General features: G+C 28.2%; 48 protein-coding genes (2 of these 48 cut by a window edge). 36 read left to right on the top strand and 12 right to left on the bottom strand.

What is annotated here, in order from left to right; genetic code table 11:
* The 4 genes in view from lpxA to DIS18_RS08925 are tightly spaced (at most 58 nt apart) and all read right to left on the bottom strand, a layout consistent with a single transcriptional unit that may run on beyond the window.
* Window positions 1-176 carry the 5' portion of an acyl-ACP--UDP-N-acetylglucosamine O-acyltransferase gene (gene lpxA, locus DIS18_RS08910; protein WP_109352731.1) on the bottom strand. Its footprint begins 610 nt before the window's first position, so only the first 176 of its 786 coding nucleotides appear in the window; its start codon is at window positions 174-176; its stop codon lies off the left edge, out of view.
* A 2-nt stretch (window positions 177-178) separates the two neighbouring features.
* Complete coding sequence (locus DIS18_RS08915) at window positions 179-1,585, bottom strand: bifunctional UDP-3-O-[3-hydroxymyristoyl] N-acetylglucosamine deacetylase/3-hydroxyacyl-ACP dehydratase (protein ID WP_109352732.1); 1,407 nt, start codon at window positions 1,583-1,585, stop codon at window positions 179-181.
* A complete protein-coding gene (gene lpxD / locus DIS18_RS08920) occupies window positions 1,576-2,598 on the bottom strand; it encodes a UDP-3-O-(3-hydroxymyristoyl)glucosamine N-acyltransferase (protein WP_109353228.1) in 1,023 nt (340 codons plus the stop codon). The genes DIS18_RS08915 and lpxD overlap by 10 nt, the downstream gene beginning before the upstream one ends.
* 58 nt (window positions 2,599-2,656) lie before the next feature.
* Window positions 2,657-3,877 (bottom strand): HD domain-containing protein, encoded by a 1,221-nt coding sequence (locus DIS18_RS08925; RefSeq protein WP_109352733.1) that lies wholly within the window; start codon window positions 3,875-3,877, stop codon window positions 2,657-2,659.
* Window positions 3,878-4,011: 134 nt separating this feature from the next.
* Between DIS18_RS08925 and porX the strand changes: the two genes are divergently transcribed.
* From porX to DIS18_RS08945, 3 genes are all read left to right on the top strand, one after another.
* Window positions 4,012-5,559, top strand: coding sequence for a T9SS response regulator signal transducer PorX (gene porX, locus DIS18_RS08930; RefSeq protein WP_109352734.1), 1,548 nt, complete (start codon window positions 4,012-4,014; stop codon window positions 5,557-5,559).
* 93 nt (window positions 5,560-5,652) lie between these two features.
* On the top strand, window positions 5,653-6,063 hold the full coding sequence (gene tsaE / locus DIS18_RS08935) for a tRNA (adenosine(37)-N6)-threonylcarbamoyltransferase complex ATPase subunit type 1 TsaE (protein ID WP_109352735.1): 411 nt from the start codon (window positions 5,653-5,655) through the stop codon (window positions 6,061-6,063).
* A 275-nt stretch (window positions 6,064-6,338) separates the two neighbouring features.
* Window positions 6,339-6,971 carry a hypothetical protein gene (locus tag DIS18_RS08945; protein WP_245925651.1) on the top strand — a complete coding sequence of 211 codons (633 nt, stop codon included), beginning with the start codon at window positions 6,339-6,341 and terminating at the stop codon, window positions 6,969-6,971.
* 24 nt (window positions 6,972-6,995) lie between these two features.
* Here DIS18_RS08945 and DIS18_RS08950 read toward each other — a convergent pair whose 3' ends face one another.
* Window positions 6,996-9,389: a TonB-dependent receptor domain-containing protein gene (locus DIS18_RS08950; protein WP_181364021.1), complete on the bottom strand. Its 2,394-nt coding sequence runs from the start codon at window positions 9,387-9,389 to the stop codon at window positions 6,996-6,998.
* A 212-nt stretch (window positions 9,390-9,601) separates the two neighbouring features.
* On the opposite strand from DIS18_RS08950, the gene DIS18_RS08955 reads away from it, so the two are divergent.
* From DIS18_RS08955 to DIS18_RS08970, 4 genes are read left to right on the top strand one after another with little or no spacing between them, the layout of a single operon-like run.
* The gene (locus tag DIS18_RS08955) at window positions 9,602-10,804 is read left to right on the top strand and encodes an alanine dehydrogenase (protein ID WP_109352738.1); all 1,203 of its coding nucleotides are present in this window, start codon (window positions 9,602-9,604) and stop codon (window positions 10,802-10,804) included.
* 32 nt (window positions 10,805-10,836) lie between these two features.
* Window positions 10,837-11,211, top strand: a complete 375-nt coding sequence (locus DIS18_RS08960) for a DUF4258 domain-containing protein (RefSeq protein WP_109352739.1) — start codon at window positions 10,837-10,839, stop codon at window positions 11,209-11,211.
* Window positions 11,212-11,805, top strand: a complete 594-nt coding sequence (locus DIS18_RS08965; RefSeq protein WP_109352740.1) for a sugar transferase — start codon at window positions 11,212-11,214, stop codon at window positions 11,803-11,805.
* A gap of 58 nt (window positions 11,806-11,863) precedes the next feature.
* Window positions 11,864-12,931: a polysaccharide biosynthesis protein gene (locus DIS18_RS08970; RefSeq protein WP_109352741.1), complete on the top strand. Its 1,068-nt coding sequence runs from the start codon at window positions 11,864-11,866 to the stop codon at window positions 12,929-12,931.
* A 3-nt stretch (window positions 12,932-12,934) separates the two neighbouring features.
* On the opposite strand, the gene DIS18_RS08975 is transcribed toward DIS18_RS08970, so the two are convergent.
* Complete coding sequence (locus DIS18_RS08975) at window positions 12,935-14,110, bottom strand: proline dehydrogenase family protein (RefSeq protein WP_109352742.1); 1,176 nt, start codon at window positions 14,108-14,110, stop codon at window positions 12,935-12,937.
* A gap of 96 nt (window positions 14,111-14,206) precedes the next feature.
* On the opposite strand from DIS18_RS08975, the gene aroB reads away from it, so the two are divergent.
* Window positions 14,207-15,274, top strand: coding sequence for a 3-dehydroquinate synthase (gene aroB, locus DIS18_RS08980; protein ID WP_109352743.1), 1,068 nt, complete (start codon window positions 14,207-14,209; stop codon window positions 15,272-15,274).
* 45 nt (window positions 15,275-15,319) lie between these two features.
* Here the strand turns inward: aroB and DIS18_RS08985 are convergent, their stop codons facing one another.
* From DIS18_RS08985 to DIS18_RS09000, 4 genes are read right to left on the bottom strand one after another with little or no spacing between them, the layout of a single operon-like run.
* Window positions 15,320-17,704 carry a GumC family protein gene (locus tag DIS18_RS08985; RefSeq protein ID WP_181364022.1) on the bottom strand — a complete coding sequence of 795 codons (2,385 nt, stop codon included), beginning with the start codon at window positions 17,702-17,704 and terminating at the stop codon, window positions 15,320-15,322.
* A 24-nt stretch (window positions 17,705-17,728) separates the two neighbouring features.
* Window positions 17,729-18,502 carry a polysaccharide biosynthesis/export family protein gene (locus tag DIS18_RS08990; RefSeq protein ID WP_109352745.1) on the bottom strand — a complete coding sequence of 258 codons (774 nt, stop codon included), beginning with the start codon at window positions 18,500-18,502 and terminating at the stop codon, window positions 17,729-17,731.
* Window positions 18,503-18,545: 43 nt separating this feature from the next.
* Window positions 18,546-20,507 carry a polysaccharide biosynthesis protein gene (locus DIS18_RS08995; protein ID WP_109352746.1) on the bottom strand — a complete coding sequence of 654 codons (1,962 nt, stop codon included), beginning with the start codon at window positions 20,505-20,507 and terminating at the stop codon, window positions 18,546-18,548.
* On the bottom strand, window positions 20,497-21,633 hold the full coding sequence (locus DIS18_RS09000) for a DegT/DnrJ/EryC1/StrS family aminotransferase (RefSeq protein ID WP_109352747.1): 1,137 nt from the start codon (window positions 21,631-21,633) through the stop codon (window positions 20,497-20,499). Before DIS18_RS09000 ends, DIS18_RS08995 begins: the two co-directional genes overlap by 11 nt.
* 679 nt (window positions 21,634-22,312) lie before the next feature.
* Here DIS18_RS09000 and DIS18_RS09005 point away from each other — a divergent pair.
* The 4 genes from DIS18_RS09005 to asnB (DIS18_RS09020) all read left to right on the top strand — a co-directional run bounded on the left by DIS18_RS09005 (window position 22,313) and on the right by asnB (DIS18_RS09020) (window position 26,941).
* A complete protein-coding gene (locus DIS18_RS09005) occupies window positions 22,313-23,185 on the top strand; it encodes a UbiA prenyltransferase family protein (protein ID WP_109352748.1) in 873 nt (290 codons plus the stop codon).
* A gap of 28 nt (window positions 23,186-23,213) precedes the next feature.
* Window positions 23,214-24,377 carry a hypothetical protein gene (locus DIS18_RS09010; protein ID WP_109352749.1) on the top strand — a complete coding sequence of 388 codons (1,164 nt, stop codon included), beginning with the start codon at window positions 23,214-23,216 and terminating at the stop codon, window positions 24,375-24,377.
* An 11-nt stretch (window positions 24,378-24,388) separates the two neighbouring features.
* Complete coding sequence (locus tag DIS18_RS09015) at window positions 24,389-25,021, top strand: HAD-IB family phosphatase (RefSeq protein WP_109352750.1); 633 nt, start codon at window positions 24,389-24,391, stop codon at window positions 25,019-25,021.
* Between the two features lie 114 nt (window positions 25,022-25,135).
* The gene (gene asnB, locus DIS18_RS09020) at window positions 25,136-26,941 is read left to right on the top strand and encodes an asparagine synthase (glutamine-hydrolyzing) (RefSeq protein WP_109352751.1); all 1,806 of its coding nucleotides are present in this window, start codon (window positions 25,136-25,138) and stop codon (window positions 26,939-26,941) included.
* A gap of 60 nt (window positions 26,942-27,001) precedes the next feature.
* Here the strand turns inward: asnB (DIS18_RS09020) and DIS18_RS09025 are convergent, their stop codons facing one another.
* Window positions 27,002-28,828 (bottom strand): Ig-like domain-containing protein, encoded by a 1,827-nt coding sequence (locus DIS18_RS09025; protein ID WP_109352752.1) that lies wholly within the window; start codon window positions 28,826-28,828, stop codon window positions 27,002-27,004.
* Between the two features lie 684 nt (window positions 28,829-29,512).
* Here DIS18_RS09025 and DIS18_RS09030 point away from each other — a divergent pair.
* Window positions 29,513-29,902 (top strand): hypothetical protein, encoded by a 390-nt coding sequence (locus tag DIS18_RS09030; protein ID WP_109352753.1) that lies wholly within the window; start codon window positions 29,513-29,515, stop codon window positions 29,900-29,902.
* On the opposite strand, the gene DIS18_RS09035 is transcribed toward DIS18_RS09030, so the two are convergent.
* Window positions 29,888-30,871, bottom strand: a complete 984-nt coding sequence (locus DIS18_RS09035; protein WP_109352754.1) for an acyltransferase family protein — start codon at window positions 30,869-30,871, stop codon at window positions 29,888-29,890. The two genes, DIS18_RS09030 and DIS18_RS09035, sit on opposite strands and share 15 nt — an antisense overlap.
* A 244-nt stretch (window positions 30,872-31,115) precedes the next feature.
* Between DIS18_RS09035 and DIS18_RS09040 the strand changes: the two genes are divergently transcribed.
* The 23 genes from DIS18_RS09040 to DIS18_RS09150 form a co-directional block, all read left to right on the top strand.
* Window positions 31,116-32,138, top strand: a complete 1,023-nt coding sequence (locus DIS18_RS09040) for an NAD-dependent epimerase (protein ID WP_109352755.1) — start codon at window positions 31,116-31,118, stop codon at window positions 32,136-32,138.
* A gap of 152 nt (window positions 32,139-32,290) precedes the next feature.
* Window positions 32,291-33,274, top strand: coding sequence for an SDR family oxidoreductase (locus tag DIS18_RS09045; protein WP_109352756.1), 984 nt, complete (start codon window positions 32,291-32,293; stop codon window positions 33,272-33,274).
* Between the two features lie 188 nt (window positions 33,275-33,462).
* The gene (locus tag DIS18_RS09050) at window positions 33,463-34,842 is read left to right on the top strand and encodes a nucleotide sugar dehydrogenase (RefSeq protein ID WP_109352757.1); all 1,380 of its coding nucleotides are present in this window, start codon (window positions 33,463-33,465) and stop codon (window positions 34,840-34,842) included.
* A 6-nt stretch (window positions 34,843-34,848) separates the two neighbouring features.
* Window positions 34,849-36,129, top strand: a complete 1,281-nt coding sequence (locus tag DIS18_RS09055) for a nucleotide sugar dehydrogenase (protein WP_109352758.1) — start codon at window positions 34,849-34,851, stop codon at window positions 36,127-36,129.
* Window positions 36,130-36,154: 25 nt separating this feature from the next.
* Entirely contained in the window at window positions 36,155-37,603 is a 1,449-nt protein-coding gene (locus DIS18_RS09060; RefSeq protein ID WP_109352759.1) for an MBOAT family O-acyltransferase, read from the top strand.
* Window positions 37,604-37,614: 11 nt separating this feature from the next.
* Complete coding sequence (locus DIS18_RS09065) at window positions 37,615-38,511, top strand: SGNH/GDSL hydrolase family protein (protein ID WP_109352760.1); 897 nt, start codon at window positions 37,615-37,617, stop codon at window positions 38,509-38,511.
* Window positions 38,512-38,552: 41 nt separating this feature from the next.
* Complete coding sequence (locus DIS18_RS09070) at window positions 38,553-39,488, top strand: glycosyltransferase family 2 protein (RefSeq protein WP_109352761.1); 936 nt, start codon at window positions 38,553-38,555, stop codon at window positions 39,486-39,488.
* 23 nt (window positions 39,489-39,511) lie between these two features.
* Window positions 39,512-41,053: an MATE family efflux transporter gene (locus tag DIS18_RS09075; protein ID WP_109352762.1), complete on the top strand. Its 1,542-nt coding sequence runs from the start codon at window positions 39,512-39,514 to the stop codon at window positions 41,051-41,053.
* A gap of 12 nt (window positions 41,054-41,065) precedes the next feature.
* Window positions 41,066-42,286 carry an O-antigen ligase family protein gene (locus tag DIS18_RS09080; protein WP_109352763.1) on the top strand — a complete coding sequence of 407 codons (1,221 nt, stop codon included), beginning with the start codon at window positions 41,066-41,068 and terminating at the stop codon, window positions 42,284-42,286.
* An 18-nt stretch (window positions 42,287-42,304) separates the two neighbouring features.
* On the top strand, window positions 42,305-43,387 hold the full coding sequence (locus DIS18_RS09085) for a glycosyltransferase (protein ID WP_109352764.1): 1,083 nt from the start codon (window positions 42,305-42,307) through the stop codon (window positions 43,385-43,387).
* Window positions 43,388-43,391: 4 nt separating this feature from the next.
* The gene (locus tag DIS18_RS09090) at window positions 43,392-44,540 is read left to right on the top strand and encodes a glycosyltransferase (protein WP_109352765.1); all 1,149 of its coding nucleotides are present in this window, start codon (window positions 43,392-43,394) and stop codon (window positions 44,538-44,540) included.
* Window positions 44,541-44,564: 24 nt separating this feature from the next.
* Window positions 44,565-46,469, top strand: coding sequence for an asparagine synthase (glutamine-hydrolyzing) (asnB, locus tag DIS18_RS09095; RefSeq protein WP_109352766.1), 1,905 nt, complete (start codon window positions 44,565-44,567; stop codon window positions 46,467-46,469).
* A 21-nt stretch (window positions 46,470-46,490) separates the two neighbouring features.
* On the top strand, window positions 46,491-47,645 hold the full coding sequence (locus DIS18_RS09100) for a glycosyltransferase family 4 protein (protein ID WP_109352767.1): 1,155 nt from the start codon (window positions 46,491-46,493) through the stop codon (window positions 47,643-47,645).
* Between the two features lie 103 nt (window positions 47,646-47,748).
* On the top strand, window positions 47,749-48,804 hold the full coding sequence (locus DIS18_RS09105; RefSeq protein ID WP_109352768.1) for a sugar-transfer associated ATP-grasp domain-containing protein: 1,056 nt from the start codon (window positions 47,749-47,751) through the stop codon (window positions 48,802-48,804).
* Window positions 48,801-50,102 (top strand): phenylacetate--CoA ligase family protein, encoded by a 1,302-nt coding sequence (locus DIS18_RS09110; protein WP_109352769.1) that lies wholly within the window; start codon window positions 48,801-48,803, stop codon window positions 50,100-50,102. The genes DIS18_RS09105 and DIS18_RS09110 overlap by 4 nt, the downstream gene beginning before the upstream one ends.
* A gap of 197 nt (window positions 50,103-50,299) precedes the next feature.
* Entirely contained in the window at window positions 50,300-50,929 is a 630-nt protein-coding gene (locus DIS18_RS09115; RefSeq protein WP_109352770.1) for a sugar transferase, read from the top strand.
* Window positions 50,930-50,949: 20 nt separating this feature from the next.
* On the top strand, window positions 50,950-52,290 hold the full coding sequence (locus tag DIS18_RS09120) for a phenylacetate--CoA ligase family protein (protein WP_109352771.1): 1,341 nt from the start codon (window positions 50,950-50,952) through the stop codon (window positions 52,288-52,290).
* The gene (locus tag DIS18_RS09125; RefSeq protein ID WP_109352772.1) at window positions 52,277-53,308 is read left to right on the top strand and encodes an ATP-grasp domain-containing protein; all 1,032 of its coding nucleotides are present in this window, start codon (window positions 52,277-52,279) and stop codon (window positions 53,306-53,308) included. Before DIS18_RS09120 ends, DIS18_RS09125 begins: the two co-directional genes overlap by 14 nt.
* Before the next feature lie 60 nt (window positions 53,309-53,368).
* Window positions 53,369-54,400, top strand: coding sequence for a peptidoglycan bridge formation glycyltransferase FemA/FemB family protein (locus tag DIS18_RS09130; RefSeq protein WP_109352773.1), 1,032 nt, complete (start codon window positions 53,369-53,371; stop codon window positions 54,398-54,400).
* A 56-nt stretch (window positions 54,401-54,456) separates the two neighbouring features.
* Window positions 54,457-55,185 (top strand): class I SAM-dependent methyltransferase, encoded by a 729-nt coding sequence (locus tag DIS18_RS09135; RefSeq protein ID WP_109352774.1) that lies wholly within the window; start codon window positions 54,457-54,459, stop codon window positions 55,183-55,185.
* 27 nt (window positions 55,186-55,212) lie between these two features.
* Window positions 55,213-56,454, top strand: a complete 1,242-nt coding sequence (locus DIS18_RS09140) for a GNAT family N-acetyltransferase (RefSeq protein ID WP_109352775.1) — start codon at window positions 55,213-55,215, stop codon at window positions 56,452-56,454.
* Between the two features lie 5 nt (window positions 56,455-56,459).
* Window positions 56,460-57,422 carry an SGNH/GDSL hydrolase family protein gene (locus DIS18_RS09145; RefSeq protein ID WP_109352776.1) on the top strand — a complete coding sequence of 321 codons (963 nt, stop codon included), beginning with the start codon at window positions 56,460-56,462 and terminating at the stop codon, window positions 57,420-57,422.
* A gap of 4 nt (window positions 57,423-57,426) precedes the next feature.
* Window positions 57,427-57,671, top strand: the 5' end (the start) of a protein-coding gene (locus DIS18_RS09150; protein ID WP_109352777.1) for a formyl transferase. Its footprint extends 535 nt past the window's final position; only the first 245 of its 780 coding nucleotides appear in the window; the start codon lies at window positions 57,427-57,429; the stop codon falls past the right edge of the window.

A 57,671-nucleotide genomic window follows, 5' to 3' on the forward strand; every position in this document is an offset into this window, starting at 1 on the left:
CCTGGAAAGATATTGCAATTTTTACCAATTCGTGCCCCTTCCATGATAGTAACATTACTACCAATCCATGTACCTTCTCCAATTTTAACATTATTATGTATAGTAGCGAAGGGTTCTATAACAACATTTTTTGCAATTTTTGCACCAGGGTGCACATAAGCTAATGGTTGATTCATAATTATTTTACTTTAGAAATTTGGGCCATTAATTCTGCTTCTGCACATAATTTACCGTTTGAATATGCATAACCCTGCATATGACATATACCTCTGCGAATTGGAGTTATTAAAGAACAATTAAATATTAAAGTGTCCCCAGGACTTACTTTTTGTTTAAATTTTACATTATCCATTTTCATGAAGAATGTTAAATAATTTTCAGGATCTGGAACCGTGTTTAGAACCAAAATACCCCCTGTTTGTGCCATAGCCTCAACAATTAGAACCCCTGGCATTACTGGTGCTCCAGGAAAATGTCCTTTGAAGAATTCTTCATTCATCGTCACGTTTTTTGTAGCTATAACATGATTTTCAGAAAGCTCAAATACTTTGTCTATTAATAAAAATGGTTGCCTGTGAGGTAGCATTTCCATAATTTGAACAACGTCCATTAAAGGTGGTTGATTCAAATCTATTGTTGGTACATTATTACGACGATCATTCTTTATTATTTTTGCTAATTTTTTTGCAAACTGAGTATTTACAAAATGTCCCGGTTTATTAGCTATAACTTTACCTCTTATTCGAGTTCCCACAAGAGCTAAATCTCCTAAAACATCCAATAGCTTATGTCTTGCAGCTTCATTTGGATAATGCAATGTTAAGTTATCAAGAATACCGTTTGGCTTAACCGCAATAGAATCCTTCTTAAAGGCGACCTTTAACTTCTCCATAGTTTCAGTAGATAATGCTTTATCAACATAAACAATTGCATTATTTAAATCACCTCCTTTAATTAAACCGTTCTCTAGTAACATTTCAATTTCATGCAAAAAACTAAATGTGCGAGAGTCTGAAATATCATTTTTAAAATCTGCAATATGGTTTAATGTAGCATTTTGAGTTCCTAAAACTTTAGTACCAAAATCAACCATTGTAGTTATTTGATATTCTTTTGATGGCATAACAAGAATTTCGCTTCCTGTTTCTTCATCTACATAAGAAACTATATCAGTAATAACAAACTCTTCTCTAAAAGCATCAAGCTCAATTACACCAGCCTTTTCTATAGCTTCAACAAAAAACTTTGAAGATCCATCCATTATTGGTGGTTCTGAAGCATTTAATTCTATAATTGCATTATCAACATCTAAACCAACTAAAGCAGCTAATACATGCTCAGAAGTTTGTATAGTCACACCGTTTTTCTCTAAACAGGTTCCGCGTTGTGTATTAGTAACATAGTTCGCATCAGCTTTCATAACTGGCTCTCCTTCTAAATCTAATCTTTTAAAAGCAAACCCTGAGTTAGCTGGCGCAGGTTTAAAAGTTAAGGTAACATCTTTACCAGTATGTAACCCTACTCCTGTTAAAGAAATGGCTTCTTTAATAGTTTTTTGTTTAATTTCTGTATTGACTATTCCCATTTATTTTTTTCTAAGTCATTTATATTTTTAACAATAGTCGGTAGGTTTTTAAAATGAACATACGACTTATTATAATCACTTAATTTTAATGCAGGAGATCCTTGTAGAATCTCATTATCTTTTACGTGTCTGCCAATACCAGATTGCGCTTGTATTTTAACATTATTGCCTATTGTAATATGTCCAGCAATACCAACTTGACCACCAATTTGGCAATTTTCGCCAATTTTAGTAGACCCCGCAACCCCTGTTTGTGCAGCAATAACTGTATTTTTTCCTATCTCTACGTTATGAGCTATTTGTATTTGGTTATCAAGTTTAACACCTTCTCGAATTATTGTTGAACCTAAAGTAGCTCTATCAATAGTAGTAGCTGCACCAACATCAACAAAATCTTCCAATATCACGTTACCCGTTTGAGGAATTTTGCTATAACTCCCATCATCATTAGGAGCAAAACCAAAACCATCTGCACCTATTATAGCACCTGCATTTATTACACAGTTTTTACCAACAATAGTTTCTGAATAAATTTTAGCTCCAGAAAATACTATAGAGTTATCTTCAATAACCACATTATCACCTATATATGTACTAGGAAATATTTTAACATTATTACCTATAATAACGTTTTCTGCGATGTAACTAAAGGCACCTATATATACATTTTCTCCATATTTAGAAGATTCAGATATAAAAGAAGGTTGCTCTACTCCAACTTTATTCAGTTTTACAGAATTATAATATTCAAGGATTTTTGAAAATGCTAAATATGCATCATCAACTTTAATTAAAGTAGTTTTTAAGTTATTTTCAGGTTTAAATGTTTTATTTACAATAGTAATTGAAGCCTTCGTAGTATATATATGTGGTGTATACTTAGGATTTGCTAAAAAAGTTAATGCACCCTCAAAACCTTCTTCTATTTTTGATAGTTTGAATACTTCAATATCAGGATTACCAACAACATCACCTTCTAAAATCCCTGCTATTTGTTGTGCTGTAAATTTCACACTTTGTTTTGTTTGATTTTGTTTTTTGATTTGATGTGGCAAAAATAGGAAAAATGTACTAAAGTTTAACCTTAGGATAACATATATAATATTTTGTAACTGGTTTTGACAAAGCCTTAAGATTCAATTGGTCAGAAGCTTTAACAATATCTTCAATCTTTCCAGACTTATGCAATATATTTATGCGCTTAGCTTTGAGTTGATAAGCTTGGTTTGAAATACTTCCAGTAAAAACAAAATATTTTGCTTCTTGTTCAGAAATATTATAATTGTGCATAACATCATTAATATGGCTCATCAAACTACTTTCTTTTACAAGTTTATTCTTTATTTTAATTTTAAGTAAGTTTCTGTTAATTATCATTTCGCATAAATTACTTAACACAAAATCTTCATGATATTGCCACTGTTTCATAGCAGAAACAACATCATAATCATCTAATTTTGAAAATACAGCCAAAGTTTCATCTGTAAAATTGTCAATTGATATTTTATTCTTTAAAAAATACAAAAGGGAATCACTAGCATTTAACTTATGTCCTGACTCGTAAAGTTCTTTTGCTCTTTTCAAAACTCTGATTAGTAACTGTTCTGCAACCAAACCAGTTTTGTGCAAATACACTTGCCAATACATTAAGCGTCTGGCTATAATAAATTTTTCTACACTATAAATTCCTTTTTCCTCAACAACTAATTCATCATCAATTACGTTTAACATCGTTATTAAACGCTCGCTATTAATATTACCTTCAGCTACTCCAGTATAAAAACTATCTCGTTTTAAATAATCTGCACGATCCATATCCAATTGCCCAGAAATTAGCTGACACATAAACTTTCTTGGGTATTCGCCTTTAAAAATTTGGATGGCAAGCGTTAAACTTCCGTTAAATTCTTCATTTAACCGCTCCATAAATAACAGCGAAATAGCCTCATGAGATACATTATTAACTATAGAATGTTCCATAGCATGAGAGAAAGGTCCATGGCCAATATCATGTAATAAAATAGCAATATAAAGCCCGGTTTCTTCATCATCAGAAATTGTAACTCCTTTAAAACGAAGCACATTAACCGCTTGTTGCATTAAATGTACGCAACCAATGGCATGATGAAATCTTGTATGATGAGCACCTGGGTAAACCAAATAAGACATACCCATTTGGGTAATTCTACGTAGACGTTGAAAATATTTATGCTGTATTAAATCGAATATCAAAGAATTTGGAATTGTAATAAATCCGTAAATTGGGTCGTTTAATATTTTAAGTTTGTTCAAACTCTATTTTTTTACATTTAACATTTACAAATATAACCATAGTTGAGACTATAATATGTATTTGATGCAATTAGAGCTTAATAAAAAACATCTTTATTTAAACAATAAATTATAACACTAAAAATTATAATAATATGATAAACATACTTTGGGTTGATGATGAAATAGATTTACTAAAACCACACATTTTGTTTCTTGAAAAGAAAAATTACCAAGTAACTACTTGTAATAGTGGTACTGAAGCCATTGATGTTTTAGATGAAAAGAATTTTGATATCGTTTTTTTAGATGAAAACATGCCAGGTTTAACTGGTCTTGAAACTTTAAATGAAATAAAAGAGAAAAAAGACTCACTTCCAGTGGTTATGATTACTAAAAGTGAAGAAGAGTACATTATGGAAGAGGCTATTGGCAATAAAATAGCCGATTATTTAATAAAGCCCGTAAACCCAAATCAAATATTATTAAGTTTAAAAAAGAATTTAGACCATTCTAGATTAGTTTCAGAGAAAACAACCTCTAATTACCAACAAGAATTTAGGAAAATTGCAATGGATTTATCCATGGTGAATAGTTATGAAGAATGGGTAAGCTTATATCAAAAACTAATTTACTGGGAAATTCAGTTAGAAGATATTGAAGATGCAAGCATGTTTGAAATTTTAGAATCTCAGAAAAACGAAGCAAATATTCAATTTGGAAAATTTATAGATAAAAATTATGCCAATTGGTTTAAGCCCCATACTGATGCCCCAGTTATGTCTCATACACTATTTAAAGACAAAATAGTTCCTGAAATAAGTAAAGAACAACCAACATTATTACTAGTAATTGATAATTTGCGCTATGACCAATGGAAGGTTTTTGAGCCAATTATTAGTAATTATTTCAAAAAAGAAAAAGAAGACGCTTTTTTTAGCATTCTGCCTACAGCAACTCAATATGCCAGAAATGCTATTTTTTCAGGACTAATGCCTAGTGATATGGAGAAATTATTTCCTCAGTATTGGAAAAATGACACAGACGAAGGTGGTAAAAACATGCACGAAGCAGATTTTCTAGAAACACAAATGAAACGTTTAGGGTTATCCAACTTAAGTTATGATTATCATAAAATTACCAACCTAAAGAACGGAAAAAAGTTAGCAGATAATTTTAGATCACTTAAAGATAATGACTTAACAGTAGTTGTTTATAATTTTGTGGATATGTTATCACATTCTAAAACTGAAATGGAAGTTGTAAAGGAATTAGCATCAAATGATAAAGCATATAGATCATTAACACTTAGCTGGTTTAAGAACTCTCCACTTTTAGATATGATTCAGCAAGCACAGCAATTAGGTTTTAAATTAATTTTAACTACAGATCACGGTACTATAAATGTAAAAAACCCATCAAAGGTTATTGGAGATAGAGATACAAGTTTAAATCTTCGCTACAAAACAGGCAGAAGTTTAACTTATGATAGCAAAGATGTTTTAGTTGCTAAAGATCCAAGAGAATTACACCTTCCATCTATAAATATGAGTAGTTCGTACATATTTGCTAAAAGTGATTTGTTTTTTGCTTACCCAAACAATTATAACCATTATGTAAGTTATTATAGAAACACCTATCAACATGGAGGTGTTTCATTGGAAGAAATGATTATTCCCTTTGCAGTTTTCAATCCTAAATAAATCCATAAAAAGCATATAATATCGATGAAATGCATTTTTTCTTAGGTTTTTCGATTTATTTTATTTAATATTGTATCAAAATTTTATAAAAAATTGGAAATTAGTTATGGAATTGATGAGGTTGAGCAAATTGCAAAACAACTCATTGAGAATGCAAAAACAAAAACTTTGTTGTTTTATGGAAATATGGGTGTTGGAAAAACTACGCTTATTAAAACCATAGTAAAAGTTTTAGGTAGTCATGATGAAGTTAGTAGCCCAACGTTTTCAATTGTGAATGAATATAAATTAGATGATGATAAAATCTATCATTTTGATTTATATAGAATTAATGATATAGAAGAAGTCTATAATTTTGGAATTGAAGATTATTTAGATTCTGATTATTGGAAATTAATTGAATGGCCAGAAAAAATAGAAGATATTTTATATGATAATTTTGATAAAATTAATATAAAATTAGATAGTAAAAACAACCGAATTTTAAGTTTAAACAACTCATAAATAACGAAATAACCTACAAGCTTATGATGCATAAATAGTATATTCTCCAATGAATATTGAAGTTTTACGGGAAACCCACATCAAGAAATTTAAAAATCAATGTTTTTAACATAATTTTAACATTTAGCGAATAACTTCAATATAGTCTTTATTTACATTTGGGTAATTAATTAATTAAATCCCTTATAAAATGAAAACTAAAAAGTACTTAATTGCTTTTGTAATAGTTGGAGGTTTGTTGTTTACTGCTTTTGCGAAAAAAACTATAAATCACGATGAAGCAACAACAAAAGTTGAGAGAAAAGCAAAACGAATCTTTGCTGACGCAAAGGTCGAGAGAAAAGCAAAACGAATCTTTGCATGTAACAGCAGAGTTGAAAGAAAAGCAAAGCGAATCTTTGCTTAAAGAAAAAGCAACTAGAGTCAATAAGGGTCTAGTGTTAGGAAGTGTTATAGCAACCTTTATAGCAATCACTCCCTATTTGTTTTCCTTATATGAAAGTGTTCCAAAAACGCAAATTTGGGACACTTTTTTGTTTACATATGATAGCAAAGCTTGGGAGGATGCAAACTACGCTATGTGGGCTTTAACAGGTAAAGTAATTCCTTTGTTATTACTTTTTTTATGGTTTTTTACTTGTAGACATTGGTGGTATCACTCGTTATTGGTTCCAATTGTTATGTATTTTTTTCAAATTGGGGTAATATTATTTGGTGATGCACGTATAGATGAATTTCAGTTAGTTTATTTAATACCAGTAATGGCAGTTGTAATACCTACTATTTATTTGATTAGAGCTAGAATATTCAACAAAATGAATGAAGCATCAAAATCTATGCAGGAGCTTGAGGATGAGCTTAAAATGTCTCCAAAAGGACTTTGGGGAAAAATAAGTCAATATTTCTAAAACCCTATTCCTATTGCTCTAGTTCTAGTTATTATTCAATCTGTTACGTTCAACTACATCAATTTCCTTTTTGTTGTTTTCTAATTTAAAATTACCAAATTTATAGTTAAACCCGAAAACTAACATTCTGTTTTCAAATTGAAATTTTGAAAATATATCTTGACTTAAATATCTTGTAGTTGAATTAAAATTCTGCGTATTAAACACATCTAATATTCCTAAATTAATTGAAGCCCTGTTTTTCCATAAAGTTTTTCTAATGTTAATATCAAGACTAGATATAAAACTAGTATCAGTAGGTCCATCATTTGTTGGTGACAAATAATTGAATGATATTTCAGCCAACAAACTATTATCTTTTAAAAAAGTAAAATAGTTAACAATTTCTGCATATAAACTCCACTGTTCTCCATCAAACGAATCTATATTACTATCAATTGGATTAAAACTATTTTTGTAATAAAAAACTGAAGATAAAACATATAAATTCCAAAAGTTATTCAATGCTTTATATGTTGTAAAGTCTAAGCCATAAGAAACCGACTCATCTAAATTTGTATACTGGTACACTAATACATTTCTATCATTATCTTGATAAAAATATTGCAAAGCAGGATCATTTTCATGCCTGTAATATAACTCAAAAGTGTAATATTCATTAAACGTATACCCCAATATAAATTGATTATCTATTCTTGGTTGCAAATTCGGGTCTCCAGTTATATAAGTATTATCATTTAAAAAAGACTTAAAAGGATTTAACTGTTTGTAACGTGGACGATAAATACGTTTGCTGTAATTAAAATATAATTCATTCTCATCATTTAGTTTATGCGAAATATATAACGATGGGAAGATCTTTGCATATTTAGAATTGTTATTAGTATTACTAGTTAATGAATTCCCTCTAACATTTGTCAACTCAGCTCTTAAACCTAATTTCAACCCCCATGAATCCCAGTCTTTTGAATAACTTGAATAAATTGCATAATTAGTTTCATCGTACAAAAACGTATCTGAGTTTTGAAAATCCTGCTCTCTAACATCATTTTCAAAATTATATTGCGTTAAAATACTCTTAGAATTTATATTAGACACCTTTGCGCCTGCTTCAAATAATCCAGAATCATTTATTGGTAACTCATAATCCAACTGACCAGTATAAAGCTTAATTTCTTGACTAGAAAAGGTTTGAAATCTATTGCTTCTAATCAACGATTCATCTGGAAATAAATAATCAGTATCTACATTTTGGAAACTAGAAAAATCATAATTGGTATGATGTGCACTAATTAAAAGCTTCTCCCCTTCTTTTTTAAACTTATGAATATAATCTAAAGTAAAGGCCATATTAAATGTTTCATCTACTTTGCGGTTATCAGTAATAAAAGTAGAATCTAAAATTTTATTACTACCAAAAACATCTGTAGTAGAATTAGAATTGGTTTGAGTATTTTTTCTAGGTGATATAAGCATGCTTGTAGCAAAACCTAAACTGTTACGCTTATCTATTTCATAATCAATATTTGCGTTTATATTTTGATTTGAGGTTTCACGCACATGTTCAAAATCTGTTTCCCAACTTGATGTTGTTTGTCCCGCATCTATAAAATTCACAAATTCATTACTACTACGAAAATCTTTTCTTGGGCTTATACTGTAATTTAAATACGTATTTAATTTTTTAGCTTTAAAAAAGTGACTTGTACCTAATGAATATTTAGGAAATTCACTTCCTTGTTTATAATTGCCAAAAACACTTCCGTTATAACCAGCAATAATATTTTTATTGGTTACAATATTTAAAACCGAACCACCTTCAGCCTCATATTTAGCTGGGGGATTAGTAATCACTTCAATAGCCTTTATATTACTTGCAGAAGTGCCTTCTAAAAGCTGTTGCACTTCGTTTGAAGACAGATGTACTCTTCTATCATTAATGTATATTATTGGAGTAGATTGCTTTATAGTAATTTTATCATTATTAACTAATACTCCTGGAGTATGTTTTAGTACATCTAGAACATTGTTGTTTGATAGTGTTGAGTTTTCAACATTAAAAACCAATCTATCAACTAATCTTTTTATTGTAGGACGCTTTGCTAAAACTATAACACCTTCAAGCTCCTGATTATTCTCTTTAAGCAAAATTAAGCCTAAATCGATATTTGCTTTAAGTTCTAAATCTTTAGAATAGTTTTCAAAACCTAAAAAACTTATCTTAATGATATAATTTCCTTTATCAATATTTTCAATTCTAAAAACACCATCATCATTGGTTGTAGCCCCTTTTATAATTTCTGAATTTTCTTTACTAACAATTACAACATTTGTATATGCAATAGGCTTATTATTTAAATCAATTACATTACCGCTTATAGCAAACTGTTGCGAAAAGCAAATCGAAGTGAAAATCAAAAAAAAATAAAATGTTAGGTTTTTAAACATGTACTAATTTGTAAAACAAACTTATAATAATAAATTAATTTCTTTAAAAATAAAGCGGTAACTAGCTATTTTATCTGATAAATGTAATCGATAAATTGCACATTCTATATTTTGATTACAAAAACAATTAGTTTTTATTAAAAATTTATTTGTAATTTGAAGTTTACTAATTTGATTTAACCATGTCGAAGCAACCTATTTCTCCTTTTACAAAGCAACAACTTTTGCCTCAAGAGGAAACGCTTGAAATATTTAAGAAAAAAGGAGATCTATTTATTGGAATTCCTAAAGAAACAGCTTTTCAAGAAAAACGCATTTGCCTTACTCCTGATGCAGTTTATGCATTAGTAAGTAATGGCCATAGAGTTTTAATGGAATCTGGAGCTGGTAACGGTGCTAACTTTAGTGATAAAGATTATAGTGAAGCTGGAGCTGAAATAACCAAGGATACAGCAAAAGTGTTTTCTTGTCCAATGATTTTAAAAGTTGAGCCTCCTACTCTAGATCAAATAAAACTATTAAACCCACAGACTATTTTAATTTCTGCTTTACAGATTAAAACTCAAACCAAAAAATATTTTGAAGCACTAGCGGCAAAAAGAATTACAGCATTAGCTTTTGAATTTATAAGAGATACTGACGGTAGTTATCCAGCAGTGAAATCGCTGAGTGAAATTGCTGGTACTGCATCTGTTTTAATAGCCTCTGAATTATTATCAGACCCAAAAACAGGTAATGGCTTAATGTTAGGTAATATTAGTGGTGTACCTCCCATAGAAGTTGTTATTTTAGGCGCAGGTACGGTTGGAGAGTTTGCAGCAAGAAGTGCTTTAGGTTTAGGAGCTGGAGTAAAAGTATTTGATAATTCAATAACAAAATTAAGGTGTATTCAATCTCAATTAGGTCGTCCACTTTTTACATCAACAATTCAGCCTAAAAATTTATTAAAAGCATTAAAGCGTTGTGATGTGGTTATTGGTGCAGTAAGAGGTACAAATAGGTCTCCTATTGTAGTATCTGAAGCTATGGTTGAATCTATGAAAAAAGGAGCAATCATTATTGATGTTAGTATTGATATGGGAGGTTGTTTTGAAACCAGTGAAGTTACATCACACAAACAACCAACTTTTATAAAACACAATGTAGTGCATTATTGCGTGCCTAATATTCCAGCTAGATATCCACGTACTGCCACAGTATCAATTAGTAATATATTCACACCTTACTTACTCAAAATTGCTGAAGATGGCGGAATAGAAAATTCTTTAAGATTTGATAAAGGTTTAAAAAATGGGTTGTACTTTTACCACGGTATTTTAACAAGTAAATCTGTTGGAGAATGGTTCGATTTAAAATATAGTGATGTTAACTTGCTTATATTTTAATTAGCCATTTAAGCAAACCCTAAATATTCTTAATGAAACTTATTCAACGTATTGGTTATTATCTAGGAGGATTTTCTATCGGCTTAGTCATTCTAGCTTTCTTCTTAAATGGTAAAAAAACATCATGTAGCTATGGTCCTGAAGCTAGAGTTTTAAAAAATATAAATTCAAAAAAAATTGGCTACAGCCAGAATTTTTCAACCCTATTAACTAATAATGAAATTGATTCAACAGACATCATTAATATTTTACAAAAAGGTGATATTAATTTTTCTGAAAGTAATCCAAGACAAGAACCATGTGGCGTTTATTTGATTGAAGGAATACACAACGATGATGAAGTTACTCTAACTATTGAGAATTGCGATAGTACAGCTACATTAATAAATTTAAAAATATTTAAATAAATGTCAAAAAGGTTATTTGACATTATTTTTTCAATAATTGGATTAGTACTTCTTTTCCCCTTTCTCTTAATAATTGCTATTTTAATAAAGTTGGATTCTAGAGGTCCAATATTTTTTATTCAAGGTCGCGTTGGAAAAAACAACAAGGATTTTAATATCTTTAAGTTTAGAACAATGAGAGTAGAATCTGATAAAAAAGGTCTTTTGACTTTAGGAAACAATGACTCAAGAATTACCAAAATAGGCTATATATTAAGGCGTTATAAAGTAGACGAATTCCCACAATTGATAAATATAATAAAAGGCGACATGAGTTTTGTTGGTCCTAGACCCGAACTTCGTTACTACGTAAATTACTATAATGAGGATGATATGAAGATTTTTCAAGTTAGACCAGGAATTACTGGCTTAGCATCTTTAAAATACAGGAATGAAGTTGAACTCTTAAAAGCTGCTAAAAACCCAGAAGAATTTTTCATTAAAACTATCATTCCAGATAAATTAAAGTTTAATAAGGAATATATTAAACGAAGAAACTTGTTTTTCGATTTAAAACTCATTTGTCTTACTATAATTAAAGTCATCACAAAATAGAGTTTATTCAATTATTCTTAAATTACTAGTCTATTTAACCTAGACATACCAATAGTTTATGAACAAAAAAACGGCGAGCAGAATTGATGATATGTTGTATGAATCTGGATTATTCCCATCTTCTAACAATATTAATCACACATACAACTCATACGATTTTTCCAATGAAACTATTTTAATTACAGGAGCTGCAGGCTCTATAGGTAGCGGACTTACTAAACAACTCATAAATTGTAAATACAAAAAATTAATAGTAGTAGATATTGCTGAATCGCCATTATATGAGCTTATCAAAGAACTAGAATTTAAAGACACCATACATATAGAATTCAAACTACTTGACATTACGAATAAAAATTCTATCAAATACCTTTTTAAGACTTATAAGCCAACAATAATTTTTCATGCTGCTGCATACAAACATGTTCCTATGATGGAAAGCAACCCACATGAAGCAGTGAAATTAAACATTCTAGGAACTAAACTATTGGCTGATTTAGCTAGAGAATATGAGGTAAAGAAATTTATTTTTATATCTACCGATAAAGCTGTTAACCCAATTGGTGTTATGGGAAAATCGAAGCGAATTGGAGAACTTTATATGAATTATTTAAATAATAATAGTTCCACCAAATATATCACTACTAGATTCGGAAACATATTTGGTTCAAATGGGTCAGTAATTCCCTTATTAAAAAAACAAATTGAATTTGAATCTCCGCTTACAATTACTGATGAATCTATGACTAGATTATTTATAAGTAAACAAAAGGCATGTAATCTAATATTGAAGTTAGCTTCAAAAAATGATTTAAGTTATAATCTATATACATTAAATATGGGCACTCCTATTAAAGTAATAGATATAATTAAAAGGTTAATTGCCTTATATAAAGACGTATCTAAACAACCGGAAATTAAAGTCATTGGATTACGTCCTGGTGAAAAAATGCATGAAGAAATTGCTTATCAAAATGAGAATTTGATTAAAACTAATGATTCTGACATTCTAGCTATAGAACAGCAAAAATTAAGTTCTTTAAATATTGATTTTAGAGAATTACAAAACGTAACTGCGGCTATGAGTAATACAGAAATAAATAATATATTAAAAAAATATATTTAGCTCTTATAGCTTTTTTCTACGTTTCTTCTCTCTAGTTAATAATGCAAGTTCTCTTCCAGTTTGTCCTGCAACTGAAGTGTTTTCTTCTGCTCTTCTTATTAAATAAGGCATCACATCTTTAACTGGGCCAAAAGGAATATATTTAGCAACATTATACCCTAGGTTAGCCAAATTAAAACTAATATGATCACTCATTCCATATAATTGTCCAAACCATATTCTCGGGTCATTATTCAATAAACCTTTTTCGTTCATTAACTTGATTAAAAGGTACGAACTATCTTCATTATGAGTTCCTGCGAATATGGACATACAATCTAAATTATCGATCATATACTGCAACCCTTTATTGAAGTTTTCATCTGTTAATGCTTTACTCCCGCAAATTGGTGATTGATACCCTTTTTCAGTAGCTCTTTCATTTTCTTTTTCCATATAAGCGCCGCGTACAAGTTTGTACCCAAGAAAGTATTTACCATCTTTGGCCTTATCATGTTCTTTTTTTAAAAAATCTAATCTATCGTGTCTATACAATTGCAATGTATTATACACTATAGGCTTTTCTGTATTATACTTCTGCATCATTTGAGTTACTAAAGCATCAGCTGCATCTTGCATCCAACTTTCTTCGCCATCAATTAATACTGCTACATCATTTTCTTTAGCTTTTTTACAAACAACATCAAACCTTTCAATAACCTTATTCCATTCGTCTTGTTCTTCATTAGTTAATTTATCGCCTTTTGTTATTTTTTCATATAAATAAAAGCGCCCGAAACCAGTTGGCTTAAAAACAGCGATAGGAATAGCATCAATTTCTCTTGCGAAATCTATTATTTTTAAAACTTTGTCTTTTGCAGAATCAAACTCTTGTTCACTTTCTTTTCCTTCTACAGAATAATCCAAAACAGAACTAACACCTTTTTGATACATTCTATCTATAACAGATAAACAATCTTCCTCATTAACGCCTCCGCAAAAATGATCAAAAACTGTAGAGCGAATTAAGCCCTCAATTGGAAGATTCGCTTTTATTGCAAAGTTTGTAGCTGCTGTTCCAATTCTAACCAATGGTTCTATAGATATCATTTTAAATAAAAAATAAGCACGCTCTAATTCAGAGTCTGTTTTTAAAGAGAAAGCTACATCTGTATTATCAAAAATTAAATCTGTATTCATTTTTTTCAAAAATTTGTATAAAGATAATTATAGCTAAGTTATCATTTTATATAAAATCTCCTTAATTTCACAGCCTTAAAAAACAATACTTTTTTTATGGATTCTATTAATGCTAATGATAGTATAATTCATTTTAACAATAAATGCTACACATCTTTAAACCAACACGTTAAAGAAAATAATTTTTCCAAAATATTTATTTTGGTTGACGAAAATACGCATCAATATTGTTTGAGCAAGTTTTTAGAAAAACTAGAAACCAATATTGCTATAGAAATTATTGAAATTGAATCCGGAGAAATAAACAAAACCATTGATACATGCATTGGGGTTTGGAATACACTTTCTGAACTAGATGCAGATAGAAAAAGTTTGATGATAAACATTGGTGGTGGTGTAATCACAGATTTAGGTGGTTTTGTGGCTTGTACTTTTAAAAGAGGAATATCTTATATAAATGTACCTACTAGCCTATTATCTATGGTTGATGCTTCTGTTGGAGGTAAAACAGGAGTAGATCTAGGGCATTTGAAAAATCAAATAGGTGTTATTAGCAATCCAGATTTAGTATTAATAGATACTCAATTTCTTGATACACTTCCAAAAGATCAAATGCGTTCTGGTTTAGCAGAAATGTTAAAGCATGGACTTATAACAGGTGAAAGCTATTGGAATAAATTTACTGATTTATCAAAACTTAACCTTGATGACTTAGATGAATTAATTCATGAGTCTGTTATAATAAAAAGAAATGTTGTTGAAGAAGACCCATTTGAAAACGGTTTACGCAAAACTTTAAATTTCGGACATACTTTAGGGCATGCCATTGAATCTTATTTTTTGAGTAACCCAAATAAAATAACATTATTGCATGGTGAAGCTATTGCTATTGGAATGATTTTAGCTAGTTACATTTCAACAGAGTTAATTGGGTTTCCAAAAGAAACTACTAATAGTATTAAAAAATTATTTCTTAGTTATTATGATAAAGTAAATATCGAAAAAAGTGATTATCCTAATATAATAGAATTGCTTAAATACGATAAGAAAAACAATCATGGCAATATTAACTTCGTACTTCTTGAAGCTATTGGCAAGTGTAAAATTGATTGTTTAGTTGATAATGATTTGATAATTGAAGCTTTTAAATATTATGATGCATAAAAAAAGCATCTAATAAAAGATGCTTTTTTTATTTTATTAAATGATTTATGATTTTTTAAATCTACTAAAAAATCCTTTTTTTTCTGGAGCACCATAGTAACCATACTTTGCACCGTATCCGAAATTAGACTGTTTAACATCGTTAACTACAAGCATCATATTGTTTAGTTTCTTTTCAGCATGTAATTCTTTAGCAAAGTTTAATATTTTCTTTTCGGTATGATCTGCTCTAGTTATATAGATTGTATGTCCAGCATATTCACTTATTAGTAAAGTATCAGTTACTAACATTGATGGAGCCGTATCAACAATTACATAATCATATTCTTCTGAAACTTTGTCAAATAAATTTTTCATTTTATCACTCATCAATAACTCAGCTGGATTTGGTGGTACTTTTCCAGAAAGAAGAATATCAATCTTAATATCATTTATATCGTAGTTATTTATAGTATCACTAATTGCTGTAGATTCATCAGCAAGATATTCTGTTAAACCAGCCTTTAAACTTTCTTTTTCCTTTTTGTTTTTAAAAGCTGAATAAATTTGTGGATTTCTAATGTCTGCTCCAATCAATAAAACTTTTTTACCTGTATTAGCAACTGTAAGAGCCATATTTAAACTAAAAAAAGATTTTCCTTCTCCATTTATTGTTGAAGTAACAAAAACTACGTTATTATAATTCATAGTGTTTTCCACTCTCCTTATATAATCAAAATTTGTTCTTATTATCCTAAAAGATTCAGACAATATAGACCTATCATTTCTCTCTATTAAGCTCTTATCATTTCCACTTAATCTTGGCACTTCACCTAATACAGCAATATTTTTTATTATTTTCTCTAAATCTTCTCTATTATGAATCTTAGTATCAAAAAGATTTTTAAGGTAGAAGAAAAGAAAAGGCAAAATTAAGCCAACCATAACAGATGCTAAATACACCATTGTTCTTTTTGGAGAAACAGCTACAAAATCTGTATGAGCATCATCAATAATTTTAGCATTTGGAGATGTAGATATTAACGAAATAGTTGCTTCTTCTCTAGCTTGCAATAGATATAGATATAAAGATTCCTTAATGCCTTGTTCACGTTCAATATCTCTTGACTTTCTTACTTGTCCTGGTACAGCATAAATTTTTGAACTAAGTTTTGCGGATCTATTTTCAAGACTTCTAATTTGCAAACTAATAGTGTTAGCTGAATTATTTAAACTTTCTTTAAGAGAATTTTTTAGTGCATTTAATTGTTGATCTAAATTTACAATAATTGGATTTTTTTCATTTGAACTTTTTAGTAACCTATCTCTATTATCTAAAAGCTCGTTATACTTACTAGCTGTTGAATTTACAGAGCCATCTGTTAAACCAATGTTTGAAGGAATTCTTTCAAAAGAATTTTCATCCAATTGATTTTTCATAAAGTTAATTTTACTAAACTCTGTTCTGTTGGCTGCTAATTCTTGTTCAGTTTGCGCATTAGATTGTAAATACAAATTAGCTTCAGACGATATATTTGTTAACTTATTTCCTGTTTTAAATTCTTCTATCTCATCATCAACATCAGAGAGATCCTTAGCTATTAAACCAATTCGCTTATTGATAAAATCAGCTGTATTGTTTGATTTAGTATTTTTTGCTTCAATTGATACTCTATTGTACTCATCTACTAAATTATTGATTACTGCTATTGCTTTTTTAGCTGAGGGATCAGTTAAAGACAAATTAACCACTTTTGACCCTACTACTACCGGTGAAATTCTAATTGCATTCTTATATTTTTCTGCTACTTTATCTAAAGCTTTAATTTTCACATAAATAGTTTGTCCAGTAAATTTTGAAATATTATCAGTGTTCGGCGTAATAATTATATCACCAATATTAGTTGGCGTATTTTTCCCAAAAAACATTTTCTTTGATATTGTCTCCCCTGTAGATTCTGAAACATATATATAATCAAATGATGTTTCGGATGTTATAAGAACACTAAAACTGAAGTTAGACTCATTAATAATACTATCGTTTTCAATAAAATTTATATTAACGGGAGCTTTACTAATAGGAAAATATTGAGTATTATGAAATCTACCCTTAGCAAAAAATTGTTTATTAAGATCTAATTTCTTAACTACATTTTTCATTAAAGTTCTAGATTTAAGAATTTCAATCTCATCCTCAATCTTTTCACTCTCATTATTGGATAACTGTCGCATATCCTGAAGAACAGTTTCAGCAGGGTTAGAAACACCATCATTATCCATAAGCATTATTTTTGCCTTTGCATTATATTCAGGTGTGGCATATCTCAAGTGAAAAAAAGCAAAAGTTATAAAAATAATGGCGCTAATAACAAACCAAATCCATTGCTTTAGATATATTCCAATTTCCTTCTTTAAATCAAATCCATCAGATGTACTTTGAGATTTCATCATATTATCCATAGTAAAATTAATAAACTAATTTCTTGTAACGAATATTAATGCGGTAGTAATTAGAAAAGAAGATATACTAATAATAGTACCTATTCGAGTATCACCAGAAGCACTACTTATCGCAGAATTATTTGGCTCAACATAAACAATATCATTTTGAGTCAAATAATACACAGGAGAATTGAATAATTCTTTGTTTCGTAAATCAACTCTAGTATATGTTTTAGTACCATTAAAATCTCTTATCACTAAAACATTTTCTCTTTTTCCTTTAATATTCAAATCACCAGCCAAAGATAATGCTTCTAATATTGTGATACGCTCTCCCGAAACTTCATATCTTCCTGGTCTTCTTACTTCTCCAAGAACAGAAATTCTGAAATTTAAAATTCTGATATTTACTATAGGGTTTCTTAGATATCCATCTTCGAGTTTTTTCTTAAATAAAGCTTGAGCTTCACTAACAGTTAACCCTTGTAGTTTAACCTTTCCTAGTACTGGATAATCAATATTACCATCAACATCAATCAAATAGTCAATAAATTCAGGATTATTAGAGTTACCTCCTCTAGTTAAGTTAAAAGGAGCTACTGCTTCCAAATCAAATGTAGAAACAAAAACACTTACAATATCGTTTACTTTAAATTTAGGTGCAAAAGTATCGGTATCTACTATAGTCTCAAAATCTTTAGCATTTTGAAAGTAGACAACTTCTTTTTTTGAAGTACAGGAAGAAGTAAATAATAGTGCCAAAATAGCTGACACTATTATATAGTAATTTTTAGGAATTAAAATCATTTTATTAAGATTTGGGTGTAAAATAAGAGATTTTAGCTAAATTCTACTGAACAGACTTAAAAACTTTTGTGTCTTTTGAGTTATTTTCAATTATTCCTTTAGCTTTTTTATAAATTTTAACTCTAGTATCAAATTTTTCATATTCAGAGTTATTAGATTTATATTCAGGTATTAAACTCTTCATTTTCATAACTATATTGTTATTTTGAAAACGATTAGTAATACACAATTCTTCTATTTCAGATTTCACTCTAGCATAATCTAACTCTCTTGTTTTACTAATCATTATTTTTTTATGATAAGTAGACAACGTATTTTCTCCATTAGCTAATAGCTCTTCATATAGTTTTTCTCCAGGTCTAAGTCCTGTTATTTTTATATCTATATCTTCAGGATATCTTAATCCAGATAGTTTAATCATATTCTTAGCCAAATCATAAATCTTAACAGACTCGCCCATATCAAATATAAATATCTCTCCTCCTTTACCCATAGTTCCTGCTTCAAGAACTAATTGAGAAGCTTCAGGAATAGTCATGAAATACCTTGTAATATCCTTATGAGTCAATGTTAATGCACAACCATTTTCAATTTGCTTTTTAAATAATGGAATTACTGATCCATTTGAACCTAAAACATTACCAAATCGAGTAGTAATAAATTTTGTTTTACTCTCTTTTTGAAGACAACTTATATACATTTCTGCCATTCTTTTAGTAGCCCCCATAACACTTGTAGGGTTAACCGCTTTATCAGTAGAAACAAAAACAAACTTTTTTACATTATATCTTGATGCAGTATCTGCTAATAGTTTCGTTCCATTTACATTTATTTTTATCGCTTCATAAGGGGATTTTTCCATTAATGGTACATGCTTATAAGCTGCAGCATGAAACACCATAGTTGGCTTATGTGTTTGGAAAATAGTATCTATTCTTAAACCATCTCTAATATCAGCAACAATAGCTGTATAATTATGTTTCCCATCTCGTTTTAAATCTTGCTGAACATCATAAAGTGCTGATTCCGCTTGATCTACTAATATTAAATGCTTAACATCAAAATTTGAAAGTTGATTTACTAACTCGCTACCAATTGAACCTGCAGCTCCTGTTACAAGAACAGTTTCACCTCTAAATTCGTTCAATAAGTTTGGGTTATCAATTTCTATTGGAGGTCTACCAAGTAAATCTTCAATTTGCACTTGCTTTATTTGTTTAGCACTTAACTCACCATTTATCCATTGTTCAATTGGTGGTACTTTAGTAACTTTAACTCCTGAATCGGCTAAATTATCAATAAGTTTCATTAACTTATTAGTATCAGCATTTTGATGTGCTACTATAACTTCATCAATATCGTTAGAAATAACATAGTTTTCATCTAAATTATTATATGATAAAATTGGAACACCATTAATAAGTTTTCCATTCTTTTTTATATCATCATCAACAAATGCAATTGTATTGAAACTTGTTTTTGCATTACTCAACAAAGCATTATAAGTAACTATAGCTGAATCTCCTGTGCCATAAATTAAAACACGTTTAGTTAAAAGTAACTTACATTTTAAATACTTATAAGTCATTTTAAAAAGCAATCTACTAGAACTAAGTACAACAAAGCTTAATAAGGCATGCATAACAATTATTGATAGCGGAATAGTAAAACCTGGAACTATGTTAGTAAATCTGTTAAACAAAACAACCGCTATACAAGTCAAAGACATTAAGGCTACAGACTTAAAGACATTTACAACATCAGTAAAACCTGTATGTCTTATAACACTTTTAAAAGAACCAATAATTAAAAAACTTACTGCAGAAACACCAAAAACAAATGGTAGTTCGACAAAAAATTGATTTAAATCAAAATTCAATGTAAAATTAAATCTAATAAAGTAGGCCAAAAAGAATGTAAATAGTATTAAGGTTAAGTCAATACCAAAAACAAGCCATTTAGAGGCGTACTTTTGAGAGTAATAGGCAAAGTAATTATTTATCATAATTTAGGGTATTTGTAATATTATTAAGGATTCTTGATAAATCATCCTGTGTTAAATTAGAGCCACTTGGAAGACAAAGGCCTCTATCAAAAAGTCTTTCTGATGTACCGTTTGTAAAATGCAGATAATCTTTAAATATTGGCTGCATATGCATAGGCTTCCATAATGGTCTAGATTCTATATCGTCTTTTAATAGTTCTAATCTTATTTTTTCTCTTAATTCGTATGATTCAGTTTCAATACAAGTAATCCATCTGTTAGAAAAGAAATTTTCTGGTTCTTCCAAAAAGGTAATTTGTTTATACTGAGACAAATGCTTCTTGTAAAAATTAAAGTTTTGCCTTCTAGCTTCAACTCTATCATCAATAACTTCCATTTGTCCCCTACCAATTCCAGCTAACACATTACTTAATCTATAATTAAACCCAATAGATGAATGCTCATAATGAGGTGCATTGTCTCTTGCTTGGGTAGATAGAAAAACTGCTTTTTCTTTTAATTTTTCTGAATCAACGATAAGCGCACCACCACCAGAAGTAGTAATTATTTTATTTCCATTAAAGGAAAGAATTCCAAAATCAGAAAGTGCGCCACACTTCTTATTGAAGTAAGTACTACCCAGAGCTTCAGCACTGTCTTCAACTACAGGAATATCGTATTTCTGCGCTATCTCATTTATTTCTTTTGCTTTATAAGGCATGCCATATAAATGAACAGCAATTATAGCTTTTGGCTTTTGATATTTTTCAATTCTGTCTTTAATAGCTATTTCTAGTAACTCTGGAGACATATTCCAAGTATCTGTCTCACTGTCTATAAAGATTGGTGTTGCACCCTGATAAATTATTGGATTAGCAGAAGCTGAAAAAGTAAAACTTTGACATAAAACTTCATCTCCTTTTGAAACATTTAATAGCTGTAGTGCTAAATGTATAGCAGCAGTACCAGAACTAAGAGCAGCAATTTGTTTTTCGCCACCCAAATAATTCTTGATATCATCTTCAAAACCATTCACATTAGGGCCCAATGGAGCTATCCAGTTAGTAGAAAAAGCTTCATCAACAAATTTTTGTTCTGAGCCTCCCATGTGAGGTGATGATAAATATATTTTAGTTTTGGTCAACATTAAAAACTTTATAATCTTTAAATTAAATTTTTGACATAGAGGATTAACATAGCTAAATAACTATGCTCTAATTATATTTAAATAACATTTTAGATAATTCCCTCTTGCGTACATAAAAACAAAATCAACTTTATAATAACTTTAATTAATTTAGTACTAAATGATTTAAAAATATTGATAATCTATAATTTCACTTAAAGTGATAATAAATTATGTATGAGAGTTTTGAAAAATATTTTTCTAATCTTTTAATACAATTAAATCAATATGCTATTAATCAATTCAATTCTGTTTAACGGGGTAAATTTAATAATTGTTTTAATGCAACTGAATTAGAATTAGTTTATTTCGCTAAAACAGTAATTAAAATCGGTTAAATACATCTCTCTATTTTCTAAACTGAAAAAAAAGTAATTTATCGATATAGTTATTCCAACATTGTATGCAAAAGTCACTATTAATCTTAAGCCTTAGTGTATAAAAAGAATTATGAGATTTATTGCAAACCCTTTTAGTTTCAGCTTAAAATGAATAAACTTTTTAGTTAAATCGATGAATTTTACCAAACATCTAATAAAAGTGATTTTATCGAAAATATAAGTTTTTTAACATCTATATTATCTTAATTAAAAATTGAAAAGCTTAATTTGACAAACTAAATGACCAAAACTTAAAAAAAATGATTTCTCAAACACTCAAGTTAATACGTATACATCACTGGGTAAAAAACATAGCAATTTTTTTACCAGTATTTTTCTCAGGACAATTCCTAGAAATATTTGAAAATGGAAATATTTATCAATTGCTTATTCTTTTTGCTGCTTTTTGCTTTGCTAGCTCAATTATATATATAATTAATGATTCTATAGATGTTGAAAAAGATAAGTTGCATCCTGTTAAAAAATACAGACCTATAGCTAGTGGTTTTTTCTCTAAAAAACAAGCTTTAACAATAGCTATTTTCTTATTAATAATTCTAATTATTCTATTGATATTTTTAGGAGACTCATCGTGGTTCGTAATTGCATATTTTATTTTAAACATTCTTTACTCTTTCAAATTAAAAAACATTGCAATTGTTGATGTTACTAGTGTAAGTTTAGGTTTTTTACTTCGTATTCTTGCGGGAGGCTTTGTAGTAGGGGTTGTAGTTAGTCAATGGATGACAATTATTGTTTTTTTATTAAGTATGTCAATTGCTTTTGCTAAACGAAGAGACGATTTAACTGTTACAACAGATGGCACAGTTTTAAGAAAATCTCAAAGTGGATATTCTCTAGCTTTTATTGATATTGCAGAGAGTATTTGCTTTTCAATTACACTAATTGCATATATTATGTATTCAATTTCCACTGAGGTTATTGAACGATTGGGAACAGATAAATTATATACAACTTCTCTTTTTGTTTTTATAGGTATTATGAGGTATATCCAAATATCTGTTGTTGAAAACAAATCTGGATCACCAATAAAAATTTTAGCAAAAGATACATTTTTACAAATTGTACTAGTGTGTTGGATACTATTATTCACATATTTTATATACCTATAATAATTAATAAAGCTTAAAATTTAACATAATGATTAATATCAAGCCCCTTTTTAATTTAAAAGCTTTATTCTATTATTTCTTTACAATTTTATTAACATGGATAGGATATAATCTATTTCAATACATAGAAAACGCCCATGGTTTTATTTTGGGAGATTGGTTAGTAAACTATCATGATGGAGGTTTTAAAAGAAGAGGACTTTCTGGAAGTTTTTTCTTTATAATTCAAGACTTAACAGGAATAAATTTAAAAACATTAGTTTTCTCAACTCAAATGGTTTTATATTTCCTATTCTTTTTTTTTATTGGAAAAATCTTATACAAAAAAACTGTATCCATTTTATTTTTGTCTCTAATATTATCGCCTTTAACCTTTCTGTTTTATTTAAATGACCCACATATTGTTGGTAGAAAAGAGATTTTATTATATCTAATCTTTGCCTATTTTATTTACTTAAAAGATCAGAAAAAGTTCAAAGGGTATAGGCAATATTTAGTTTATTTGTTTTTATTTATCGGAACTCTTTTGCATGAGATATTTATTTTTTATATGCCCTATTTTCTTTTAGCTTCATATCTTTTTGATGGTAAAATAAAGATTAAAGAGAATACTTTATTATTCTTATCTGTTTTAGTACCTACCTTCTTTATATTCTTTTTTGGCGGACTAACTAATGAAGGAGAATCTCTTATTATGCTATCTCAAAGAGGAATTGATTTCCCAAGTGATAAACTTAATATTTTTGATTTTTCTAACACTCTTTTATCTAGTCTAGACAGATATAAAGATGCCCCAATTAGCTATTCTTTATACTTAGTTTCTTTATTATTAGGAATCATTCATTTTTCATTCTACTTAAGAACAGAATCAAGTTCTAGTTTTAAAAAAATCATCAAATATTTTATGCTAGCAATTATATATTCATTGCCACTTTTTGTTTTAGTGTGTGATTGGGGAAGATGGTTACAAATCCATTTTATCTTACTCTTCTTAATATTATTGTCAAGAAGACCAAAGCATAATGAATCACAAGACAAGGCATTGAATATTGCGCTAAACACCAAAAATATCATTTTACTAGTTATTATAATCCCTTTCTTTTTTACTTGGAGAATTTATCACTTTAAAGATGGATTTAATCTAGATGGTATTTTATATTTTGTATTTAAAAAAATAACAGCATTAATTTAAAATAATCATTAATGAAATTAGTTGATAAAACTATTGCAGTATTTGATTTAGATGGCACTATCACTTCAAAAGATACTTATTTGGAATTTATAAAGTATTTTAATGGTCAATTAAATTTTTATATAGGCATTATAATTCTATCCCCATTTATTGTTTTGTTTTATTTAGGTTTATTAAACAATGTCAAACTAAAAGAATTATTTTTCTCTTTCTTTTTTAAAAAATTTAATGCTTCAGAAATTGTACAAAAAGGAGTGGAATTCTCTACTAAAATACTCCCCTCTTTATGTTATAAGTCTGCTTTAAAAGTTCTTAAATGGCATGAAGATAACAACCATGATATTTTAATTTTGACAGCTTCATCAGATATATGGCTAGAACACTGGTGCAAATCAAAAAACTATAAATTGATTTGTACAAAATTTGAAAAAATTAATGACAATTTCACTGGAAAAATAGATGGCAAAAATTGTTTTGGTGAGCAAAAAAAAGTACTCCTTATCCAATACTTTAAAAACCATAATTACACATACAGTTTTGGTTATGGCGATAGTAAATCTGACAAACATTATTTAGACATTGTAGATGAATCTTATTTGATGTCCTTAAATGATAAAAATGTGAGCACAAAATGGAAAAAATAGTATTTCATAGAGTCTTAATAACATAACACCTTAACTTTTACTCTTTTTATAGATTTTATAAATTTTAAATTGTATTTATAAAAAATATATGCGTGCTTTACAAAAAATAGAAGCATGTGTGGTATATACTTAACCAATATTCCTTATGAAGAAGATCTTGTTAGAAATAAATTAGAAACAATTTCTTTCAGAGGTCCTGATTATACTGGTATTGAAAAAATAAATAAATTAACTCTTGGGCATCTTCGGTTATCCATCCTAGATTTAGATTCACGCTCTCACCAGCCTATGGTGCACGAAAATCTACATATCGTATTCAATGGTGAAATCTATAATTACAAAGATATCAAGAAAGAATTATTAGCAAAGGGGCATAATTTTAATACGGAAAGTGATACTGAAGTCCTCTTGATAGGTTACAAAGAATGGGGAGAAAGTATATTACAAAAAATAAACGGCATGTTTGCATTTTGTATATATAACACTTCAACAAATACAATTTTTTCTGCTAGAGATAGATTAGGTGTTAAACCATTTTACTACTATTGGAAAGATGGCCAATTTGAAATCTGTAGCCAAATAAGGCCTTTACTTAATGATAAATCTATAAATGAAGAAGCTATTTCTATGTTTTTAGATTGCAAATTTATCCCAAGTCCCTACACAATTGTTAATAATGTTAATAAGCTTCCACCTGGGTGCTTTATGAAAATCGATTTAAACACCAATAAATTTGAGATTAAAGAGTATTGGAATTTAGATTATGTGAAAATTCGTAACATAACTTACGAAAAAGCTAAGCAAGAACTTCACGATTTATTGATAGATTGTGTAAAAATTAGACTTCAATCTGATGTCCCAATTGGTTCTTTTTTATCTGGAGGAATAGACTCAGCATTGGTTTCAAGTATTGCGGCAAAAGTATCAGAAACACCTATAAATACTTTTTCAATAGGATTTGACAATCCTAAATATGATGAAAGTAAAATAGCAGAACAATATGCAAAAATTATGGGTTCAAAACATAAAACTACCATATGCAGTTCTGATGATATTTTAAAATTAATACCAAAACTTGTAGAAGTGTATGATGAACCTTTTGCAGACAGTTCAGCTCTGCCTTCCTTATTATTAAATTCAGTAACTAAAGAGTATGTAACTGTAGCGCTTTCTGGAGATGGTGGTGATGAAAGCTTTATTGGCTACCATCATTTCAATTCACTTGTTAAAAACGAGTCGATAATGAACATTCCTTATGGAATAAGGAAATTTCTATCAAAGCCCATTCTTTTGAATCTATTTCGTTTAAACACCCACAGAGTTAGAAATGCACTTAATACCAAAACTAAAAATGATTTCATAGAAAACATCTTTTCAAGAAAAGGCTATCTTTTAAATGAAAAGAAACAAGACTATATGAAGCATTATCAAGGATATAAAAAATGGTCTTCAAACTTCTTGCAAAAAGCAGCAGATTTAAATATTAAATTATGGCTAGAAAATGATAGTAATGCCAAAGTGGATCGTGCAAGTATGGCTTATTCTGTGGAGGTTAGAAGTCCTTTTATGGATTACAGAGTTATTGAGTTTGCAAGATCGTTACCTATGTCTTTTAGATATGAGAAAGGTAGACAAAAAAAGATTTTAAGAGATATTCTAAAAGAATATATTCCTGAAGAAATATTTAACCAACCAAAAAAGGGGTTTGCAGTTCCTATTGGAGGTTGGATGAGAAATGAATTAAAAGAAGAATTCCTATCTGCTTTGAATGATGATTTTTTAAATAAAGTACCAAACTTAAACGTCAATAAATTTAAAACGATACTAAACGAACATATGACAGAAAAAGATGATCATACTGAAAATATTTGGAAATTGTATGTTTTAAGTAAATGGTATAAAGAATTTGGGTTTAGATAAAATATCTAAACCCAATTCAATTATTTTAACAAAATTTCCTTGTTCTTGTTGCTTTGTTGCTTATTGATCAACTTGAAAGCTGTAAATTAAAATATTAGGGTAGTTTTCATGTAAATCATTACCTAAGGGATTAAATGTATCTGGATTCAATCCTCTTTGTATAATCCATGAATTAGGTACGACTCCTGTATGCGTAGTTTGATTATGTTCATTAACTACTACACCAAAATTTGCTTGGTTATCTGGCAGCCATTGTCTTTGAGGTATAACCCTATGATTACTTTGTGTTCTATTTTCTGGGTTACTTGTAACTAATCCAGACGGGTCTTTCCAATCAAATCTTTCATTACTATCCCATTGATTATAAGCTTTTAAATCTAAATCATCCAGAACAGTAATAGCATTACCATTATTATCTAAAACTTTATTAGAACCCATTTCTCTATTTTGTACTCTAAGCAAAGTCGCTGAACCATCAGGCAATGGTTCAGTATAATTTAATAAAGGGAACATAGTTGATGTAAAATCAGTTGGCAAAATCGCTCTTTGACCTGGTCTACCTTGATATAAAATAGTATTGTCCTGCCCGTTTGCGGTTAAATCTCTTTCTCTAATATTATTTTGATTATAAACAAGAGGTGTTTGATTCAGGTTTAAATGATGATTAGGAACGTTTTTGTAGTAGTTTCCAATAACATTCATTTGTACATCACCGCCTGTTCGCATACCTAAATTTAATAAATTATATGCAGCATTTCCAATCATATCAAATCTACCATTACCGTTAGGATTTGGCATTCTTTTACCAAGTGTATGCCAAAAATTACCAAGTATAGAATAATCATAACCTAATGTGTAATCATCAGAATCACCCATTAAACTACCTGAATGACCGTAAGAAATAATACTATTTTGTAAAGTAAAAGTATGTGATGAATTTCTAGTTGATATTGTTTCATCACCTCCAAAAGAAAAACTACAATGGTCTACTATAACATTATTACAACTTAAAAACTCTAAAACATCTGAAGAACTTGGATCATGCAATAGAGATCTACCTCTCCATAATCTAAATCTTAAATATCTAAATGTTAGATTACTGGAATTTTTAAATTTCGCACCGTTATTTACTATGGTAATACCAGGAGAAGGTGCTGTTTGGCCTAGAATAATACAATTATTTACTGTTCTAGCATCATCATGAAAGCTTTGATTCCAATCAATTATACCAGATACTCTAAAAACTACAATAGTATTATCACCAATAGCACTCCAAAAACTACCAGCACCAGAGTCATTTAAATTAGTAACCTCTTTAACTGTATATGTTACATTATTATTATAAGCATATGCACCAGCGCCTTGTGCTTTTGGAAATGCTCTTGTTTCTCCTAAGAATTCATTATAATCATTATTTATATTTTCTTCAACAGTAATTAAAACCTTAGCTATATCACAATTATTAGAATCTAAAGCATCGCATATAGTGTACTCAAATGAATCTTCTCCAAAAAAATCATCATTTGGAGTATAAACAACAGTGTCATCTAATAGAATATCTGGAGTGCCATTATTATTAATAACTAAAGTACCATTAGATGGATTTGTATTAGATACAGTAATACTTACTGGCAAATTTTCATCATTAATATATGCTTCAATATCTACTGGGGTATTTTGCATAGTATTTACAATATCATCTACTGCATCTATAAAAACTGTTTCATCCTCTGCATTAGGAGTTTCTTCTTCAGTTTCTTCAGTTTCTTCTTCTACTATTGACGATTCTTCTACAACAAATATTTCTTCGTTATTACATGAAGAAAATATTAATAAAAAAAACATAATAATAGTCAATACTTTTTGGGTTTTAAGTAGGTATTTCATTTTGTAATTAGATTTATAGGGGCATCAAATATATATACTTTAAAACGAATTAATATGCATTTCATCGAAAATTTGTGTTTTTTTGTAAGAAAAATTCAAAAATATGCGTTTCATCGATTTGGTAATTGGTTGATATACGTTGGGTATTTTGATTTAGATTAAAAAATTTTAAAAAAAAATCATTTTAACGCGAAAATAAGTAGTTAGTCGGCTATTTAAAAGGATTGTTAATAACCTTTTAAAAAAAATTGCAATCAATTTAATCTTTATTTCTTTATGAAATAAAATGTAAATTTGAACTATGAAAAAAATTCTTAATAGCATTTCTATAATACTAATAGCTATATCATTAATTAAGAGATTTTATAATCTTAGATTACAGAGATAATTTTCCAATAAAGCCAAATTCATCTGAAACTACAATAAATTCAATTGATAGTTTGTACAATAATCATGGTGAAACAAAAAAAATTTGAACTTACAACTGACTCTTATTCAAAAGGTATAAATTACTGCTAGGGTTTAAATGAAACTGAAATTCCTTTTTGGAAGAAATATATACTCTATTTTTATCAAAGTCTGAAAAAGTTTAGTTAATCTTGGAATTATTAATTCTACAAATACACGTTTTTCAAAATTTGATAGTGGTGATTATAAAATATATTTAGGAAGAAGATTCGGTATATGTTCCCAAAACAGTTTGGTTTTTCTGATTTATTAAGCGATAGTTATGATATCAATACGAAAATAGTTGGTTTAGAAGGACATGTGGTTGTATATTATAAATCTAGTACCTTAGAAATGTTTATTGCCCCTTCTCTAGGAATAAGTTTTGAAACTGATTACTATAAAACAGATAGTCAATTAAGCTCCATACAAAAGATTACCTTCCCGGATTTAGGTAAATGCTTTAATCAAGAAGAAAATACACTGCCTGATGAATATGGAGACAAAGGTTACAGACCAATATTTTTTGTCTTTGAAAAACTTATTAATTTATTAAAATATTTGTTACCCTTAACAATACTATTCTATTTAAATACTAGCTATTTTAAAAAATTATTTAGAAAATAAATTTGCTATTCTAATTTTTTTCATGTCCAACGAAGAACCTAAAAAGATTGCTCTAGTTAAAATAAATCTTAAAAAAAACAAATATATAAGATATGAGATTGTTATTGATATAACTAACAAAACAACTCTACTTAACCCGAAATTATTCCTAAGAGAGAGTTGTATTGGTTGATGCAAATACATTATCACCATTGAAGCTTTACCAATCTCTGAAAAAAAATTTTTAAGAAAATGTAATCTTGAAATTATCTTAGAGATAGCAATAATAACAAAAATCAGAAAAACACTTGATATAAAAGTTAAACCTGGAATTCCATACATAGCATACTTCATATCATATGTATTATTTTTAATATAATAAGACCCAATTATGATAATAACACCTATTACAAAAACTAAAATTGTGTTTAACTTGATATTAAATTCTTTGCACAAAAAACCAATGTAAAAAATTGGTGCTGCTGCAAATACTACATTTGCATTCCATGGTAACCAAAAATATGGAAAAAATATTGAGTTTATATAACTTAATGCCAACATCAAAAAAACCATAATTATACTAATTTTAATATTGAATTTTATTATAATATAATTCATTAATTGTTGAGTTAAAAACAAACAAGTTACAAACCAAAACACACCTAAAGAGCCACTTAACATTCTGCCACCCAACAAAGGGCTCTTAATAAAAGATAATATTCCACTTATTTTAAATTCTGGAAAACCTCTAAAAGCAAAGTATAAAGGAATAAGAAATGAAGCATAAGGTATTATTAAATGCTTAGTCTTTTTAACTAAATACTCTTTAAAATTTTTATTAGGTTTTAAAAGGTAACCAGAAATAAAAAAAAACAATGGCATATGAAAAATAAACATTGTTCTACTAATATCCCCATCATAAATATGGCCAATTACTACACAAATCATCCCAAAACCCTTGATAACATCAATCCATGGTAGTTTATTCATTTTTCACTTATTTATTTCAAATGTATAAATTTCTCTTATATTTCTTAAAATACAAATAGCTTAATTTTTTCCCTTCATTACTTTAGAGTTTTTACCTTGTCTAAAGATATTATTACACTCTCATCGATAAAAATTAAAGGTTTAACAATTTTTTAGTTCATTATAAATCTAATTTCACATATTTGCAGCACAAACTTATAATAACAATATTAGTTTAACTTCCCTCATAAAACCCAAATCGAAAATGAAAATATTAGTTACCGGAGCCGCTGGATTTATAGGCTTTTTTACATCGAAAGTTTTATTAAGTAATGGCCATACAGTTGTTGGTCTTGATAATATTAACGATTATTATGACACAAATCTAAAATTCAATAGGCTAAAACAGCTAGGTATTAATAGCCAAGAGGCAACCATATTCAACAATTTATGCAATAGTCAAACAAATGCTAATTTTTCATTTATAAGAATGAATTTAGAGGATCGTGAAGAGCTTCCAAAACTCTTTGATGGGCAAAAGTTTGACATTGTGTGTAACTTAGCAGCTCAAGCTGGTGTAAGATATAGCTTAGAAAACCCAGAATCATATGTGGATTCAAACTTAGTCGGATTTTTAAATATCCTTGAATGTTCTAGAAATTTCAAAATAAAGCACCTTGTTTACGCAAGTAGTTCTAGTGTTTATGGATTAAATAAAAAGATACCTTTCTCAACTGATGACAATGTAGATTATCCAATCAGCTTGTACGCAGCCACAAAAAAAAGTAATGAATTAATGGCACATACTTACAGTCATTTATTTAAAATTCCAACAACTGGTTTGCGTTTTTTTACTGTTTATGGGCCTTGGGGCAGACCAGATATGGCGATGTTTTTATTCACTGATGCTATAATAAATGATAAACCTATAAAAGTATTCAACTACGGTAAAATGGAACGCGACTTCACGTATGTAGACGATATAGTTGAAGGTGTTGTTAGAATTATTGAACACCCAAATAAAGATAGAATTGAAAAAAATGATTTATACAAAGTGTATAATATAGGTAACAACAATTCTGTAAAATTATTAGACTTTATTAAAGAAATAGAATTAAACCTAGGAACAGAAGCTGAAAAGAATATGCTACCAATTCAACCTGGTGATGTTGAACGTACTTGGGCAAATGTAGACGATTTAATAAAAGACTATGATTATAGCCCTAGCACTTCAATTAGCCAAGGTGTTAAATCTTTTGTAGATTGGTACAAATCATATTACAAATAACTTATTATCAGCCATATATTGTCGTTAAAAATCATATTAATTTTACTACTATGATTTTCATCGTAAAAAACATCTAGTTAATATAATAATAGTATTTCTTTAAATATTTTTTTACATATTTGCGGCAGCTATTAACAACAAACCCAAATTGAATGCTACAAAATCTACAAAATAAAACCATATTGGTTACTGGTGGAGCTGGTTTTATAGGCTCAAATCTATGTGAAACATTGCTTTCTAATAATATTAAAACAGTTTGCTTAGATAACTTCTCAACTGGTAAACGTAAAAATATTGAGCCTTTTCTTAACAATAAGAACTTTAAACTTGTTGAAGGAGACATTAGAAACCTTGAGGACTGTAATAAAGCTTGTAAAGGTGTAAATTATATATTACATCAAGCCGCTTTAGGATCTGTTCCAAGATCAATAAACGACCCAATAACAACAAATAATGTTAATGTATCTGGTTTTCTAAACATGCTTGTTGCTGCTCGTGATGCAAAAGTAACTCGTTTTGTTTATGCAGCTAGCTCATCAACTTATGGAGACCATGAAGCTCTTCCTAAAGTTGAAGAAGTTATTGGAAAGCCTCTATCGCCATATGCCATTACAAAATATGTAAATGAATTATATGCAGATATTTTTCAAAAGTCCTATGGATTAGATACTATTGGTCTACGCTACTTTAATGTTTTTGGAAGAAGACAAGATCCCAACGGAGCTTATGCAGCTGTAATACCGCTTTTTGTAAAGCAACTTATTAATTATGAATCCCCTATGATTAATGGAGATGGAAGTTACTCAAGAGATTTCACATATATAGATAATGTTGTTCAAATGAATTTGCTTGCCATAACAACAAATAATGAAGAGGCATTAAACACTGTTTATAATGTTGCGTATGGTGATAGAACTACATTACTTGAATTAACCACATTATTAAAAGAACATCTTTCAAAGTTCGACGATTCTATTAGGAATGTAGAAATAAAGCATCGTGAAAATAGAGTTGGTGATATTCCTCATTCATTAGCATCAGTTGAAAAAGCAAAAAAATTACTAAACTATAACCCAAAATATGATATTAATGACGGCATAAAAGAAGCTGTTAATTGGTATTGGGAAAATTTATAAGATTTCAGCTAATTATTAAATTAATCGACAAAATGCTTGTTTTTATCGATTAATTACATAAATTTGCGATATCTATAACAATAAAACCTAAAAAAAATTTTTGCAAACAATTAGGTTTAATAATTTAAAATTGAATTTAGTAAAACTTTAAAAGTTATTTACTATAAATTATATAACACATAATTAAAATGAAAGTAACAAAAATTTGTTGTATTGGTGCAGGTTATGTTGGAGGTCCAACCATGGCAGTTATTGCAAAGAAAAATCCAAATATTAAAGTAACAATCGTAGATATCAATAAAGCAAGGATTGATGCTTGGAACGATCCTGATGTTTCAAAATTACCAATTTATGAACCAGGTTTAGCTGAAATTGTTAAAGAAACAAGAGGAAAAAACTTGTTTTTTTCAACTGAAATAGACAAGGCAATAAATGAATCAGAAATGATTTTCATATCTGTTAACACACCTACCAAAACTTATGGTAAAGGAAAAGGAATGGCTGCCGATTTAAAATATGTTGAACTTTGTGCCAGAAATATTGCTGAAGTTGCAAAAACAGATAAAATTGTTGTTGAAAAATCAACTTTACCAGTAAGAACAGCTCAAGCTATTAAAAGCATTTTAGATAACACAGGTAGTAATGTAAATTTTGAAATTTTGTCAAATCCTGAATTTTTAGCTGAAGGTACTGCTATCCAAGATTTATTGAATCCAGATAGAGTTTTAATCGGTGGAGAATCTAAAGATGCAATTGAAAGCTTAGCAAATATTTATGGAAGTTGGGTGCCACAAGCACAAATTTTAAGAACAAATGTATGGTCTTCGGAGTTATCAAAACTAACTGCTAATGCATTTTTGGCACAACGTATTTCTTCAATTAACGCTATTTCAGAATTATGTGAAAAAACAGAAGCTAACGTTGATGAAGTTGCAAAAGCAATTGGTATGGATTCTAGAATTGGTCCTAAATTTCTTAAATCCTCAGTTGGTTTTGGTGGATCATGTTTTCAAAAAGACATACTAAACCTTGTATATATTGCTAGGAGTTATAATTTACAAGCTGTTGCCGACTATTGGGAACAGGTAATTATTTTAAATGACCATCAAAAAAGACGTTTTGCTGATCATTTAATTAGCACACTTTATAATACTGTTTCCGGAAAAAAAATAGGTTTCTTAGGTTGGGCATTCAAAAAAGATACTAATGATACTAGAGAATCCGCTGCAATATATGTAGCCGATCATTTATTAAATGAACAAGCTAATATAGCTGTATATGATCCAAAAGTGTCAAATGAAAAAATACAATCAGACTTAAACTACTTGAATACAAGATCTGAAGAAGAAAATAATAAGTTGGTTCAAGCTACTGATACTCCTTACGAAGCTTTAAAAGATGCTCATGCAGTAGCTATTATGACTGAATGGGATGAATTTAAAACTTATGATTGGGAAAAAATATATACAGAAATGAAAAAACCTGCTTTTATTTTTGATGGTCGAAACATACTCAACAAGTCAGAAATGGAAAAAATTGGGTTTGAGTATTCTTCAATTGGTCAATAAAATATTATGAACAAAGAAAAAATAGCCATTATAGGATTGGGATACGTGGGATTACCTTTAGCCCGTTTATTTGCAACTAAATATTCAGTTGTTGGTTTTGATATTAATGAAAAAAGAATATCTGAATTACAACAAGGAAAAGATCTTACTTTAGAAATTGAAGATGATGTTTTAAAAGCAGTTTTAAAGGATAATGCTAATTCAAATATTGGCTTATACTGTTCATCAAATATTGATGATATAAAAGATTGTAATTATTATGTAGTAACAGTACCTACACCAATAGATAAAAATAATAGACCAGATTTAACACCTTTATACAAATCTAGTGAAACTGTTGGGAAAGTTCTCAAAAAAGGAGATATCGTAATATATGAATCAACAGTATACCCTGGAGTAACTGAAGATGAATGCGTACCTATTTTAGAAAAAATTAGTGGGCTTAAATTCAATTCTGATTTTTTTGCAGGATATTCACCAGAGCGAATTAACCCAGGAGATAAAGAACATACCGTAGATAAAATCTTAAAAGTTACAGCTGGCTCTACTCCTGAAATAGGAGAAAAAGTAAACAATTTATATGCTAGTGTTATTACAGCAGGAACTCACCTAGCTCCAACTATTAAAGTTGCTGAAGCTGCCAAAGTTATTGAAAACTCACAAAGAGATATCAATATTGCTTTTGTAAATGAGTTAGCAAAAATATTTAATTTAATGGACATTGACACGCATTCGGTTTTAGAAGCGGCAGGAACAAAATGGAATTTTCTTCCTTTTAAACCAGGGTTAGTTGGTGGTCATTGTATTGGGGTTGATCCGTATTATCTAGCACAAAAAGCTCAAGAAGTTGGTTATCACCCAGAAATTATTTTAGCTGGTAGACGTGTTAATGATAGCATGGGACAATATGTTGCTAGTGAAGTGGTAAAAATGATGTTAAAAAATGATATTAAAGTAAATGGAGCAAAACTCTTAATGCTTGGTATAACATTTAAAGAAAATTGCCCTGATGTAAGAAATACAAAAATAGTAGATGTTATAAAACACTTAAAAGAATATGGTTTAGAGGTTACTATTTATGATCCATGGGTAAATTCTGAAGAAGTTAAACATGAATATAATTTAGAGGCATCAAATTCTATTCCTAAAGATACTTTTGACACTATTATTCTTGGTGTATCTCATGATGAATTCTTAAATATGAACTTTGATGATTTGTTAGCCGATAATGGACTAATATATGATGTGAAGGGTATTATTAAAGAAAATGTGTCTGGTAGATTATAAACTATTTAACTAACAGAAACAAGGTATGCTTTTCAATTCGTTTGAGTTTATAATTTTCTTTTTTATTGTATTTTTTATTTATTATAAATCATACAACAACCTAAAATTTCAAAACACCCTTTTATTAGTTTCTAGTTATGTCTTTTATGGTTGGTGGGATTGGAAATTCTTATCTCTAATAATAATAAGTTCTGTTAGTGATTATATTATTGGTCGTGCCATTGATGAAAATAACAACCAAGAAAAGCGAAAACAGCTTCTTATTTTAAGCCTGTTTATTAATCTAGGCATCTTAGGCTTTTTTAAATATTACAACTTTTTTACTGAGTCGTTTACCGATTTTGTTTCTTTATTTGGATTTGAAACTAACCCATTCCTATTAAATATAGTTTTACCAGTTGGGATTAGCTTCTATACATTTCAAACTATGAGTTATACCATAGATATTTATAGAAATAAAATGAGAGCTAATAAAAACTTGTTGGAATTTATGACTTTTGTCTCGTTTTTTCCTCAGCTAGTTGCTGGTCCAATCGAAAGAGCTTCTCACCTACTCCCACAATTTAGTAAAAAAAGAAAGTTTGATGTAAATGAGTTTAAAGAAGGGGCAAAACAATCATTTTGGGGCCTTTTTAAAAAAATTGTAATTGCTGATAATTGTGCTTTCTATGCTAACCAGATTTTTGAAAACTCTGACAGCTATCCTGGAAGTGTATTAGCAATAGGTGTTATTTTATTTGCATTTCAAATTTACGGCGACTTTTCTGGCTATTCTGATATTGCAATAGGTATTTCAAGAATGATGGGGATTGATTTAATGCAAAATTTTAAATCTCCATATCTCGCTGAAAATATTCAAGATTTTTGGAGAAGATGGCACATATCACTATCAACTTGGTTTAGAGATTATGTATACATCCCTTTAGGAGGTAGTCAAGTAGATTCAAGTTTTAGAAGGTCTTTAAATATAATCATAACATTTACTGTAAGTGGATTTTGGCATGGTGCTAATTGGACATTTATTATTTGGGGTGCATTACATTCTCTATTTTATTTTATTCAAACAGGATATAGTAAAAACATGAAATCTGTAAAAATACTTCCAGAAAATTTTGTTAAAGTATTTAATATTCTAATAACATTCATAGCTGTTTCATTTGCTTGGATATTTTTTCGCGCAGAATCTTTCTCACATGCAATAAATTATATTTCTGAGATATTATCAAATACTTTATTTGTTAATCCTATCACTTATTTTAAAGGGATGGGATCGTCTATTCAACCCTTCATTATTATTGTTAGTCTTATATATTTAAGTGTATTTGAGATTTCTAATAGAAATGCATCATATTCATTTCAGGTTGGACACTATAAAGCGCCTTACAGAACATTAATATACTGTTCGTTATTATTATTGTTAATATTCTTTAGAGCTACCAATGGCTCCATTGATTTTATTTATTTCCAATTTTAAAACTTACTACTATGAAAAAGATTTTAATAAAACTAATACCATATCTAGTAGTATTTCTATTAATCAATATTATTTGTTATAAAACTAGTGATTTCTTTAAGCAAGAAAACAAATATTTAGACAGAATAGAAACCACAATTAATTCACAATCAGAAATTATTTTTCTTGGTGACTCTCATGTTGAAACCATAAAACTTTTAGAATTATCAGATAATATTGGAAACCTAGCATTTGGTGGTGATGGTATTAACGAAATGTATATTAAAATATTAACAATGATTGAAAACAATAAAAGCTTAGAATATGTTTTTATTGCCACTGAACCTCAAATTTTCAATAATACACTTTCATCAAACAGTACTTTTTTAAATAAGTATTTATTTCAAATAGATAACGAATTAAATATTTATAACAAGTCAAAATTAAATTTATTAACTGAAAGAGTACCATTATTAAATGATAGCTACTTAAAATTTGTTCTAAATAAAATTTATTCAAATTTTAAACCAGAAAGTACAGATTTAAAGAAATCATGGGTTGATTATACATCATTAGAAAGAATTGAAATTGCTACTAAAACTGGTAAAATAGACCACAGCTCTATAATGAGCAATGAAAAGTATTTAAAAACTTACAAACAAATAGTTGAAATTTGTAAATCAAAAAAAATCAAGGTAATAGGAATAAGGTTTCCTGTAAATTCCAATTATCTAAATCAGTGTAAAAAAAATGATCTTATTAAAGTTGATAGTTTTATTAAAGAATTAAAACTTTATAAACATTTAGATTATTCAAATAGAATGAAAGACCCTAAATATTTTCATGATGAAGATCACCTAAATAAAAAAGGGGTTAAAAAATTATCAGAAATTATTTATAGTGATTCAGGCATAAAATTAACAAATTAAGAATTGGTTTTAAATACATTAAAAAAACAAATACTTCAATTATGGATAATTTAATTTCGGTTATAGTTCCTGTATACAACGCAGAAAAATATTTAATGCGTTGTGTAAAAAGTATTTCTAACCAAACATATAAAAATTTAGAAATTATTTTAGTAAATGACGGATCCTCTGATGATAGTCAATCAATTTGTGAATCCCTTTCCAAAGAAGATTCAAGAATAAAACTAATAAATCAAAAAAATGGAGGATCGAGTATAGCAAGAAATACTGGCTTAGAAAATGCTAATGGAGATATTATATCATTTATTGATAGTGATGATTTTATTGAAGATACTATGTTAGAACAAATGATACGCTTGATGCTAGACAACAAACTGGATGTAATTGAAATAGAAAGAAATGCAGTATCTAATACCAAAATTTTTGATAATAGCTTTACAATTGAAGACCCAATTGTTTCAACAGAAAGAATAATTAAAACAACAGCATTTCAAGTTTGGAAAAGAATTTACAAAAGGCATGTAGTTGAAAACATGAGGTTTATACCTAACATAATTCATCAAGACGTATTTTTTACTATTGATGTTATAAACAAAGTACCTTCTATAGGCTATTTAAATAGTCCATTGTATATATACAACAGAGAAAGCATAGGGATAATTAGAAGTAAATATTCCGAAATGAAAAGAGATATTGCAATAAGGGCAACTGAATATATAGCAGCTAATATCCAGAAACATCCTAAATTAGAAAAAGTAATGAATAGTTATATAGTTAGTTATTATACGGATCATTATTTTTTATTAAGTAGAAACAATAAACTAGATAAACAAAGAACATATCGAAAAAAGTTAAAAAGAGAAATATTTAAAGCATATGATTTTTCAAAGATAAGATTACGTTCATTTTTAGTAATTGCAATGCCAACTAAATTTATGGAGATAATTTCTTCTTCATATCAATCAATTAAAAGATAATAATAATAAAAAGTGCAATTTAAATGTCTAGACTAGCATTAACCATAAAAAACGCTTGGATTGCCCTTTTTTTTCATATTGTATATGTAATAATACAGTTTTACTCTAGAAATATTTTTCTTGACAATTTAGGCGATGAATTTATAGGAATAGTAGGCACTTTAAAAAGTATTTTACAGTTTTTAAACTTATCAGAACTTGGCATTGGTGCAGCAGTAGGTTTTTCACTTTACAAACCTATCTATGAGAATAACAAAGAAAAAATAAACGAAATCATTGGTTACTTAGGGTTTCTTTACAAAAGAATTGGCTTTTTTGTTTTTACAGCAGCATGTTTACTAATTTTATTTTTTCCTTATATTTTTCAGAATACAACAATCAACCTAGGTGTAATTATATTTTTATTTGTTGCATTATTAACTAGTAACCTATTAAGTTACTTTTTTGCTTATCATGTATTCCTTATGGAAGCTGATCAAAAAGGTTACATGAGTATATCTATTAATCAATCTGTTTTTGTTCTAAGGCTTATTCTTCAATGTTTAGTTTTAATTTATTTTGAAAATGTATTGTATTGGATTGCCTTAGAGCTTACAACGCCATTTATATATATATTCTTATTAAGAAAAAAAATAAAAAAAACATATCCATGGTTAATTTTTAAATTCAAAACTACACCTGAGATTAGACAAAGGAACAAAGCTTTGCTAAAAAAAATAAAACAACTAAGTTTTCACAAAATTGGTGGGTTTGTTTCCAATGGTACTGATAACATATTGATATTTTCATTAATTAGTCCTGCAACTGTAGCATTTGTTGGTAATTACCAGCTTGTAATGAATAATATTAACACATTAGTAGGGCAAATTTTTAAAGGTACTAATGCTAGCGTAGGTAATTTAGTGGCAGAAAATGATATCAATAATATGACAAAAGTTTTCTGGGAAATGATGGCTTTGCGGTTTTTCTTTGCAGGTTGTGCTTCAATTATGCTTTTTGTTGGGTTTGATGATTTAATTACTATTTGGTTAGGTGAAAAATATTTAATGTCTAATTATATACTTTTAGCTCTAATTTTGATATTTTTTATTTTACAAGTTAGACAACCTGTAGACAGTTTTAAACAAGCATATGGCTTATATGCAGATATATGGGCACCTCTAGCACAAAGTATATTAAATCTATTATTCTCAATTATATTTACCATAAAACTTGGTGTTATTGGAGTATTTATAGGCACAATTCTTAGTCAAACATTAATCGTTTTAATTTGGAGGCCTTATTATTTATTCAGTAAGGGCTTTGAAATAAATAATATTAGATATTGGAAAGGCTTTTTATGGCATATTGTCTACTTAATTTTATCAGGTATAATTTTTTACTTTTTATTTGATTTTATTGGTTTATGGAAAACCAGTAACTTATTTTCCTTAATACTAAAGGTTTTTAAGTTTGGAATTACTTTTACAGTAATTTATTTTTCAATTTTGATATCTTTAAGCCGAGGGTTTAAAAACTTAGTATACAGATTGGTAGGATATATTAAGAATAGAACAAAAAAATAGAAATTATTTGAAATGAAATATATTCTTGGTGGCTTTTTAATTTTATTCTCTTCTTTTGCAGATATATTCTTGTTTAGAATTCATATTGTTCCATTTACACCTTCATCTTTTTTGTTACCACTTTTTATAGTGTTTTTTTTAATAAACTATTCAATAAAAGATTATTTAGACATTTTTAGGTCTCACAGTTTTAAGGTTCTTTTTTTTATTCTTGCATTTTCAATAATATATGCTGGATTTTCTGAGGCAAGCAGTACAATAATCATTGAAAAAATTGTATTAAATACCATTACCTTATTACTATACACTTTTGCTGTACATTATTTTAGAACAGAAGATAGAAAAACTGTTACTATAGTAATGTCATTAGCTTTACTAGTATTAGCTGGAAGCATATTCTATGATTTTTTTATTGGCTTTAACTATAACGCAAGATTAGCACAAAGCTCAAGAAAGGGTGGGTTTGGAGAAAATCCAAATCAAGCAGCTTCTGCTGTTAAATTTTTATCACTAGCTGTACTATTATTGGTAAATGAAACCAAAAAAATAAGATATACAGTTGTTGTCATAATGGTAATAACAGTTTTCTTAACACTTTCAAGAAGTGGAATCGTATCAGTAGTTTTAATCTTAGTTTTTGGAACCACAAATAATTGGAGCTCAAGATTTGAACTAAGTGGAAAAGCGATTTTTACAAGTTTTTTTAAAATCACTATTCTTTTTTCAATTTTATATATTGGACTTTTATCATTTTCTGAAATTATGAAAAAGACAAATCCAGCTTTTACTAGGGGTGCAGCAGGAAAGCGTTTAGATGCTTTATTAGGGCAATCAAAACAAAGCTCAAATAGTAACAGTGGAGGAACATTAAGTAACACTAGCGGTCGGGGTACTCTATTGTTCGATTATTGGGAAGACTTTCAAGATTGGCCTTTAGGTTATGGCACGGGTTATACTTCAGATAAAAATTTCAACAAATTAAACACTCATAATTACTTTTTATATTTAGCACTTAACTTAGGAATAATAATGTTTTTAGCTTATATATTTTATATTTTTTATAGTATAAAATTGGCTGTACAATATGATCAGTTTTATTATCTAATTTTTATGGTTCTAATAATTTTTGAAGGATTTATATCTCATTCCATTTGGTATGAACGTCCATTAGTAGTTTGTTTAGCCCTTTTTGATAGCCATATTTACAGGAAGAATTTAAATGAACTCGATTGATTACAAAAAAATAATCATATGAAAAAAAAGAAAAAAATAGTTTTTGTACTCCCTGAAATAACAGCTGGTGGTGCAGAAAGAGTTATGACATTCTTAGCACAAAATCTATCTAAAGAGTATTTTGACGTTTCGTTATGGGCTGCAGGATTTGAAAAAAATACAATATATAATGTTGATGGTGTGAACGTAAAATATTTTAATAAACCAAGGGTATTAAAAGCTACTCCAGGGTTTTTCTTTGCTTTAATAAAAAACAAACCGGACATAGTTATTAGTTCAATATCACATCTAAATACTGTTATGGGTTTATTATCTATTTTCTTCCCAAAAACTAAGTTTGTAGGAAGAGAAGCTAACGTTTTAAGTATAAAAAAACAGTTTGGGGGTAAAAAGAAGAGTTTCATTAGTAAAATTCCTTTTTCAAAAATAGGTTATAAATTATTAGACATTATCTTATGTCAATCAAAAGATATGTTTAATGATATGAAAACCAATTATAATATACCAACCAGTAAAATGCGTATTATAAACAATCCTATTACTGACGCTTTCACTCTAAAATCGCAGAATGCTAAAAAAGATGATATTGTAAAGTTTATAACTGTTGCTAGATTAAAAAAACAAAAAGGGCATGAACGCATTATTAAAGTTATTTCTAAATTAAATTTTCCATACCAATACACTATAATTGGAGATGGTCCAGAAAAAGAGAGATTATTTGCACTAATAGAAGAACTTGGAATTAAAAAAAATATTAAGCACATACCATATACTAAGGAAGTTCCAAAATATTTAGCAGAAAGTGATTTTTTTCTTCAAGGTGCATATGTTGAGGGATTCCCTAATTGTTTAATAGAAAGTTGTTCTGTTGGCACTCCAGTTTTAGCATATAAAGCACCGGGCGGTTTAGATGAAATTCTTGAACTTGAAGTTAATGGCTTAATTGCGGATAATGATGATGAATTTTTACGAAACATTATTAAATCTAAAACCGAAATTGAATGGGATCCTAAAAAAATCAATCACTCTGTAACAAAGAAATTTAATAAAAAAGTAATTCTTCAAAAGTATGAGGAATTATTTCTAGAATTAGCCTCATAATTTAATGAATTTAGGAATTTTAATATACTCGTTGTCTGGTGGTGGAGCTGAAAGAGTTGTATCTCACCTTCTAGCTTATTGTAATGATAAAAACATAAGTGTGCATTTAATTTTAATGAGTCCAAGTATAAAATATGAAATACCAAAAAACATTAAAATTCACTACATAGAAAAATCAAATCCAAAGGAAAGTGGTATAATAAAAACACTAAAAATTCCTTTTTTAGCATATAAATATTCTAAGCTCATAAAAAAGCTAGAGATTACACATAGTCTAAGTTTTTTGACTAGACCTTCTTTTATTAACGTAATTTCAAGTAAAATTACTAGTTATAAATTTAAAGTTATAACTAATGAGCGTGCTTTTCCTAGTTTGCAATATGGGTATAAAGACTTTCAATCTTACTTCAATAAAAAGATGATTAAGTTACTTTACAAGCAATCAGATATTGTTATTTCTAATTCCTATGGAAATGCAACAGACCTAATTGATAATTTTAAAGTCCCTTCTGATAAAATGAAGGTTATTCATAATCCGATAGATTTAGAAAAAATAAGCAAAATAGATCCCCAAAATAATTATTTTGATAAACAAAGATTTAATATAATCACGTTAGGACGTTTAGACATTGGAAAAAATCATACTATGCTTATTGACGCCATTAGCAAACTAAACAATCCAAAGTTACTATTATATATATTCGGTGTTGGAAATATGAAGGCAACATTAGAAGCACAAATAAAAGCCCTTAAACTAGAAGATCAAGTAATACTTGCTGGCTTTGACCCTAACCCATATAAATATCTAAAAAAAGCTGACTTATTTATATTTGGATCTAACCATGAAGGCTTTCCTAACGTTTTACTTGAAGCTATGTCATGTGGCTTACCTATTTTAACCACTAATTGCAAATCTGGTCCGAGTGAAATTATGAAATTAGAAGATGAGCTTAGTAATGATATAATGAAAACTGATTATGGTATATTAGTACCCATAAAGAATGTGGACTTAATGGCTAGAGGGATTAACTATTTCATTTCAAACAAAGATTTTTTAAATAGTACAAAAATTAACGTTTTAAAACGTGCTGAAGATTTTAGAAAAAACAAAATATTAAAAAAATATATAGATACAATTAGCTTAAAACACTAATTAAACTCAAAGATAAATTAGCCTATGTGTGGAATAAACGGAATAATAAATAAAACAAATAGTAGCGAAAAAGAAATCACTGAAGTACTTACTAAAATGAATAATTTAATTATTCATAGAGGTCCAGATGAAGACGGATTCATTACCTCTAAGCAAGACAAATTTTCATTAGGTATGGCCATGAGACGTTTATCTATTATCGATCTTTCTACTGGTAAACAGCCTATATATTCTGACGATAAAAAAATTGTTATTGTTTTTAATGGAGAAATATATAATTACAGAGTGCTAAAAACTAAACTAGAAAATGAAGGTATAGAATTTAAGACCAATAGTGATACAGAAGTTATTTTAAAACTTTATGAAAAATATGGTATAGATTCTTTTAAATGGCTTGATGGCATGTATGGTTTTAGTATTTATGACCAACATTTAAACAAAATATTTATTGCTAGAGACTTTTTTGGAGAAAAGCCACTATATTATACAAACAATAATAATCAGTTTTTATGGGCATCAGAATTGAAATCTATAATAGATGTTTTAAAATTTAAACCTCAAATTTCTAAAAAAGGGTTAAACCTTTTCTTAAGATTGACTTATATCCCTGCCCCCTATTCTATCTATGAAAATATTTATAAACTAGAAGCTAACCATTATATTGAATATGACTTAACTTCAAACAATTTTGAAATAAATGAAATTTGTAAAGAAATTCCTCCTAATGAAAAGAAGGTGAGTTTTGAAGATGCAAAAAATAAAGTAAAAAATTTAGTCTATGAAAGTGTGCAAAGCAGATCTATAGCTGATGTACCACTAGGCACTTTTTTATCTGGTGGTGTTGACTCATCTATTGTTTCATTATGCTTATCACAGTCCACCAATAAAAAAATTGAAACCTTCTCGATTGGCTTTACAGAATCTAAAAAAGATGAAACTGATAAGTCTCAATTGGTAGCAAAATTAATAGGTAGCAATCATCATGAATTTAAAATTGGAGAAGTTGATTTAAAAGATAATATCCATGAAATTTTATTGAATTTTGATGAACCATTTTCTGATACAGCTGCACTCCCCACTTATTTTGTTTCTAAAAAAACAAAAGACTATGTAAAAGTAGCTCTTACAGGAGATGGAGGTGATGAAGTTTTTGGTGGTTATAACAAATACTATGTTGGCAAAATGAATTCGCGATATACAAACATAGTACCTAAATCAATACATAAGATATTACTTAATTCATCAAAGCATTTATTAGCAACTAAAAGGGATAATAGAGGAAAACGCTTCAAAATTAAAAAAATGCTAAAAGCCGTTAGCTATCAAGGTGATCACTATTGGGATATTATTTCGTTGGCCAATACTGAAAAAGAATTATCCAAGATTTTAATACCATCAAATTTTGATAACAATTTATTCAATGAATACCAAGAAAAATTATATAGTGATAAAGCTGAAACACTTACAGAATTTAGGCATATAGATAAAATTTTAAGTTTAGAAGGCGGCATGCTTGCTAAAGTTGATAGAACTAGTATGCAAAACTCTTTAGAATGTAGAGCGCCTTTTTTGAATAAAAAACTATGGGATTATACTAATACTCTACCAGAAAATTACTTAATGAATGGATGGAATAAAAAGCATATTTTAAAAGAAGCTTTTAAAGATCAATTCCCTGACGATTTTTTAGAAAAACGAAAAAAAGGATTTGGCTCACCTGTTGGAAATTGGCTCAAGTCTAGTTTAAAAAAAGAGCTAATAAGTTATATTGATGATAAATGGTTATCTGATCAAGGGCTTTTTAATAAATTAGAAGTAACTAACCTAGTAAAGGACCATTTAGAAAGTAGAAGAGACAGCACATTTAGCGTTTGGGCATTTTACTGTTTTCAAAAGTGGTATAAATATACTTACATTGGTAATAATTAATTTTTAAAAAATTCATCGCATATGAATCAGAACCAAAAAAAAAGAATCTTAATTATTGCTTCTGCTGCAGGTTCATTAAAAAGTTTTAGAGGTGACTTTATCAAAGACTTAACTCTTGAAGGATATAAAGTTTATGCAGCAGCACCAGGTATAGAAGAATATAAAGAGACATATAAATTCCTTACGGATTTAAATGTAACACCTTTAAATTTAAAACTACAAAGGTCGGGCTTGAATCCTATTAAGGATTTTAAGTCAATTAAAGCCTTAAAAAAATTGATTAAAGAAAATAAAATTGATCTCGTATTCCCTTATACTATTAAACCTGTAGTATACGGATCAATAGCAGCAAATTCTTTAAATGTACCAGTAATATCTTTAATTACAGGTCTGGGTTATACTTTTAGCGGCGTTTCCAAAAAAGCAAAGGTTTTGCAAAAATTTTCCCAAGTCCTTTATAGAAAAGCGTTAAAAACTAATAATTTGATTGTTTTTCAAAATATAGATGATTATCAGTTATTTTTAGATAAGAAAATTATGACTGAAAATCAAAAATATGGCATTGTTAGCGGGTCTGGAATAAATTTAGATCAATATAAGTTCAGAAAAAAATCTGCTAATGGAACAAATATTGAGTTTGTGTTTGTAGCAAGGTTGATTAGAGAAAAAGGAATCAATTTATATATAGAAGCTGCAAAAAAATTAAAATCTAAATACCCACAAGCAAAGTTTCATATTTTAGGCAAATCCCCTCAAGGATCACCTTCTGCAATAGATAATACCATTTTAGAAAATGAAAATAAAAAAGGCACTATTATTCAACATGGTTGGGTAAATAATGTTCAAGAGTTTTTAAGTGATTGTCATGTTTTTGTGCTTCCAACTTTTTATCGTGAAGGGGTACCAAGGTCTATTCTTGAAGCATTATCTATTGGAATGCCAATAATAACAACTAACACGCCAGGTTGTAAAGAAACTATAATAAAAAACCAAAATGGAATTTTAATAGAACCAAGAAATTTAGATTCCTTAATTGATGCATTAGAATTTTTTATTAATAATTCTGATAAAATTGAAGAAATGGGAATAAATAGCAGGAAATATGCCGAAAAAAGGTTTGATGTAAACATTATTAATAGGCAACTTATAAGCTCCATAAAAGACGTTTTAGCTTAGATTTTGTATAAATAACTGTAAAACTGACTCTTTTATCCAAGTTAATATGAAGGGTATTTAAACCCAATGATGAAGGAATACAAACAATTATAATTATCTAATAATGAATTCTTTAATTAAAAACCGATTAAATTATTTTAAGTACTTTTTAAAAGACCCAAATAAAAAAGGGTTCTTTAGAATGTGCTTTGAATTAATTCACTTTTGGTGGATAAAAAAAGTGATTCCAATAGATTATTTTAGAAGGCTCCTATACAGAAAAGAAGTAAATAATTATCATGAATATTTGAGCCTAAAAGAATACCGAAGAGTTCTTAATTCTGATAAAATAATTTTTCCTGAAATTGGAGCAATTTTAAACAATAAATTGTGTACTGATATTTATTTTAAAAATATGGAATTGTCTGTTCCAAAAATGATATCGCATAATATGAGAAATCATTTCTTTCTAAATAATAAAACGTACACAGTAAATAACAACAATGATTTAATAAGTTTTTTTAGTAATATATTTAAATCTTATTCTCTAGAAGAATTATTTCTAAAACCTTTAGTTGGCATTGGCGGTGATGGTATTATACTTTTAAAAAAAGAGACCTTAAAGCAACAAATAGAGCAAAATTCTAAACAATTATTTAGCAATAGTTTTATACATCAAGAAAAAGTTGAGCAACATTCTGACATCAATAAAATTCATCCCAAAACTTTAAACACCCTTAGAGTTTTAACCTATATAGACAATAACAAAAACATGCAAATTTTATCTATTGTAATGCGTTTTGGTGTTGGAGATAATATAACTGATAATGTAAGCGCTGGAGGGTTTTATATACCGGTAAATATGAAGACAGGGTGTATAGAAGGTATAGGAAGGCAAGATTTAAATGAAGGTGGTGGTATCTTTATAAAACACCCAAATTCTGGGGTAGTTTTAGAAGGATTTAAGATACCATTTTTTAAGGAAAGTTGTGAGCTTGCAAAATCTGCTGCTAACCACTTACCTTGTAGACTTGTTGGATGGGATATTGCAATAAGTAAAGAAGGCCCTGTTATAATTGAAGGAAACGAAACCCCAGGTATGGTTATGACAGATATTGCATGTGGTGGCCACCTTAAAGACCCATTAGTATTAGAATTACTTGAATTATCAAAAACATGAAACTACTTGAAAAAATAAGAAATCACATCTATTGGTCTGTTCAATATATAAAGAGGTCAGAAGTAAAAAGTCATTATAATCAAATAAAATATATTAATGAAAATTACAATTCTGAGGAAAGTAAAATCATAATAGAAAAAAACTTAAATAAGCTTTTACACCATGCATTGGCAACCGTTCCATTTTATAAGGCAATGAGTGGCTTAGAGTCTTTAAAGGATTTTCCGGTAATAAACAAAAACACCATTACTAGCGACATTAAGTATTTTGCTTCAGAAACATATAATAACAAGAAATTAAAACACGTTTATACAAGTGGATCTACTGGGGCTCCTTTTAAAGTCTCTCAAAACAGATCTAAAGTAGAGAGAAATACAGCAGATAACATATACTTTTCCAATCAAGTAGGTTTTGATATTGGTCATAAACTTTATTATGCAAGGCATTGGACCAGAGTACTAAAAAAAAATAAATTTATTGCATGGGCTCAAAATATAGTTCAAGTTGAGGTTCAAGATTTTAATGATGAGTATATAAAAAAACTTATTAAGGATATTGAACGTAGTAATTCAACAAAAGGCTTTTTAGGGCACTCTTCTGCATTAGAAATGATATGTAAATACCTCGATAAAACTAAAGCTGAACCAATTAACTCTAATGTAAAATCTATAATAGCTATGTCCGAAAGGCTAAATGATTATACAAAAAAAACCATGCAAAAATATTTTCACTGTCCTACAGTTTCAAGATATTCAAATACTGAAAATGGTTTATTTGCAATGCAAAATACAAAATCGAAAAAGGATACTTTTGATATAAATTGGTCGAGTTACATTATAGAAGTATTAAAATTTGATGAAGATGCACCAGCAAAACCAAATGAAGCTGGAAGGATAGTAATTACTGATTTTTTTAATTATGCTATGCCTTTAATTAGATATGATACCGGGGATGTTGGTGTTCTTGACAACAGTGTTTCACCTCCTGTTTTTTCATCAATTGAAGGCCGTAAATTAGATATTATTCTTAATACCAAAGGAGAAATAGTTTCATCATTTCTTTTCTATATAGCCTTTAAATTTGATGCTATAAATCAAACTCAATTCATTCAAGAGGAGAAAAACTTATATACATTAAAATTAAATATTGAACCAAATTTTAATTCAGAAAAAGAAATTATTAAAGAATTAAAATTCATCTTAGGTGATGATGCAATAATTAATGTTGAGTATGTTGACAATATACCGTTACTAAATTCAGGTAAAATGAAACTTACAATAAATAATTTTATAAAATAATTTATACCAAATTTCTACTACTACTCTACACTATTACTGTTTTTAAGCGTTTCATCCATTAAAATTACTTTTTATTATAAGTGTTTTATCATTCATCGATAAAACATTATACAAGAACGTAATATTTACTTAAAAATAACATTTTAGAAAAGATAGTATTATTTTTGATTTTACATAAATAAACCTACTAAACATAAATGTATAAGAATTTTTTTAAGAGAGTTATTGATTTCTTTTTAGCACTCATTGGATTAATTGCACTTGCTCCAATTGGATTTATTGTCTATCTCATTCTTTTATTCGTAAATAAAGGAAATCCATTTTTTTATCAAAAGAGACCCGGGAAAGGCGAAAAGGTTTTTAGTATCATAAAATTCAAGTCAATGAGTGACAAAAAAGATGAAAACGGAAAGCTTTTACCCGATGAAGACAGGGTAACAAAATTTGGAACTTTTATCAGAAAAACATCACTAGATGAGATTCCACAGCTAATAAATATTCTAAAAGGAGATATGAGTTTAATTGGCCCTAGGCCTTTAAGAGTATATTACCTACCTTACTACACTGAAAAAGAAAGTATCAGGCACACGGTTAGACCTGGGGTAACCGGTTTAGCACAAATTTCTGGTAGAAACCTCTTAAGTTGGGATGATAAATTAGCCAAGGATGTTGAATATGTTGAAAATATATCATTTTTAAATGATGCGTCAATTTTTTTTAAAACTATACGCAAAGTATTTGTTTATAACAATACGGTTTTTGACCCTAATATGCTTGATTTAGAAGAATTAAGAAGCGGGAAATTAAAAAACGGTAATACTGCATAAAATATTTTATATTTAAAATAATGAATTTAATTAGCAAAATACGCTTAAATACTTTTTGGCTTTTAGATAGCCTTAAAGGAGGCTATCTAAAAAAAGATTTAGCTGATATTAAGGAGTGTTTTGAAATTACATCGTTTAGTTTACTTAAAAAAAGGAATTCACCTGTATTAAGAAATCTTTTAAACACTGCTGTAAATTCTACAAAATTTTATAGTGATTATAAGTCCTTTAAAACTTTAGAAGATTTTCCTGTTGTTAATAAATCTATCATTAAAAATAATTTTGATGATATAAATATTATTCCTACTAATAATCCAGAGTTACTTGAAGCAAGCAGTAGTGGTTCCACAGGAACACCTTTCAAAGTATATCAAACAAAAAGAAAAGCTAGACGTAATAAGGCTGATGTTATTTTTTTTGCAAATGCAGTTGGATATACAATAGGAGATCAATTGATATTCATCCGTTTATGGATGAAAAAATATAGAAAGTCTCCCCTATTTAAAAAACTTATAAATATTATTGAAGTTGATGTTGAAGATGATTTAACTGATGAAAAAATAGCACAATTAGTTTCTAAAATAAAAACCGACAAACAAGCCAAAGGTTTTATTGGATATCCATCTGGCTTTGAAAAAATATGCAAATATTTAGACAAAGTAAATTCTCCATCTTTAAATTGTAACATAAAATCTATCATTGCTACTTCAGAAAGCCTTTATGATAATGTTCGTCAAAAAATGGAATATTATTTTGATGCACCAATAGTCTCGCGATATTCAAACGAGGAGAACGGAATTTTATCACAACAAATGGTAAATGACTCATCATATACCATTAATTGGGCAAGTTTTTTTGTTGAAATACTGGACATAAATAAAGATGAGCCTGCAAAACCTGGCGAATTGGGTCGTGTTGTGGTTACAGATTTATATAACCTAGCAACGCCACTTATTAGATATGATACTGGAGATTTAGGTAAATTTTGTAATAATGAAAATGATAATATCCCAAAGTTTGAAGTAATAACTGGAAGAAAAAAAGATACATTATATAACACTAAAGGAGATATAGTAAATTCCTTTATTGTATACAATGGTTTAACAAAATTCCCTGAGTTAAATCAATTTCAAATAATTCAGTATTCAAAAAAAGATTATACTTTTAAAATTAATATTGATTCAAAATTTGCTAGAGAACAAGAATTTATTTCCTATTACAAATCCTATTTAGGAGACAACTCAAATATATCAATAGAATATGTAAACGAAATTCCAGCATTAAGTTCTGGAAAACGAAGAGTTATTATAAATTTGCATAAAGAAAACGCACAAAAATTAGCCTCAAATGAAAACTATTAATGTCCTTTTTACTTGCGCAGGTAGACGAAATTACCTTATAAATTATTTTAAAGAAGCTTTAAATGGTAATGGAAAAGTTATAGCTGTTGATGAACAAATGCTAGCACCTGCTATGATTGATGCAGACATTGCCATAAAACTACCCAGTATATATGCTAATAATTATATAAGTGAATTGCAGAAAGTAGTAAATGAATACTCTGTTTCTGCTATTATTTCTTTAAATGATTTAGAATTACCCATATTATCAAAAAACAAAGGCTTGTTAGAGCAGAATGGAGCAAAAGTAATTGTTTCAAGTTCTGAAGTAATTTCAATAGGTTTTGATAAATGGAAAACGTATAATTTTATTAAAGATTTAGGGTTGAACACTCCAAAAACATACATAAAATTAGATGAGGCTATTAATGACATAGAAAATGGTTCATTACAGTTTCCTTTGGTTTTAAAACCACGTTGGGGAAGCGGATCTATTGGTGTAGATTTTCCTGAATCTATTGAAGAATTGAAACTTTCGTACAAACTGCAAAAAATAAAACTTAAAAAAACTATACTCAATAGAATTAGTCAGGAAGATTTAGACTATGACATTTTAATACAAGAAAAATTAGACGGAAAAGAGTATGGCATGGACATAGTAAACGATTTTGAAGGCAATTATTTTGGTTCTTTTGCTAAAGAAAAACTTGCTATGCGATCTGGTGAAACAGATAAAGCTAAGTCTATTATAGATGAAAGATTTGAAAAACTTGGAGAACATATTAGCAAAAACCTTAAACATATTGGAAACATTGATAGCGATGTTTTTGTAGTAAATGATAAACTTTACCTATTAGAAATAAACCCAAGATTTGGTGGAGGTTATCCATTCTCTCATGAAGCTGGAATTAATTTAGCTGCCATATACATAGAATGGCTAAAAGGTGAGAAAAACGAAAATTTAAAACATTACAACAACTATAAAGAAGATATAATTTTTTCTAAATGTGATAGACTCATTGAGATAACAAACAAATAAATAATAATCATAAGTTCTAATTAGTAGCATAAAAGATTGTGATTAAATATTTATTAACGAATGATAGAAATAATAACTGAAAAAGAAAAGTGGGATGCTTTACTCTCGGAGTTTGATTCGTATGATACGTATCACACTTTCGACTATCACATGATTTCTAGATTGCAAGAGGAGTCCCCTATTCTTATAAAATACACAGAGAAAGAGTTAGTCATTGGCGTACCGTTATTATTGAGAAATATTAATGACACGCATTACAATGATGCCACTTCCGTTTATGGGTATTGTGGTCCTCTTTCAAAAGGTGTAACTGACAACTTTGATAATTCTAACTTTATTGAAGCTCTAAAAGATTATTTTATTGAGAACAATATTATATCAGTATTTTCGAGATTAAACCCTTACATAGCAAACCAAAATAAAGTGCTAAATAATTTAGGGGAAATATTTCCTTTAGGGAAAGTGGTAAATATAAATTTAAAATTAGACAAAACAATTCAACGTCAAAATTATCATCGTAGATTAAAAAACCACATAAATAAATCCAGAAGAAATTGTAAAGTTGTAAAAGCAAAAAGTATTGAAGAAATAGAAAATTTTATTGAAATTTATAAAGAAAATATGATTCGTGTTAATGCAAAAAAATCATATTATTTTAGTAAAGAGTATTTTTTAAAATTATTTGAAAGTAAAAATTTTAAAACAGAAATCCTTTTAGCGATTGATAAAGAAAGTAAAAAAATTATTTCTGGGGCAATGTTTTTCAAAACTAATTCAATTGTTCAATATCATCTATCTGGAACCAAAAATGATTTCTTACATCTTATGCCTACAAAGCTTTTAATAGATGAAATGAGGATTACTGCAACAGATAATGGATTTAAAATATTTAACCTAGGTGGCGGATTAGCAGCTAGCGGTGATGATTCTCTCTTTAGATTCAAATCTTCTTTTTCAGATAATTTTCACCCTTTTTCACTTTGGAAACTAATTATCAACCAAAAAGCTTATGATGAGGTTTGTGATAAGAATGAAATTATAAATAGAGATTCAAAATTCTTTCCACTTTATAGGCTTAAAGAACATTTATGAATTATGAATAACTAGTTTATCTAAAAGAAATATACCCTATTAAAAAAACCAAACCAATGCACAATAATTTAAACAAAGAACTTTACTCTGATCAGTTGTTTAAAGTTTGGGCGGAAAAAAATGACTTAATTCCTTTAGAAGACTATTTTTTAAAAAAATATTTTTTAGATAAAAATGCTAAAATTATTGAAGCTGGTACTGGTGGTGGGAGAATTATTTTTGAAATAGAAAAACTTGGATTTAATAATTTGCAAGCTTTTGATTATGTTGAAAACATGATTAACTTTTGTAATAATAAAAAAAAGGTAATCAAATCTAAAGTAAATTTTAAAACTGCAGATGCCACTAACCTTTCAGATTATAATTCTAACCATTTTGACTATTTAATCTATTTGCAACAAGTATTATGCTTTGTAGATAAAGAAAATTTACCAAAAGCATTGAAGGAAGCATATAGAATTGGTAAAGAGAATAGTATTTATATATATTCTTTCCTTAATTGGAACTCAAAATTATATAATCCAATTTTAAGCATATTAGTTAATGCTTTTAGAGTTTTAAGAAACGAAAAAACAAGTAAGTATAAGTTACCTTGGTTGAATATTGACGGAAAGTTTAATTGGAAATTTTTAAACAAAAATCAACCTCAAAATATATGGTTTAAAGAAAAAGACATTTTAAAAATTCTTACCCAAAATGGGTTTTCAATTTTAGAAACTAAAAATAAAGTAAATACTTCAGATAAAATTGGTCATATCCATATAGCGTGTACAAAATCAAATTAAACTTAATTACAATCATTTATACTATAAATGGAATCAACAAATAGCCCCTTCTCTGCTAGTACTTTCCAAAAAATTTGGAAAAAACATTTTATTCCCAATTCAACGGTTGAATCATTTAAATTTATTGATGGCGTAAACTTTTACAAAAGTAAGCTTGCATTATTTTTTAATGTTGGAAAAAACCTAACAAAAGGGAATAGTTACAAATTAAATGATGTGCCAGATTACAAAAACAAAACATTTATAATTTATGATGTTTTGCCACATTTAGATACAGAACAATCTAATTCACCAAAAGGGATAGGTGTTTTAAAGTCTAATCAATATCCTGGTTTTTTAATACACTTAGATAAATTCAAAAATATTGATGATTATCTTCTAAACACATTTAGTAAGAATACCAGAATGAAAATGCGTAAATTCAATAAACGATTAGACGCATGTTTTAATATTTCAACTAAAATGTTTTTCGGAAATATTGATAAAGAAGAATACAACGAAATATTCGACAACTTTATGATATTATTAAAAAAACGATATGCAGAAAAACAGGTATCTTATAATAATATGCAGGCCTCAGAATGGGCGTTTTATAAAGAAGTTGCCTATCCTCTAATATTAGAAAAAAAAGCTTCATTATTTGTAGTTTATGATAACAATATACCTATAGCTATTACTTATAATTATCACACCAAAGATTCACTGATAGATGCCATTACTGTATATGACATAGATTACTCTAAGTTTAATATTGGTTATGTAAACAACTTAAAGATTTTAAACTGGTGCTTTGATAATAATCTAAAAGTATTAGATTTTTCTAAAGGCTATTTCGATTATAAGAAAAGAATGTGTACGCTTGAATATGATTTTGAATATCATATCATATATGATAAAAAGTCAATTCTCTCAAAACTGAAAGCACATATTTATTATAATTTTTTCGAATTAAAAACTTATTTAAGACATAAAAAGTGGGATGTGAAATTACACAGGTTTACTTATAATCTTAAAAGCAAGAAACAAGAAAAAACAAATCAAAATGTTGAAATAAAAAAATTAGACGTATTACCAAATTCAGATGAATTAATCAAAATTGATATTAAGGAAGATACCAAATATAATTTTTTAACAAGATATGTAAATGACTTTCTTTACCTTGCTATAAAACCATATACTGACATTGAAGTATTTAAAATTAATAACGATGAAAGTATTTTTATTTTTTCATCAAACACTTTAATCCAACAAGTAGAATTTATAACTTAAATATTGTGAAAAGGCTATTTCTAAAAAGCATATTATATGTATTTCTTATTATAATTTCTTTAGAGGTTATAGTTAGAGCTTTTCATTTATATAAAGAAGTCCCAATAAGATATATTGATGAGTTTGGTGTTGAGAAAAGTTTACCTAGCCAAACGGGATTCGCAGTAACAGGAAATAGAAAACAAAACTATTCAGAATATAGAATTAATGATTTTGGTTTTAACTCATTTAGAGAATTTTTACCTACCAAAGAAAACATTGAAATTGCTTTAATTGGAGATTCGTTTGTTGAAGGTTTTCATCAAGATTATTATGATTCTACTGGAAAAAAAGTTGAAGATAAGTTGCATCAAAAAAATATCCAAGTATACGAATATGGTTATGGAGGTTACGATTTAGCTAATCAATTACATATCATTGAAGCCTATATAGATCACTTTAAATTAATAGACCATATTATTATGTATATTAAATTTGAAGAGGATTTAGATAGAAGTGAATATATTCCAAATAAGGAAAGAATAAATATGTTGAAATCTCCTTTATTTAAACTTAGAGATAAGTTTAAACTACTATCCTACACTTCCGAAATAGGAATAGTTGATCCAGTTAAAAACATGGCATTAAAAATGGTTCAAATTGGAAAGTCATCAAAAAAAACAGATTCATTAAAAACATTAATTGATATTGATAAAGAGCGATTAAAAAACTTTAAGACATTAATTAATACCTACAAATTTGATAAAAAGAAAATAACATTTTTAACAAACATAAAAACAACAAGCGCTATTTTTATAAATTATTGTAAAGAAAATAATTTTGAAATTATAGATTATGGTACCGTTTTTGAAGAATCAAAAAAAACACCAACTCTTATTTATGACCAGCACTGGAATAATCATGGAAGAGATTTGGTAGCCTCTGAAATATCAAGTTTCTTAAAAAAGAAACTAAACCTACACAAATAGTTATATGGATAAAAAAATTATTATGATTCTTGAAGACCATGCCTATGCTAAAATGGTTTTCAATTCTTTAAAAAAAGAATTTACCATTAGCCATGTAATAATAGACAACGGTCAAAGCTATTCTAAGTTAATAAAAAAAAGAATTAAAAAACTTGGCTTATTTCATGTTATTGGTCAACTATTATTTCGAATTGTTTTAATTCCTTATATAAACTTCTCAGCAAAAAATAGAATCAAAAACATCTTAAA

This window comes from Algibacter marinivivus (assembly GCF_003143755.1).
GTDB lineage: Bacteria > Bacteroidota > Bacteroidia > Flavobacteriales > Flavobacteriaceae > Algibacter_B > Algibacter_B marinivivus.

Coding starts and splice junctions, on each gene's coding strand:
- DIS18_RS09130 (WP_109352773.1), top strand. CDS start 53,369: ATGATAGAAATAATAACTGAAAAAGAAAAGTGGGATGCTTTACTCTCG.
- DIS18_RS09060 (WP_109352759.1), top strand. CDS start 36,155: ATGCTTTTCAATTCGTTTGAGTTTATAATTTTCTTTTTTATTGTATTT.
- DIS18_RS09110 (WP_109352769.1), top strand. CDS start 48,801: ATGAAACTACTTGAAAAAATAAGAAATCACATCTATTGGTCTGTTCAA.
- DIS18_RS09065 (WP_109352760.1), top strand. CDS start 37,615: ATGAAAAAGATTTTAATAAAACTAATACCATATCTAGTAGTATTTCTA.
- DIS18_RS09135 (WP_109352774.1), top strand. CDS start 54,457: ATGCACAATAATTTAAACAAAGAACTTTACTCTGATCAGTTGTTTAAA.
- DIS18_RS09075 (WP_109352762.1), top strand. CDS start 39,512: ATGTCTAGACTAGCATTAACCATAAAAAACGCTTGGATTGCCCTTTTT.
- asnB (WP_109352766.1), top strand. CDS start 44,565: ATGTGTGGAATAAACGGAATAATAAATAAAACAAATAGTAGCGAAAAA.
- DIS18_RS08965 (WP_109352740.1), top strand. CDS start 11,212: ATGTCAAAAAGGTTATTTGACATTATTTTTTCAATAATTGGATTAGTA.
- DIS18_RS09005 (WP_109352748.1), top strand. CDS start 22,313: ATGATTTCTCAAACACTCAAGTTAATACGTATACATCACTGGGTAAAA.
- aroB (WP_109352743.1), top strand. CDS start 14,207: ATGGATTCTATTAATGCTAATGATAGTATAATTCATTTTAACAATAAA.
- DIS18_RS09040 (WP_109352755.1), top strand. CDS start 31,116: ATGAAAATATTAGTTACCGGAGCCGCTGGATTTATAGGCTTTTTTACA.
- DIS18_RS09000 (WP_109352747.1), bottom strand. CDS start 21,633: ATGTTGACCAAAACTAAAATATATTTATCATCACCTCACATGGGAGGC.
- asnB (WP_109352751.1), top strand. CDS start 25,136: ATGTGTGGTATATACTTAACCAATATTCCTTATGAAGAAGATCTTGTT.
- DIS18_RS08985 (WP_181364022.1), bottom strand. CDS start 17,704: ATGATGAAATCTCAAAGTACATCTGATGGATTTGATTTAAAGAAGGAA.
- DIS18_RS09125 (WP_109352772.1), top strand. CDS start 52,277: ATGAAAACTATTAATGTCCTTTTTACTTGCGCAGGTAGACGAAATTAC.
- DIS18_RS09140 (WP_109352775.1), top strand. CDS start 55,213: ATGGAATCAACAAATAGCCCCTTCTCTGCTAGTACTTTCCAAAAAATT.
- porX (WP_109352734.1), top strand. CDS start 4,012: ATGATAAACATACTTTGGGTTGATGATGAAATAGATTTACTAAAACCA.
- DIS18_RS09025 (WP_109352752.1), bottom strand. CDS start 28,828: ATGAAATACCTACTTAAAACCCAAAAAGTATTGACTATTATTATGTTT.
- DIS18_RS09105 (WP_109352768.1), top strand. CDS start 47,749: ATGAATTCTTTAATTAAAAACCGATTAAATTATTTTAAGTACTTTTTA.
- DIS18_RS08975 (WP_109352742.1), bottom strand. CDS start 14,110: ATGAATACAGATTTAATTTTTGATAATACAGATGTAGCTTTCTCTTTA.
- DIS18_RS08990 (WP_109352745.1), bottom strand. CDS start 18,502: ATGATTTTAATTCCTAAAAATTACTATATAATAGTGTCAGCTATTTTG.
- DIS18_RS09080 (WP_109352763.1), top strand. CDS start 41,066: ATGAAATATATTCTTGGTGGCTTTTTAATTTTATTCTCTTCTTTTGCA.
- DIS18_RS09010 (WP_109352749.1), top strand. CDS start 23,214: ATGATTAATATCAAGCCCCTTTTTAATTTAAAAGCTTTATTCTATTAT.
- DIS18_RS09070 (WP_109352761.1), top strand. CDS start 38,553: ATGGATAATTTAATTTCGGTTATAGTTCCTGTATACAACGCAGAAAAA.
- DIS18_RS08915 (WP_109352732.1), bottom strand. CDS start 1,585: ATGGGAATAGTCAATACAGAAATTAAACAAAAAACTATTAAAGAAGCC.
- DIS18_RS08970 (WP_109352741.1), top strand. CDS start 11,864: ATGAACAAAAAAACGGCGAGCAGAATTGATGATATGTTGTATGAATCT.
- DIS18_RS09120 (WP_109352771.1), top strand. CDS start 50,950: ATGAATTTAATTAGCAAAATACGCTTAAATACTTTTTGGCTTTTAGAT.
- DIS18_RS09035 (WP_109352754.1), bottom strand. CDS start 30,871: ATGAATAAACTACCATGGATTGATGTTATCAAGGGTTTTGGGATGATT.
- DIS18_RS09015 (WP_109352750.1), top strand. CDS start 24,389: ATGAAATTAGTTGATAAAACTATTGCAGTATTTGATTTAGATGGCACT.
- DIS18_RS09030 (WP_109352753.1), top strand. CDS start 29,513: ATGTTCCCAAAACAGTTTGGTTTTTCTGATTTATTAAGCGATAGTTAT.
- DIS18_RS09100 (WP_109352767.1), top strand. CDS start 46,491: ATGAATCAGAACCAAAAAAAAAGAATCTTAATTATTGCTTCTGCTGCA.
- DIS18_RS09055 (WP_109352758.1), top strand. CDS start 34,849: ATGAACAAAGAAAAAATAGCCATTATAGGATTGGGATACGTGGGATTA.
- DIS18_RS09050 (WP_109352757.1), top strand. CDS start 33,463: ATGAAAGTAACAAAAATTTGTTGTATTGGTGCAGGTTATGTTGGAGGT.
- DIS18_RS08955 (WP_109352738.1), top strand. CDS start 9,602: ATGTCGAAGCAACCTATTTCTCCTTTTACAAAGCAACAACTTTTGCCT.
- DIS18_RS09085 (WP_109352764.1), top strand. CDS start 42,305: ATGAAAAAAAAGAAAAAAATAGTTTTTGTACTCCCTGAAATAACAGCT.
- DIS18_RS08960 (WP_109352739.1), top strand. CDS start 10,837: ATGAAACTTATTCAACGTATTGGTTATTATCTAGGAGGATTTTCTATC.
- DIS18_RS08945 (WP_245925651.1), top strand. CDS start 6,339: ATGAAGCAACAACAAAAGTTGAGAGAAAAGCAAAACGAATCTTTGCTG.
- DIS18_RS08995 (WP_109352746.1), bottom strand. CDS start 20,507: ATGATAAATAATTACTTTGCCTATTACTCTCAAAAGTACGCCTCTAAA.
- DIS18_RS09115 (WP_109352770.1), top strand. CDS start 50,300: ATGTATAAGAATTTTTTTAAGAGAGTTATTGATTTCTTTTTAGCACTC.
- DIS18_RS09045 (WP_109352756.1), top strand. CDS start 32,291: ATGCTACAAAATCTACAAAATAAAACCATATTGGTTACTGGTGGAGCT.
- DIS18_RS09090 (WP_109352765.1), top strand. CDS start 43,392: ATGAATTTAGGAATTTTAATATACTCGTTGTCTGGTGGTGGAGCTGAA.